This window comes from Rhodoferax sp. GW821-FHT07G04, assembly GCF_059418585.1.
This window is the reverse complement of record NZ_JBWKQD010000002.1, coordinates 1,163,687-1,218,245: the sequence shown is the minus strand read 5'-3', so window position 1 is coordinate 1,218,245 and position 54,559 is coordinate 1,163,687. Positions and strand designations below refer to the sequence as shown.

General features: G+C 64.0%; 56 protein-coding genes (2 of these 56 cut by a window edge). 31 read left to right on the top strand and 25 right to left on the bottom strand.

What is annotated here, in order from left to right; translation table 11 throughout:
• The 3 genes in view from AC07OO_RS14760 to AC07OO_RS14750 are tightly spaced (at most 37 nt apart) and all read left to right on the top strand, a layout consistent with a single transcriptional unit that may run on beyond the window.
• Positions 1-384 carry the 3' portion of a hypothetical protein gene (locus AC07OO_RS14760; RefSeq protein WP_495082853.1) on the top strand. It extends 261 nt beyond the left edge of the window, so the window shows 384 of its 645 coding nt (coding positions 262-645); its start codon lies off the left edge, out of view; the stop codon is at positions 382-384.
• On the top strand, positions 381-1,313 hold the full coding sequence (locus tag AC07OO_RS14755) for a hypothetical protein (protein WP_495082852.1): 933 nt from the start codon (positions 381-383) through the stop codon (positions 1,311-1,313). Before AC07OO_RS14760 ends, AC07OO_RS14755 begins: the two co-directional genes overlap by 4 nt.
• 37 nt (positions 1,314-1,350) lie before the next feature.
• Complete coding sequence (locus AC07OO_RS14750) at positions 1,351-2,637, top strand: retroviral-like aspartic protease family protein (protein WP_495082851.1); 1,287 nt, start codon at positions 1,351-1,353, stop codon at positions 2,635-2,637.
• An 85-nt stretch (positions 2,638-2,722) separates the two neighbouring features.
• On the opposite strand, the gene AC07OO_RS14745 is transcribed toward AC07OO_RS14750, so the two are convergent.
• The 3 genes from AC07OO_RS14745 to AC07OO_RS14735 are packed head-to-tail and all read right to left on the bottom strand — an operon-like array spanning position 2,723 to position 4,932.
• Positions 2,723-3,505, bottom strand: a complete 783-nt coding sequence (locus tag AC07OO_RS14745) for a substrate-binding periplasmic protein (RefSeq protein ID WP_495082850.1) — start codon at positions 3,503-3,505, stop codon at positions 2,723-2,725.
• A gap of 54 nt (positions 3,506-3,559) precedes the next feature.
• Positions 3,560-4,519 (bottom strand): sugar kinase, encoded by a 960-nt coding sequence (locus AC07OO_RS14740; protein ID WP_495082849.1) that lies wholly within the window; start codon positions 4,517-4,519, stop codon positions 3,560-3,562.
• A gap of 20 nt (positions 4,520-4,539) precedes the next feature.
• Positions 4,540-4,932 (bottom strand): RidA family protein, encoded by a 393-nt coding sequence (locus AC07OO_RS14735; protein WP_495082848.1) that lies wholly within the window; start codon positions 4,930-4,932, stop codon positions 4,540-4,542.
• A 156-nt stretch (positions 4,933-5,088) separates the two neighbouring features.
• Here AC07OO_RS14735 and AC07OO_RS14730 point away from each other — a divergent pair, with 156 nt between their 5' ends.
• The 9 genes from AC07OO_RS14730 (at position 5,089) to AC07OO_RS14690 (ending at position 14,794) form a co-directional block, all read left to right on the top strand.
• Positions 5,089-6,588 (top strand): ABC transporter substrate-binding protein, encoded by a 1,500-nt coding sequence (locus AC07OO_RS14730; RefSeq protein WP_495083354.1) that lies wholly within the window; start codon positions 5,089-5,091, stop codon positions 6,586-6,588.
• A 25-nt stretch (positions 6,589-6,613) separates the two neighbouring features.
• The gene (locus AC07OO_RS14725; RefSeq protein ID WP_495082847.1) at positions 6,614-7,561 is read left to right on the top strand and encodes an ABC transporter permease; all 948 of its coding nucleotides are present in this window, start codon (positions 6,614-6,616) and stop codon (positions 7,559-7,561) included.
• Positions 7,558-8,433 carry an ABC transporter permease gene (locus AC07OO_RS14720; RefSeq protein WP_495082846.1) on the top strand — a complete coding sequence of 292 codons (876 nt, stop codon included), beginning with the start codon at positions 7,558-7,560 and terminating at the stop codon, positions 8,431-8,433. The genes AC07OO_RS14725 and AC07OO_RS14720 overlap by 4 nt, the downstream gene beginning before the upstream one ends.
• On the top strand, positions 8,430-9,593 hold the full coding sequence (locus AC07OO_RS14715) for an ABC transporter ATP-binding protein (protein ID WP_495082845.1): 1,164 nt from the start codon (positions 8,430-8,432) through the stop codon (positions 9,591-9,593). The genes AC07OO_RS14720 and AC07OO_RS14715 overlap by 4 nt, the downstream gene beginning before the upstream one ends.
• Entirely contained in the window at positions 9,590-10,585 is a 996-nt protein-coding gene (locus AC07OO_RS14710; protein ID WP_495082844.1) for an ABC transporter ATP-binding protein, read from the top strand. The genes AC07OO_RS14715 and AC07OO_RS14710 overlap by 4 nt, the downstream gene beginning before the upstream one ends.
• A complete protein-coding gene (locus tag AC07OO_RS14705; protein ID WP_495082843.1) occupies positions 10,582-11,856 on the top strand; it encodes an amino acid deaminase in 1,275 nt (424 codons plus the stop codon). The genes AC07OO_RS14710 and AC07OO_RS14705 overlap by 4 nt, the downstream gene beginning before the upstream one ends.
• A gap of 21 nt (positions 11,857-11,877) precedes the next feature.
• Positions 11,878-12,807, top strand: coding sequence for a MurR/RpiR family transcriptional regulator (locus tag AC07OO_RS14700; RefSeq protein WP_495082842.1), 930 nt, complete (start codon positions 11,878-11,880; stop codon positions 12,805-12,807).
• A 7-nt stretch (positions 12,808-12,814) separates the two neighbouring features.
• The gene (locus AC07OO_RS14695) at positions 12,815-14,311 is read left to right on the top strand and encodes an N-acyl-D-amino-acid deacylase family protein (protein WP_495082841.1); all 1,497 of its coding nucleotides are present in this window, start codon (positions 12,815-12,817) and stop codon (positions 14,309-14,311) included.
• Positions 14,312-14,437: 126 nt separating this feature from the next.
• Positions 14,438-14,794, top strand: a complete 357-nt coding sequence (locus AC07OO_RS14690; RefSeq protein WP_495082840.1) for a VOC family protein — start codon at positions 14,438-14,440, stop codon at positions 14,792-14,794.
• Positions 14,795-14,801: 7 nt separating this feature from the next.
• Here AC07OO_RS14690 and AC07OO_RS14685 read toward each other — a convergent pair whose 3' ends face one another.
• Entirely contained in the window at positions 14,802-15,200 is a 399-nt protein-coding gene (locus AC07OO_RS14685) for a c-type cytochrome (protein ID WP_495082839.1), read from the bottom strand.
• On the bottom strand, positions 15,200-15,799 hold the full coding sequence (locus AC07OO_RS14680) for a ferritin-like domain-containing protein (RefSeq protein ID WP_495082838.1): 600 nt from the start codon (positions 15,797-15,799) through the stop codon (positions 15,200-15,202). The genes AC07OO_RS14685 and AC07OO_RS14680 overlap by 1 nt, the downstream gene beginning before the upstream one ends.
• 331 nt (positions 15,800-16,130) lie before the next feature.
• Between AC07OO_RS14680 and AC07OO_RS14675 the strand changes: the two genes are divergently transcribed.
• Positions 16,131-16,706 carry an RNA polymerase sigma factor gene (locus AC07OO_RS14675; protein ID WP_495082837.1) on the top strand — a complete coding sequence of 192 codons (576 nt, stop codon included), beginning with the start codon at positions 16,131-16,133 and terminating at the stop codon, positions 16,704-16,706.
• An 11-nt stretch (positions 16,707-16,717) separates the two neighbouring features.
• Positions 16,718-17,512, top strand: a complete 795-nt coding sequence (locus AC07OO_RS14670) for an anti-sigma factor (protein WP_495082836.1) — start codon at positions 16,718-16,720, stop codon at positions 17,510-17,512.
• A 24-nt stretch (positions 17,513-17,536) separates the two neighbouring features.
• Here AC07OO_RS14670 and AC07OO_RS14665 read toward each other — a convergent pair whose 3' ends face one another.
• The 3 genes from AC07OO_RS14665 to AC07OO_RS14655 are packed head-to-tail and all read right to left on the bottom strand — an operon-like array spanning position 17,537 to position 19,685.
• Positions 17,537-18,232, bottom strand: a complete 696-nt coding sequence (locus AC07OO_RS14665) for a cupredoxin domain-containing protein (protein ID WP_495082835.1) — start codon at positions 18,230-18,232, stop codon at positions 17,537-17,539.
• A 24-nt stretch (positions 18,233-18,256) separates the two neighbouring features.
• Complete coding sequence (locus AC07OO_RS14660; RefSeq protein WP_495082834.1) at positions 18,257-18,721, bottom strand: group I truncated hemoglobin; 465 nt, start codon at positions 18,719-18,721, stop codon at positions 18,257-18,259.
• 28 nt (positions 18,722-18,749) lie between these two features.
• Entirely contained in the window at positions 18,750-19,685 is a 936-nt protein-coding gene (locus tag AC07OO_RS14655; RefSeq protein WP_495082833.1) for a DUF3034 family protein, read from the bottom strand.
• 324 nt (positions 19,686-20,009) lie between these two features.
• On the opposite strand from AC07OO_RS14655, the gene AC07OO_RS14650 reads away from it, so the two are divergent.
• From AC07OO_RS14650 to AC07OO_RS14625, 6 genes are all read left to right on the top strand, one after another.
• A complete protein-coding gene (locus AC07OO_RS14650; protein ID WP_495082832.1) occupies positions 20,010-21,245 on the top strand; it encodes a 3-methyl-2-oxobutanoate dehydrogenase (2-methylpropanoyl-transferring) subunit alpha in 1,236 nt (411 codons plus the stop codon).
• Entirely contained in the window at positions 21,242-22,270 is a 1,029-nt protein-coding gene (locus tag AC07OO_RS14645; protein ID WP_495082831.1) for an alpha-ketoacid dehydrogenase subunit beta, read from the top strand. Before AC07OO_RS14650 ends, AC07OO_RS14645 begins: the two co-directional genes overlap by 4 nt.
• Positions 22,270-23,631: a dihydrolipoamide acetyltransferase family protein gene (locus tag AC07OO_RS14640; protein ID WP_495082830.1), complete on the top strand. Its 1,362-nt coding sequence runs from the start codon at positions 22,270-22,272 to the stop codon at positions 23,629-23,631. Before AC07OO_RS14645 ends, AC07OO_RS14640 begins: the two co-directional genes overlap by 1 nt.
• 6 nt (positions 23,632-23,637) lie before the next feature.
• Positions 23,638-25,041 (top strand): dihydrolipoyl dehydrogenase, encoded by a 1,404-nt coding sequence (lpdA, locus tag AC07OO_RS14635; protein WP_495082829.1) that lies wholly within the window; start codon positions 23,638-23,640, stop codon positions 25,039-25,041.
• A gap of 226 nt (positions 25,042-25,267) precedes the next feature.
• Positions 25,268-25,600: an MmcQ/YjbR family DNA-binding protein gene (locus AC07OO_RS14630; RefSeq protein ID WP_495082828.1), complete on the top strand. Its 333-nt coding sequence runs from the start codon at positions 25,268-25,270 to the stop codon at positions 25,598-25,600.
• Positions 25,601-25,759: 159 nt separating this feature from the next.
• On the top strand, positions 25,760-26,302 hold the full coding sequence (locus AC07OO_RS14625) for a hypothetical protein (RefSeq protein WP_495082827.1): 543 nt from the start codon (positions 25,760-25,762) through the stop codon (positions 26,300-26,302).
• Positions 26,303-26,948: 646 nt separating this feature from the next.
• Here AC07OO_RS14625 and AC07OO_RS14620 read toward each other — a convergent pair.
• From AC07OO_RS14620 to AC07OO_RS14610, 3 genes are all read right to left on the bottom strand, one after another.
• On the bottom strand, positions 26,949-27,455 hold the full coding sequence (locus AC07OO_RS14620; protein ID WP_495082826.1) for a hypothetical protein: 507 nt from the start codon (positions 27,453-27,455) through the stop codon (positions 26,949-26,951).
• 230 nt (positions 27,456-27,685) lie between these two features.
• Positions 27,686-28,315: an MSMEG_1061 family FMN-dependent PPOX-type flavoprotein gene (locus AC07OO_RS14615; protein WP_495082825.1), complete on the bottom strand. Its 630-nt coding sequence runs from the start codon at positions 28,313-28,315 to the stop codon at positions 27,686-27,688.
• Entirely contained in the window at positions 28,312-28,863 is a 552-nt protein-coding gene (locus AC07OO_RS14610; RefSeq protein ID WP_495082824.1) for a cysteine hydrolase family protein, read from the bottom strand. Before AC07OO_RS14610 ends, AC07OO_RS14615 begins: the two co-directional genes overlap by 4 nt.
• Before the next feature lie 113 nt (positions 28,864-28,976).
• Here AC07OO_RS14610 and AC07OO_RS14605 point away from each other — a divergent pair, with 113 nt between their 5' ends.
• Positions 28,977-29,933 carry a GlxA family transcriptional regulator gene (locus tag AC07OO_RS14605; protein ID WP_495082823.1) on the top strand — a complete coding sequence of 319 codons (957 nt, stop codon included), beginning with the start codon at positions 28,977-28,979 and terminating at the stop codon, positions 29,931-29,933.
• Between the two features lie 48 nt (positions 29,934-29,981).
• Here AC07OO_RS14605 and AC07OO_RS14600 read toward each other — a convergent pair whose 3' ends face one another.
• From AC07OO_RS14600 to AC07OO_RS14560, 9 genes are all read right to left on the bottom strand, one after another.
• On the bottom strand, positions 29,982-31,133 hold the full coding sequence (locus tag AC07OO_RS14600) for a cellulase family glycosylhydrolase (protein WP_495082822.1): 1,152 nt from the start codon (positions 31,131-31,133) through the stop codon (positions 29,982-29,984).
• Positions 31,134-31,259: 126 nt separating this feature from the next.
• Positions 31,260-32,384 carry a YbdK family carboxylate-amine ligase gene (locus tag AC07OO_RS14595; RefSeq protein WP_495082821.1) on the bottom strand — a complete coding sequence of 375 codons (1,125 nt, stop codon included), beginning with the start codon at positions 32,382-32,384 and terminating at the stop codon, positions 31,260-31,262.
• Entirely contained in the window at positions 32,381-33,628 is a 1,248-nt protein-coding gene (locus AC07OO_RS14590; RefSeq protein ID WP_495082820.1) for a cation:proton antiporter, read from the bottom strand. Before AC07OO_RS14590 ends, AC07OO_RS14595 begins: the two co-directional genes overlap by 4 nt.
• Positions 33,629-33,780: 152 nt before the next feature.
• Positions 33,781-34,959: a class C beta-lactamase gene (gene ampC / locus AC07OO_RS14585; protein WP_495082819.1), complete on the bottom strand. Its 1,179-nt coding sequence runs from the start codon at positions 34,957-34,959 to the stop codon at positions 33,781-33,783.
• A 34-nt stretch (positions 34,960-34,993) separates the two neighbouring features.
• Complete coding sequence (locus AC07OO_RS14580; protein WP_495082818.1) at positions 34,994-36,184, bottom strand: FAD-dependent oxidoreductase; 1,191 nt, start codon at positions 36,182-36,184, stop codon at positions 34,994-34,996.
• Positions 36,185-36,230: 46 nt separating this feature from the next.
• The gene (locus AC07OO_RS14575) at positions 36,231-38,057 is read right to left on the bottom strand and encodes a M56 family metallopeptidase (RefSeq protein WP_495082817.1); all 1,827 of its coding nucleotides are present in this window, start codon (positions 38,055-38,057) and stop codon (positions 36,231-36,233) included.
• Positions 38,054-38,455 (bottom strand): BlaI/MecI/CopY family transcriptional regulator, encoded by a 402-nt coding sequence (locus tag AC07OO_RS14570; RefSeq protein ID WP_495082816.1) that lies wholly within the window; start codon positions 38,453-38,455, stop codon positions 38,054-38,056. Before AC07OO_RS14570 ends, AC07OO_RS14575 begins: the two co-directional genes overlap by 4 nt.
• Before the next feature lie 378 nt (positions 38,456-38,833).
• A complete protein-coding gene (locus tag AC07OO_RS14565) occupies positions 38,834-39,973 on the bottom strand; it encodes a M14 family metallopeptidase (protein WP_495082815.1) in 1,140 nt (379 codons plus the stop codon).
• 50 nt (positions 39,974-40,023) lie between these two features.
• Positions 40,024-40,929 carry a LysR family transcriptional regulator gene (locus tag AC07OO_RS14560; RefSeq protein ID WP_495082814.1) on the bottom strand — a complete coding sequence of 302 codons (906 nt, stop codon included), beginning with the start codon at positions 40,927-40,929 and terminating at the stop codon, positions 40,024-40,026.
• Positions 40,930-41,046: 117 nt separating this feature from the next.
• On the opposite strand from AC07OO_RS14560, the gene AC07OO_RS14555 reads away from it, so the two are divergent.
• The 3 genes from AC07OO_RS14555 to dbpA are packed head-to-tail and all read left to right on the top strand — an operon-like array spanning position 41,047 to position 44,119.
• Positions 41,047-41,691 (top strand): glutathione S-transferase family protein, encoded by a 645-nt coding sequence (locus AC07OO_RS14555; RefSeq protein WP_495082813.1) that lies wholly within the window; start codon positions 41,047-41,049, stop codon positions 41,689-41,691.
• A 1-nt stretch (position 41,692) separates the two neighbouring features.
• Positions 41,693-42,664 (top strand): pyridoxamine 5'-phosphate oxidase family protein, encoded by a 972-nt coding sequence (locus AC07OO_RS14550; protein WP_495082812.1) that lies wholly within the window; start codon positions 41,693-41,695, stop codon positions 42,662-42,664.
• A gap of 21 nt (positions 42,665-42,685) precedes the next feature.
• Positions 42,686-44,119, top strand: coding sequence for an ATP-dependent RNA helicase DbpA (gene dbpA / locus AC07OO_RS14545; RefSeq protein WP_495082811.1), 1,434 nt, complete (start codon positions 42,686-42,688; stop codon positions 44,117-44,119).
• On the opposite strand, the gene AC07OO_RS14540 is transcribed toward dbpA, so the two are convergent.
• Complete coding sequence (locus AC07OO_RS14540; protein ID WP_495082810.1) at positions 44,116-45,030, bottom strand: CAP domain-containing protein; 915 nt, start codon at positions 45,028-45,030, stop codon at positions 44,116-44,118. The two genes, dbpA and AC07OO_RS14540, sit on opposite strands and share 4 nt — an antisense overlap.
• Positions 45,031-45,284: 254 nt before the next feature.
• Between AC07OO_RS14540 and AC07OO_RS14535 the strand changes: the two genes are divergently transcribed.
• From AC07OO_RS14535 to AC07OO_RS14525, 3 genes are all read left to right on the top strand, one after another.
• Entirely contained in the window at positions 45,285-45,518 is a 234-nt protein-coding gene (locus tag AC07OO_RS14535; RefSeq protein ID WP_495082809.1) for a hypothetical protein, read from the top strand.
• A gap of 82 nt (positions 45,519-45,600) precedes the next feature.
• Positions 45,601-46,470 (top strand): alpha/beta hydrolase, encoded by an 870-nt coding sequence (locus tag AC07OO_RS14530; RefSeq protein WP_495082808.1) that lies wholly within the window; start codon positions 45,601-45,603, stop codon positions 46,468-46,470.
• Positions 46,467-48,137, top strand: coding sequence for an alkaline phosphatase family protein (locus AC07OO_RS14525; protein ID WP_495082807.1), 1,671 nt, complete (start codon positions 46,467-46,469; stop codon positions 48,135-48,137). The genes AC07OO_RS14530 and AC07OO_RS14525 overlap by 4 nt, the downstream gene beginning before the upstream one ends.
• A gap of 1 nt (position 48,138) precedes the next feature.
• Here AC07OO_RS14525 and AC07OO_RS14520 read toward each other — a convergent pair whose 3' ends face one another.
• Positions 48,139-48,888 carry an MgtC/SapB family protein gene (locus tag AC07OO_RS14520; protein ID WP_495082806.1) on the bottom strand — a complete coding sequence of 250 codons (750 nt, stop codon included), beginning with the start codon at positions 48,886-48,888 and terminating at the stop codon, positions 48,139-48,141.
• A 99-nt stretch (positions 48,889-48,987) separates the two neighbouring features.
• Positions 48,988-49,986, bottom strand: coding sequence for an AAA family ATPase (locus tag AC07OO_RS14515; protein ID WP_495082805.1), 999 nt, complete (start codon positions 49,984-49,986; stop codon positions 48,988-48,990).
• 229 nt (positions 49,987-50,215) lie between these two features.
• On the opposite strand from AC07OO_RS14515, the gene AC07OO_RS14510 reads away from it, so the two are divergent.
• Both AC07OO_RS14510 and AC07OO_RS14505 read left to right on the top strand, forming a co-directional pair.
• Positions 50,216-51,064 carry a class I SAM-dependent methyltransferase gene (locus AC07OO_RS14510; RefSeq protein WP_495082804.1) on the top strand — a complete coding sequence of 283 codons (849 nt, stop codon included), beginning with the start codon at positions 50,216-50,218 and terminating at the stop codon, positions 51,062-51,064.
• Between the two features lie 90 nt (positions 51,065-51,154).
• On the top strand, positions 51,155-51,733 hold the full coding sequence (locus AC07OO_RS14505) for a TMEM175 family protein (protein ID WP_495082803.1): 579 nt from the start codon (positions 51,155-51,157) through the stop codon (positions 51,731-51,733).
• A 23-nt stretch (positions 51,734-51,756) separates the two neighbouring features.
• On the opposite strand, the gene AC07OO_RS14500 is transcribed toward AC07OO_RS14505, so the two are convergent.
• Complete coding sequence (locus tag AC07OO_RS14500) at positions 51,757-52,878, bottom strand: S1C family serine protease (protein ID WP_495082802.1); 1,122 nt, start codon at positions 52,876-52,878, stop codon at positions 51,757-51,759.
• Positions 52,879-53,007: 129 nt separating this feature from the next.
• Here AC07OO_RS14500 and AC07OO_RS14495 point away from each other — a divergent pair, with 129 nt between their 5' ends.
• A complete protein-coding gene (locus tag AC07OO_RS14495; RefSeq protein WP_495082801.1) occupies positions 53,008-53,979 on the top strand; it encodes a GGDEF domain-containing protein in 972 nt (323 codons plus the stop codon).
• Between the two features lie 21 nt (positions 53,980-54,000).
• Here AC07OO_RS14495 and AC07OO_RS14490 read toward each other — a convergent pair whose 3' ends face one another.
• On the bottom strand, positions 54,001-54,405 hold the full coding sequence (locus tag AC07OO_RS14490) for a hypothetical protein (RefSeq protein ID WP_495082800.1): 405 nt from the start codon (positions 54,403-54,405) through the stop codon (positions 54,001-54,003).
• Positions 54,406-54,527: 122 nt separating this feature from the next.
• Here AC07OO_RS14490 and AC07OO_RS14485 point away from each other — a divergent pair, with 122 nt between their 5' ends.
• A protein-coding gene (locus tag AC07OO_RS14485) for an aspartate/glutamate racemase family protein (protein WP_495082799.1) crosses the window boundary here: on the top strand, positions 54,528-54,559 show its start. Its footprint extends 661 nt past the window's final position; only the first 32 of its 693 coding nucleotides appear in the window; it begins with the start codon at positions 54,528-54,530; its stop codon lies off the right edge, out of view.

Sequence of the window (54,559 nt, the reverse complement as noted above, 5' to 3'; positions counted from 1 at the left end):
TCCAGCCTGAAGACCAAGCACCAGATAGACAAACTCTTGGTGATCAACGTCAATATGATTGGCTTTGAGCGTACCTACTCGGGCTACGTGCCAACCAGCGATCCCAAGAGCTTGTTTGAGGGGCTTGGCTACATCGTCAACCTGAAGACCAATACCTACGACTGGTACATGCCTGTTCGTATTACCAAGAGCGCGGACCAGGCATGGGACGAGCCTCCGAAGTACCCCGGGCTGACCAACGCCTATTACCAATCGTTGGAAATGGGTAAAGACCAGTTCCTGCAGCCGTTTGCTGCTGACACGAAAGCCGCAACCAAGGTTGCTCTGGTTCCTGCCGAGGCGGCTGTGCCCAGCGCAGTGCCGAAACAGCAGTCCACGCAATGATCCACCGCCCCCTCGCCAAGGGGCTGATCGGGTGCTTGTGGTTGGGTGTGGTGTTGTCAACACCGACGTGGGCGGTAGCCGATGAAGCCGTCGCTGCCGCTCCCACCGCGATTGCACCCAAGGCCGAAGCCACCAGTTGGAGTCTGCGGTTGCCCACCGACGGCAAAGTGAATTACCGCGGGGTGGTCGGCTTTGACAAGGCTGGCACTGGCAACGCCGGCATGCTGTATCCGGCGCCCAATGCCGTCGGATTGCTGGTCGCCGTGCTGACCCACGGGGTGATGGTGGAGTCGGCCAAAAACGCGCAAAAAGACAAGATGCAGGCCGACGCAAACCAGGTGCTGACGCCTTACCAGGACATTCTCAACAACTTTGAGGCCCGTGAATTGATGCGTCTGGCGTTGGCGAAGGCCTCCGCTGGTACCTCTGGCAGGCTCATCGAACCGAACGAAGATCCCGGGCGGGACATGGTGGTGCAGAGTGTCCCCGTCTTCTCCATGACCCAAGACCAGAAGGCGATTGTTCTGGACAACGCGATTGGCATTTGGGCGCCAGGATCGGCCGCTACCAGTCCGGCGTACCAGAGCACTATCCGCGTGGTCTCCGACGCCAAAGACCTTGATGAACCGAGCACACACTGGATTGCCAACAATGGTGAGCGGTTGAAAGCAGAGAGTGCAAAGCTGTTGGCCGAGTCATTGGGCATGGCCATGCAGGACATCGCAGCCGATGCCAAGACGCAATCCGCTCCGTATAAGACGGTTCGCTACCGTGAAGGCTCAGTGGAAAAAATGGAGCGAGCACAAGTCGTCAGCACGCGTTGTGATCGCCTCCTGATTCGAACCCTGCGCGGCTTGCTGATGTCCGTGCCGACGGTGCAGACATCGGCAGATGCATGTGTGGCTGTGGCGAGTGGGTCGCCGCAGTAGGCCAATCCCGTTGAGTTGAAGCAGGAGAGGGGAACGCATGGATGCATCCGAGCCGCGACAGGAGCCCGCGCTCCATGAGCTCCGCCTGACCGACGCGCATGTATCGGAGCCCACGTTTCTTCGCGATGCGCGGCTGCGCGAGCGCAAAGCCAGTTTGCCGCTATGGATCGTGGCCAGCATCGTTGCCCTGGTCTCCATCGGCTTCAATCTGGTGTTCCATTTGCCGCGCAATGCGTCGCTTTCTACGGCAATAGGTACGGCGCTGGGAAGCTTGTTGGTGCCGGGTCTGATTGTGCTTATTTCATCCGTCTGGAACCACGGCAACGGGCAGTACAAGAACGTAAAAGTCTTCGCGATTGCCAGCCTTGCCTTGCTTGCATTGAACGCAGTTGGCACGTTGACGGCGCGTGGAGATGCCCAGCGGTGGTTGAACAAGGGAAGCATGCACGCCGATGACTTCAAGGCCCTGGCGATCAAGTGCGCATCGCGCAGAGATCTGCCCTGCCAAGAGGCCAATTGGCGTGACTACGTCGCACTGCGGCCAGACGACGCCCCGGGCGCTGCAAATCTGGGCATCGTGCTGAACCAGTCGGGCCAGAACGAAGAGGCCGCCGTCTATTTGAAGAAAGCGATTGACTTGGGGGCGGGAACCTACGACCTGTTCGCCTACTTTGCAGACACGCAAGAGAAGCTGGGGGCGACCAGTGAGGCCGTTGAGTGGTCCTACAAAGCCTTGTCTGTTGTGCCAACCCTGGTCGATGTTCGGGGCTCTTTGGCGCGCCTGCTCGTCAAGCAGGGCCGGCCCTATGAGGCGCTCTCTCTGCTGCAAAGCTACGACAACCAGCTGGAGGCCCGCGGTCAGCGGCCCTACTTTGCCGCACAGCGCATTTCTATCGAGACGGTCATTGAACAGGGCCATGCGGGCAAGCCCACCGAGCGGCAGTCCCTCCGTCTTCCCGCGTTTGCCGGGCACTTCTTCGCGCCCGTGGCCATGGGCACCGGCAAGCCCAGGCCCTTCATGGTTGATACCGGCGCCAGCGTGACGAGCCTGGGTGAGGCCATGCTGCGCGAGTCGGCGGTCAGCTACCACGTAAGCCAACCGCAGGTGAAGATGACAACCGCTGATGGGCGGAAAGTCGTAGCCCAGGGGATCGTTATCGACACGCTCAAGCTGGGGCCATTCGAATTGAAGAACGTATCCGCAGTGGTTTGCCCTGGCTGCGTTCCCTTGCTGGGCCAGACCGCATTGGCGAATTTCGACATGCAAACGTCGCGGACCCAGGGCGTAGACTTTTTGTTGCTCACACGGCGGGGTGGGCAATAGTGAGCGCTTTCAACTTGATAGCTGCCTAAGCATATTTCACGGGGGCTACGCGGGCAAATGTCGTGGGCTGTTGTGTTGGAGACGCCTACTTGAACTCGCGCAGCAGGGCCTTGTATTTCGCCGATTCGCGCACCCGCGCGATGGTCAACCAGATCAGCCGGGCATGGGCCTCATGCTCCGCATAGAAGCCGCGGGAGAAGACCAGAAAGTAGGGCTTCTCGACCAGCGCGGGTTCTACGCGCTCCATGCGGGCAGCGAATTCCGGGTTGCGGGCCAGCAACGTGTCACCGGCCTGGGATTGCAGGGCCACGGCCACCACGCGACCCCGTAGCAGCTTCTGCAGGTTGGTGACCGCTTGGCGGGTGCCATCGTCCACGGTGGCACCCAAACCGCGGAGCTGTGTGACCACCGAGAAGCCAGTTTGTGCGCCGACAACACCGTCGGCAACCAGCCGCTTGCCATCCCACTCCACCGCGCCGCCCTTGAGACGGAACAGGCTGTAGTGGTCTGTCAACAGGCGCTTGTCCACATCCGGTCGTTCGCCAACCATGGGGTATATCGCGCCTTCGGTAGCGCGCTCGGCGCTGTAGCTGGCTTTGAAGGCGGCGTCGACGTGGCCCGCGTAGAGGTCGGACAGGCAGCGCTTCCACGGCTTGGCCTCGATGACAAACGTGCCGCCCACCGACTTTTCCACCATGCGCATCAGATGGATCACCAGACCCGGACGGTCGCTGTACTGCCAGGGTGGGGATTCATCGTCGCCGGTGCAAATCTGCAGAGTCGGCGCATCTTTGGTCCGTGCCGCCGCACCCTGGGTGCATGCGCAACACAGGGCGAGCAGGCAAGGGATCAAAAATGGGTGCCGCATGGTTAGCAGTATTGCACGCCGATATCTTCAGCGCACGCACTACGTGCACCATCGTCATCGGCCCGACAGGGCCAGCAGGGCGAGAACCTGCGCCGACGTCGGCAGCGGTGCGACCGCGCCGTGTCCCTGCACGGCAATGGCGGCCGCGGCATTCGCATAGCGTGTGGCGGTGAACAGGTCGTCACCCTGGGTCCAGCGGGCCAGCAGGTTGCCGCAAAAGCAGTCCCCGGCGCCTGTGGCATCAACCACATGGACGCGGTAGCTGGCCACGTGCTCGCGCCGCTCGCCGTTGCTGACCAATGCACCATCGCCTCCCAGCTTGAGCACTACCTGGCCTGCGCCGCGCTGGTGGCTCCAATCCACGATTGCGTGGGGATCAGACAGGCCGGTCAGGGTCTGCATGTCCTCCAGGCTGGGCAGGAACACATCGCACAGCGCCACGGCCAGGGGGATGGCGGCTTGTGCCTCCTGCAAAGACCACAGCTTCAGGCGCAGGTTGGAGTCGAAGGACACCAGGGTCTGTGCCGCCTTGGCCGCCTGCAGGGCTGCCATCACGGTGCGGCAGGCGTCCTTGGAGATGGCCAGCGAGATGCCGGACACATGCAGAACCTTGGCGCGTGCAATGGTGCTGTGCACGGCCTCTTGCGCCAGCCACTCCGGCGTCATGCGGCTGGCGGCCGAGCCGGCGCGCAGGTAGCTGAACGCATGGCCTTGCGCGCCGTGCGTCACCCAGTAGACGCCGGTATGTACCAGCGCGTCGCGCTCCACCGCGGTGCTGTCGACGCCTTCGGCGGCCCACAGTTGCGACAACTGCTCGCCAAACAAGTCATTGCCCAGCCGGGTCAGGTAGGCGGTTTTGGCGCCAGCCCGCGCGGCGGCAATCACGGCATTGCTGGTATCGCCACCAAAGCCTTGCAGGTAGTGTGGCTCGCCGGGTCGGGTCTGGTTGAACTCCACCATGGCCTCGCCCAGCGCGACGACGTCCAGGGTCTTGGCATGCGGTGCGCTTTGCATGGACGGGTGCATGGGTGGGCTTAAGCGCGGGGCTTGTAGGCGGTGACGTCGATCTCCACCTTGGCGTCGATCATCAGCCGCGATTCCACGGTAGAGCGGGCTGGGCGGTGGTCGCCAAAGCACTCCATGTAGACGCGGTTGAAGCTGCCGAAGTCGCGCGCGTCATCCAACCACACGCTGACCTTGGCCACATCGGCCAGGGTGCAGCCGGCCAGCGCCAAGGCCTGTTCCACGCGCTTGAAGACTTGGCGAGTCTGGGCCTCGATGCCCCCGACAATCACCTGCCCTTGGTCGTCGGTCGGGACCTGGCCCGATACAAAAACAAAGTCCCCGGCCCGCACGGCAGGCGACAGGGGACGGGCTTGGCGGTCGGATGCCAAGGGGGATTGGCCCAAGAGTTCGAGATGCGACATAAGTACTCCTTGTGTAATGAATTTACAAAAATAAAAGAATAAAACGGTTTGACAAACCAAAAAAGCTAATTTAGCATCCGTAAATGTAATGTTATTACTTTTGGAGGCAAGATGCAATTCACATCTCGGTTCGCGGGTTTTGCGCTGGCAGTGACCATGGCCTGTGGCGGCCCTGCCGTTTGGGCTGCGACGCCCGCCAAGGGTGGCGCGGCCAATCTGGCGATGGTGGGAGAGCCCCAGGGCCTGGACCCCATGACCAGCACCGCCGATCTGGTGGGCACCATCATGCAGCACGTGTTTGAGCCGCTCTACACCTTCGACGCCAAGTGGAGCATCGCGCCCATGCTGGCCGAGGGCATGCCCAGCGTCTCCAAGGATGGCATGACCTACGGCATCACGTTACGCAAGGGCGTCATGCTGCACAACGGCCGCGAGCTGCAGGCCGATGATGTCGTGGCCTCGTTGAACCGCTGGATGGAGCTGTCCCCACGCGGCAAGGCCGTGGCCAAGGTTGTGGCAACACTTACCACCAAGGGCCCCTACCAGGTGGAGCTGGTGCTCAACACGCCCTACGCTCCCTTGCTGGCGCAACTGGCCCTGCCCAGCGGCATGGCAGCCATCATGGCCAAGGAAAGCATTGCGCCGCAGTTGAAGGATTTCATTGGCACCGGCCCCTACAAGCTCAAGGAGCGCAAGCCCGACCAGTTCACGGTGCTGGTGCGCCACGATGGTTATTCCGCCCGTAAGGAAGCCCCCAACGGCTACGCCGGCCGGCGCGAGGCCCTGTTGGATGAGTTGCGCTTTGTGCCGGTGCCCAATGCCAATACCCGCGTAGAGGGCGCCCTGTCGGGCCAATTCCAGTACGCGGACCTGCTGCCGGTCGAGGCGGCCAGCCGCGTGGAGAAGGCCGGTGCGGCGGTGGTGCCCATCGTCACGCAAAACTTCGGTTTCCCCTACATCGTGTTCAACACCAAGGAAGGCGTGCTGAATTCGCAGGCCATGCGCCGTGCGGTGCAAACGGCGGTGGGCACCGGTGAAATGCTGGCAGCCGCCTTTGGCGACAACCGCTTCTTTGCCGTCGAGCCCAACTTCTTCCCCAAGGGCACGCCCTACTATGCAGTGGCGGGCGCGGAGCGCTACAACGAGCGCAACGCGGCCCTGGCCAAGGAGCGCGCGGCCAAGGCCGGCTACAACGGCCAGCCGGTGCGCATCATGGCCAGCCGGCAGTATGAGTTCCACTACAACATGGCCCTGGTGCTGGCCGAACAGCTGAAGAAAGCCGGCTTCAAGACCGAGCTGCAGGTGGTGGATTGGGCCACGCTGGTGCAGCGGCGCAATGACTCCAAGCTGTGGGACGTGTACTTCACCCACTCCGGCCTGTTCCCAGAGCCCATGCTGTCGCCACCCCAACTGGGTGACGGCGCCCCCGGCTGGTGGGAAACCCCCACCAAGAAGGCCACGCTGAAGGCCTTCAACCAGGAGACCAATCTGGCCAAGCGCGGGCCGCTATGGGGCGCCGTGCAGCAGGCGGTGTATGACGAAGTGCCTTTCATCGAGGTCGGCAAGTTCAACGCACTGTCCGCACGCTCGGCCAAGCTGGAGGGCTACACGCCATCGGTGTGGCCCTTCTTCTGGAACACCGGCTTGGCCAAATAAATACAAACGGGGACAAACCTACACCATGCGCTTCCTGATGAAACGGCTGGCGGGTGCTGCGGTGGTGCTGGCCATCGTCGCAGTGCTGGTCTTCCTGCTGACGCGGTTGGCTGCGGGCGACCCCGTGGCCTTGCTGCTGGGGGATCAAGCCACTCCCGCCGACATTGCACAAGGGCGCGTGCAATATGGCCTGGACAAGCCGCTGCCGGTGCAATTTGCGCTGTGGGTGCAGGAGCTGCTGCAGGGCAACCTGGGCCAGTCCATCTTTCTGCAGCGCCCCGTGGCGCAGGCCTTGCTGGAGCGGGCCGAGCCCACACTGTTCCTGGCCCTGTTCGCCGTGGCCATTGCGGCCTGCATCGGCGTGCCCTGCGGCATGGCCGCGGCCATCTGGCGCGGCAGCGCGGCCGACCAGGCGCTCAGCGGCCTGGCCATGCTGGGTGCCAGCATCCCCAGCTTCTGGATGGGCTTGCTGCTGATCCAGTTGTTTGCGGTCCACCTGGGCTGGTTTCCGGCCTCGGGCTATGGCGACCCCGGCATGGGTCTGGGCCAGCGCCTGTACCACCTGGCCTTGCCGGCCCTGGTGCTGGGTGTTTTGAACTCGGCGCTGATCATCCGCTTCACGCGGGCCTCGATGCTCGACATCCTGGGCGAAGACTATGTGCGCACCGCACGGGCCAAGGGGCTGTCGGAGCTGCGCGTCATCGTGAACCACGTGCTGCGCAACGCGCTGGTGCCCATCGTCACGGTGCTGGGGCTGACCATGGCGCTGATGATTGGCGGCACGGTGGTGACCGAAACCGTGTTCAATCTGCCCGGCGTTGGCAACCTGGTCGTGCGTGCCGTGCTGCGGCGCGACTACCCGGTGGTGCAGGGCAGCCTGCTGGTGATTGCAGGCATCTATGTGGGTATCAATCTGATGATCGACTTGCTGTACACCGTGGTGGACCCACGCATCCGTCTGGAGGCGTCATGAGTGCAGGCTCTGGCTTTGTTGCCCGGCGCTGGCCGGGCCTGGCCCGCCAATTGGCGCGTCTGTTTGCGCGCAAGATTGTGCTGGCCGCTGCACTGGCGCTGGTCATGGTGCTGCTGGCTGCCATCGCCTTGCCCTGGGTGTGGGACGCCGATCCCAATGCCATCGCGGTCATGGAGCGTTTGAAAGGCCCCTCGGCTGCGCACTGGGCGGGCACCGACGAGCTGGGCCGCGATGTACTGCTGCGCATCGTGCACGGGGCGCGCTACTCGCTGCTGATTGGCGCCGCAACGGCCGCCGGTGCCGTGGTAATGGGCGCGCTGCTGGGCATACTGGCCGGCTTCTTTCCCAAGTTGGATGCACCGCTGATGCGTCTGGTGGACGCCATGATGTCCTTCCCCGACATCCTGCTGGGCATCGCGCTGGTATCCATTCTGGGTGTGTCCTTGTGGAACGTGATGCTGGCCCTGGTCGTGGTCTACACCCCGCGCGTGGCCCGCGTGGTGCGCGCCACCACGCTGGTGCTGCGCGAGCTGCTGTTCGTGGACGCGGCGCGGGCCCTGGGCGTGCGTGCCCACCGCATTTTGTGGTCACACATCCTGCCCAATCTGATGTCGCCCATCCTGGTGCAGCTGACATTCATCTTTGCCTACGCCATCCTGGCCGAGGCCGGGTTGTCGTTCCTGGGCGTTGGCGTGCCGCCCGACATTCCCACCTGGGGCACGATGATTGCCGGCAGCCTGGAGTATTCCGACAAGGCCATCTGGACGCTGCTGTTCCCCGGTCTGGCCATTGTGCTGACCGCCGTGTCGCTGCAAATGCTGGGCGATGGCGTGCGCGACATGTTGGACCCCAAATTGAAGAAAGCAGCATGAGTATGACCCCCACGCTTGTCGCTTCGCGTACTGCGCTGCCCCCCGAGGGGGCCGTGCCTGGCTTGGGGCGGCCCGGCGCTGCGGCGAGTCCGTCGAGCCAAGCGCCTCGGCTGGACGTGCGCGGCCTGTCCACATCCTTCGCCACCGATGCCGGCCGCATCCAAAGCGTGGCCGATGTCTCGTTCACGATTGCGCCGGGGCAGACGCTAGCCCTGGTCGGCGAGTCGGGTTCGGGCAAGTCGGTGACCAGCCTGTCGCTGATGGGCCTGCACGCCAAGACCTCGCAAGCCCGCATGCAGGGCGAGGCCTGGTTTGTGCGCCCCGATGGGCAGCGGGTGGACCTGCTGGCCCTGCCCGAGTCCAGCCTGCGCGCGCTGCGTGGCAACCAGATGGCGATGATCTTCCAGGAGCCCATGACCAGCCTGAACCCGGTGCTGACCATCGGTGCGCAGATTGCCGAGTCGGTGCGCCTGCACCTGAAACTCGATGGGGCTGCGGCCTTGGCCCACGCGCAGCGCATGCTGGAGCTGGTCGAAATACCGTCTGCGGCCCGGCGTGTACACGAGTACCCGCACCAGCTGTCGGGCGGCATGCGCCAGCGCGTGATGATTGCCTTGGCCATGGCCTGCAACCCCACGCTGTTGATTGCCGATGAACCCACCACCGCGCTGGACGTCACGATACAGGCACAGATCCTGGCGCTGATGGGGCGCCTGCAAAAAGAAACCGGCATGAGCCTGCTGTTCATCACGCACAACCTGGGCGTGGTGGCGCAGTATGCCGACACCGTAGCAGTGATGTATGCCGGCCGCATCGTGGAGACGGCCTCGGTGCACGCGCTGTTTGCCGCGCCCCAGCACCCCTACACCCGCGGGCTGCTGGCCTGTCTGCCCGGCGTTGCCCGCCAACGCGCAAAGACCCAGGCCCAGGCACAGGCGACCGGCCACACGATGAACCACGCACTGAGGCCGCGGCTGGAGGCCATCCCCGGCCAGGTATCCAGCCCGTTTGCACCCCCACCGGGCTGCGCCTTCGCGCCGCGCTGCACACAGCGGGTCGCTGCCTGTGATGCGCAGATGCCTGCACTGCGGCCGGTGGCACAAGGCCGCTCCGTGCGTTGCGTGCTGGCGGCTGCACAAGAGACGGAGGCCGCAGCATGAGCAACCCATCCATATTGCTGGATATCCAGGGCCTCAGCAAACACTTCGGCACCGGCAGCCACCCGGTGCGGGCGGTGGAAGACGTGAGTTTTGCCATCCACCAGGGCGAGACGCTGGGCCTGGTCGGTGAATCCGGCTCGGGCAAGAGCACCATAGGCCGTTTGTTGACACGCCTGGTGGACCCGACACAAGGGCAAATGCTGTACAGCGAACAAACGGCTGCGGGTGGCAAACCGCCGGTGGACCTGGCCCGGCTGTCGCAGGCGCAGTACCGGCCCCTGCGCTCCAAGATTCAGATCATTTTCCAGGACCCCTATGCCAGCCTGAACCCCCGCCGGCGCATACGCCAGGCGCTGGACGAGGCATTGGACACCCATGGCCTGGCAACAGGCAGCGCGCGCCTGCCGCGCATCCATGCGCTGCTGGAGCAGGTGGGCCTGCGCCCCGAGCATGCCGACCGCTACCCGCACGAGTTCTCGGGTGGCCAGCGCCAGCGCATCGGCATTGCGCGTGCCCTGGCGGTCGAGCCCCACTTCATCGTGGCCGACGAGCCGCTGTCTGCGCTGGACGTGTCCATCCAGGCCCAGGTGGTCAATCTGCTGGGCGATCTGAAGGCGCAACTGGGCCTGACCATCCTGTTCATCTCGCATGACCTGGATGTCGTGGAATACATCTGCGACCGCGTCGTGGTGCTCTACCTGGGCCGCGTCATGGAGATCGCGCCCACAGAGGCGCTGTATGCGCGGCCCCAGCACCCCTATACCCAGGCCCTGCTGGCTGCGGCACCGGTGCCCGACCCCACGCAGCGCCGCACCGTCATCCCCTTGCAGGGCGACCTGCCTAGCCCGGCCCATCCGCCGTCGGGCTGCGTGTTCCGCACCCGCTGCCCCCAGGCGGTGGAACAATGTGCGTCCACCGCCACCCGCTTGCAAGAGGTGGCGCCCGGCCATTGGAACGCCTGCTGGCGCACGACGCAGAACCCCACGCTATGACTACGACTGACTTCATACTCGACCACCACGCCAAAGGCTACCCCGTGGCCGCGGCAGCCTGCCGCGCCAGCGAGCTGGCCACCAAGGGCTGGAACGTGCTGGCCAATGACCTGCCGCTGCCGCTGGCCGTCCTCAAACGCAGCGCCTTGCAGCACAACCTGGCCTGGATGCAGGACTTCGCCAAGCGCAAGGGCGTGCAACTGGCGCCGCACGGAAAAACCAGCATGTCGCCCGAGCTTTTCCAGATGCAATTGCAGGCCGGTGCCTGGGGCCTGAGTTTCGCCACCGTCTACCAGGCAGCCGTGGGTGTGCGGGCCGGCGCGCGGCGCATCATCATCGCCAACCAGGTGCTGTGCGATGCGGACCTGGCCGCCCTGCAGGCCCTGCGTGCGCAGCACAGCGACTTGCGTGTGTGGTTCCTCGTCGATTCGCTGGCGCAACTGGCATTGATCGAAGACTGGGCCGCGCGCCATGCACCCCAGCCAGCATTGGATGTGCTGTTGGAGATGGGCATTGCCGGTTACCGCACCGGCTGCCGCACGCAAGACGAAGCGCTGCAATTGGCCCATGCCATCGCCCGCTCGCCGGCCGTGCGCCTGTGCGGCGTGGAGTGCTACGAGGGCGGTGCAGCGAACTGTGACAACGACCGTGATGTGCACGAAGTCAGCGCCCTGGTGCGCCGCGTCAGTGATGTGGTGCGCCTCTGCGATGCCCAGCACCTGTTTGCCGATGACGACATCCTGGTCACGGCCGGCGGCTCCGCGGTGTTTGATTTGGTCTTGCCGCTGCTGCGTCTGCAAAGCCTGTCCAAATCCCTGCTGGGTGTGCTGCGCTCGGGCTGCTACATCACCCACGACCATGGCAACTACACCCGCTTTTTGGCCCTGCTGGAAAAGCGCGAGGGCCTGCAAAACTCTCTGCTGCCAGCGCTGGAGGTTTGGACCCTGGTGCAGTCGGTGCCCGAGCCCGGTCTGGCCCTGTTGACCGGCGGCCGGCGCGACCTGTCCTACGACCTGGAAATGCCCATCCCCCAGCAACTGGCCTTGCGCGGCGCGGCCGTGGCGTCAGTTGTGCCCGCGGACTGGAAGATCAGTGCGCTCAACGACCACCACGCCTACCTGCGATTTGACCCACAAGGGCCTGTGCCCCAGGTGGGTGACCGCGTGTCCCTCGGTATCTCGCACCCGTGCACCACCTTTGACAAGTGGCGCTGGCTGCCGCTGGTGGAAGACAACGGCAGCGTCACCGGCGCGGTGCAGACCCTGTTTTGATTTTGATGGAGCGTGCCTGTAGTGAATAACTCCCTGCCCCAAGGCCTGTTGCGCCAGATGCGCGAAGCCCTGCCCACGCTGCCCGGCGCGCAACGCAAGGTGGTGCAGGTCATGCTGCAAGACCCCTCTGCCGCAGCGGCGTCCACTGTCGAGCAGTTGGCCGCGCAGGCCGATGTCTCCATGCCCACCATCGTGCGCACCTGCCGCAGCTTTGGACACGACACCGTGCGCGACTTCATGCTGGCGCTGGCGCAAGATCTGGCCGTGTCGGGCTCGCACCTGCACCGCAGCGTGGCGGACGACGACTCGGCCCAGCAGGTGGCCAGCAAGATCATCCAGGCCGCGGTGGCCTCGCTCAGCGAACTCGGGCGGCGTGTGGACACCGACGCCATCGACCGCGTGGCCACGCACCTGGCCCAGGCCCAGCGCATCGATTGCTATTCGGTGGGCGCAGCGTCCACCTTCATGGCCCACGAGCTGGAGAGCCGCCTGTTCCGTCTGGGCCGCCCCGCCCACGCGATCTTCGACGCGCACCAGCAACTGGTGTCGGCCAGCACGCTGGGGCCGCACGGCGTGGCCTTTGTGATCTCGCATGTAGGCAGCATGCCCTACACGCTGGAGGCCGCCAAGTTCGCGCGCTCCCAGGGCGCCACCGTGGTGGCGCTCACGCAGCCCGACACGCCGCTGGCCCAGATTGCCGATGTGGTGCTGGCCGTCAGCGTGCCACCAGACGCGGTGATGCGTGTAGGCACCGAAGCCTATCTGGCGCACCTGGTCGTCATAGAAATCTTGATGGTGCGCCTGGCCCAACAACTGGGGCCACGTGTGGCGCATGGCCTGCAGCAATTCAAACACCTGCTGCACAAGCACGGCTTTGACAGCGCCGAATACGCCGGCTTCACCGAGAGTGGCACATCCCCGCTGCCCCACGACCCCGAGGCGGGCGCCTGAGAGACCCATGGCAGAACAACAGGCTACGCTGCTGTGTAACGGGCTCCTGGTGGACGGCGACAACACGCCCGGCCGGCTGGCCGACGTGCTGCTCCAGGGCGAACGCATTCTGGCCGTTGGTGCGCCCGGCCAACTGGATGTGGAGCGCCTGGCAGGCGCTGGTGCAGGCTTCACGCAAGTGGATTGCAGCGGCAAGGTGATCGCCCCCGGCTTCATCGACGTGCACACGCACGACGACGCGGCCGTGCTGGACGCACCTGACATGCTGCCCAAGCTGTCCCAAGGCATTACCACGGTGATCACCGGCAACTGCGGTATCTCGCTGGTGCCCATGGTCAGTGCAGAGCCGCAGGCGCCGCTGTCCTTGCTGGGCAAGCAGCAGTTCCGGTTTGCGGGTGTTGCGGCCTATGCCCAGGCGGTGGATGCGGAGCATCCCGCGGTCAATGTGGCTGCCCTGGTGGGGCACACGGCCTTGCGCATGTGCCATATGGCGCGACTGGACCGGCCGGCCACCCCGCAGGAGCGGGATGCCATGGCCGGTGATCTGCAACGGGCGATGGACGATGGAGCCTTGGGCCTGTCCTCGGGTGTGTTCTACCAAGAGGCCTATGCGGCCGATCAGGAAGAATTGACGGCATTGGCCTGCGTGGCCGCGCGCGCCGGCGGCATCTACGCCACCCACATCCGCGACGAGCTGGCCGGCATCTTGCCAGCGCTGCAAGAGGCTGCATTGACGGCCCGTCAGGCGGGCTTGCCGCTGGTGCTGTCGCACCACAAATGCGCTGGCCCTGCCAACTGGGGGCGCACGCGGGAGACCCTGCCGTTCATCGACCGCCTGGCCGAACACCAGGACGTGAGCATGGACGTCTACCCCTATACCGCGGGCTCCACCGTGCTGCGTGCAGACCTGGTCGACGGCGTCATCGACATCCTGATCACCGGCAGCCAACCCCACCCCGAGATGGCCGGACGCTACCTGGCCGATATCGCGCAGCACTGGGGCGTGAGTCAGCAAGAGGCCTGCCAGCGCCTGATGCCGGGCGGTGCCTGCTACTTCCAGATGCGCGAGGACGACGTGGAGCGCGTCATCGCCCACCCGCTGTCCATGGTCGGCTCCGACGGCCTGCCGCACGACGAGCGGCCCCACCCGCGCCTGTGGGGTGCCTTCCCCCGCGTGCTGGCCAGCTACTGGCGCGAGAAGGGTGTCTTGCAACTGGAGCAGGCCATCCACAAGATGAGCGGCCTGTCGGCCCGGCGCTTCCGGCTGGATGCGCGCGGCGTGGTGCGCCCCGGCAATTACGCCGACATCGTGGTGTTCGACCCCGCCAAGGTCAAGGACATGGCCACCTATGAAAACCCCCTGCAGCGCAGCGCGGGCATTGAGCAGGTGTGGGTCAATGGCGTGCTCAGCTACAGCCCGCAAGACAGCGGGGCTGGCGTGGTGGCACGGGCCGGGCGCTTTATCCGGCGGGGTGGGGCGCAAGCAGCGAGGCACGGCGCATAGATGTGCTATGTATTTGATAGCTACTGAAGACTATTCCACGAGGGCTAGGGCTCAAAATCGCTAAGTGTGTTTGGCTCATTGAGACTATCTATACTGGGCACTTCCATGTACCGAAGGGAGATGCCAATGCGGGTTCGTTCCAACTACTTCAAGGTCGACAACATGCAAGCCGAGGTGGCGTTCTGGAGCAGCCTGCTGCAGATGGAACCCATCAAGGTCAGCACGCATTGGTCGGAGTTTTTGATCGGCGCCACGCGCATTGGCTTCTTGCTCAACGACTTTGGCGACAAGCTGGTGGGCTGCAGCAGCGTGCCGGTGCTGGAGGTGGACGAGGGCACCATGGACGCCACCGTGGCGCGGGCCAAGGCCGCGGGTGCCACGGTGGTGCTGGATGGCCTGGCCAACCCCAAGATGAACAGCATCGTGCTGGCATCGCCGGGCGGCCATGAGTTCGAGCTGTGCAACTGCAAGGCGCACGACTGATCTCCAGCTACCGGGCTTTGCCCGGCCCATCCTTGCCCTTGGCGCTCAGATACGCCACCAGGTCTTCGCGGTCTGTTGCCGTCTCCACGCGGTAGCCCATGCGCTGGCCCGGCACCACCGTCTCGGGGTCGGTCAGCCAGGCCAATAGCAGCTTGCGGTTCCAGCGGTGCTTGGCACCCGCCAGTGCGGGGGAGTAGGCATAGTCCTTGGCTGTGCCGGCCTTGCGGCCCACCACCGTCTGCAAGGCCGGGCCGACCCGGTTCTCGTCCAGGCTGTGGCAGGCCGTGCAGCGCGACTCAAACAGCGTCTGGCCGCGTGCTGCGGACTGGACCTGGGCGGTAGCCCACGGCCCAGCGGCGGCCAGTAGCGCTAGGCACAGGCCAACTGAGTCTTGCTGCAACCGCATCAGGCACCAAACGACAGCGCGCCAGCGGGCAGGGGGCGGCCCAGCGCGCCGGTCAGTGCGGTGTAGTGCATGGTCTCATCGGCCGCCAGGCGGGCGGCGACCTTGGCCAGGTCTTTGCTGCCAAAGGCGGGGATCACGCCCAGGTAGGCATTGATGGCGCCCAGCTCCAGGCGGGCGGCCAGATCCAGCACGTCGGTCTGGTTTTTGAGGGTGTCTGCCTTCAAGGCCTTGGCATAGTCCTCCAGCTTCTTCTCTGCGACCGGTGTGCCGCCCATCTTCTGGATGGTGGCGATCAGCGCGTCGCGGTGGGCCTTGTGGTCGGCCTGAAAGCGCACGGCCACATCGAGCACGCCCTTTTGCAGCAGGCCGCTGCCGGCACCCAGCTGGTAGGCGTTGATGGCCTCGTGCTCCAGGCCCAGGGCCACATTGAGGATGCCCACGTCTTTGGACAGGTCGGCGGACGCGCCTTGGGCCATGGCGTCGCGCCCGGCCAGCATAGCAACGGCCACGGCCGACAGGGTGCCGGTGTGGCTGAGAAAGGCGCGGCGCGCGGTGGGGGATGCGGGGCTGGCGGTGAGGGTTTGGATCACTGAGGGCATGGTTTTCTCCTGGGTGGTTGCTTGTGTTGACTGGGTATGTGGGGCGCAAAGATTCGTACCCCGCACCCTTGCAATACGCGGCGGCCCCGGTCGCGGATGCGATCGCCCCACTGCGCCGCTCGGGTTTGAATCCAAGTGCCGCCGGGCTGCGTAGTCAGTAGGTGATTTGTGTGATGGAAAACCCGTATTCCCAGGTAGTGCCTTTATGTATTTATCCCCTAGCCCCCGTGAAATGGGCGTAACCCGCTATGCATTTGATAGTAATGCCCCTGTGCCCTCCACCTCTGCGTTTGCCAATCGGCATGCCCACCTGTTCCTTCACAATGCGAACATGAACACCGACTCCAACGACGCCCTGCTGATCGCCCTGCTGGAGCGTGTGGCCCAGCAGGACGATGCAGCCCTCAAGGTCTTGTACCGCCAGTGCGCGCCCAAGCTGTATGGCCTGGCGCTGCGCGTCGTTACCCACCGCGATTGGGCCGAAGACGTGTTGCAAGAGGCGTTCTTGAGCATCTGGCGCTCGGCCGCCGACTACCGTGCCTCGCTAAGCCCGCCCATGGCCTGGATGGGCCTGATCGTGCGCAGCCGTGGGCTGGACCTGCTGCGCCGGCGCACGGCCGACCGCAGCCATGTGACGCAGGAGCTGGACGATGCCTTGAGCGCCACGTTGGCCGACGACGCACCCAACCCCATGGACACCACCCAGGCCAGCGAACAGGCCTGGGCCCTGCACCAATGCCTGGCGCGCCTGGATAACAAGCAGCGCGAGGTGGTGAGCCTGGCCTATGTGCGCGACCTCAGCCATGGCGAGCTGGCCCAGCAACTGAGCCTGCCGCTAGGCACGGTCAAGACCTGGATACGCCGTGGCCTGGACCAGTTGCGCCTGTGCATGGCGCGCTTTGCTTGAAGGAGATCACGATGAACCTCCTGAAGAACCCCGAACTCTTGGATCACCTTTCCAGCGCCTATGCCTTGGGCACGCTGCGGGGCGGCGCCCGCCGCCGCTTCGAGGCCCTGGCGCGCGAGCAGGCGCCCATACGCGCTGCCGCGCTGATCTGGCAAAGCCGCCTCTCCAGCATCAATGAATTGCAACCCCAGGTGCAGCCCGATGGTGCGGTCTGGACCCGCATCCACAACCTGGTGCAGAGTGAGAAGGCCAGCAGTGCCCAGGCGGCGGTGCGCGCCCAAGCCGTTGCCACAGAGGCTCGGGCCGGTGGCCTCGCGGCCTGGCTGCGCAGCCTGACGCTGTGGCGCACGGCCTCGGCTCTGGGCGCGCTGGCCACCGTGGCGGCCATCACCGTGAATGTGGGCCAGCGCCAGGAGTTTGGCGGTGAGATTGCGCGCCTGCAAAACCAGTTGTTGGCCGCACCGCAGATCGAATACGTGGCCGTGCTGGCCGACGACCAGGCCGCAGCCTCCATGCTGGTCACTTTCGATCCCAAGGCCCAGAAGCTGACGCTGCAGCGCGTGGGTGCCTATCAGGAGGCGGGCGACCGCTCGCTGCAACTGTGGGCACTGCCGCCCACCGGTGGCCCCAAGTCCCTGGGCGTGCTGGGTCGTGACAAACTGCTGCGCCTGACGGCCGGCGAGCGCGATGTGCGCGAAGTGCCTACGCTGGCCATCAGCCTGGAGCCCAAGGGTGGCGTGCCCAGCGAAACGGGCCCCACTGGGCCTGTGCTGTTCAAGGGTGCCTTGATCCAGAAGATGCTGTAAGAGCCCGCAGCCGGGCTCTGTGCCTCAAGTCCGGCGGCGCCGGGGCACCACATCCAACTGGAACGTCAGCTTGGCGGGGGCCGCACCCACCACCATGGGTTGTGGTGCCTTCTCCACGAGCTGGATAGCATGCCAGACCTTGACGCTGGCCGCACCATCGGGCACGTCCTCCACTACGGCCACGCCGTTGGCCTCGGTCTTCACTGTCCATGGCGACTCGGCCACATAGACATGGCCGCTCATCGATCCGTGGATGAAGCAGCCCAGCAGCACCGCACCCATCGCACCGGGCTTGTCCAGCGTCAGCACGGTGGAGCTGGCGGGCTTGCCCTCGCTCTTGCCCTCTAGCCGCAGCGACAGGCCGTCGGCCGGATTGGGTGTGGCGCTGGCCAGCGTGCCGGGCAGGGTCATGCGCACATGGTGGTCCCAGGCGTCGTTGTTGGTGAAGCGCACCTTGGCCCCCACACCGACAACGGTCACGTTGGGGATGAACTGCATCTTCTCCTGGTTGACATTGGCGGCCAGCGGCAGCGCCGCCTTCTTGGCCGCACCGGGGGCACTGGGGTGCACGATGACGACGGCATCGGGCACGGGCTTGCCGTCTTTGTCCAGCACCAGCACTTCCAGCGTGCCGGCCTGGGACAGGCCTGCCAGCGTCAGCGCCGCCACAGCAGAAGCGATGGTGCGCAGTGGCCTTTTCTGTTGCAGTTTGTCGGTCATGGCGTCTTGCCTTTCTTGTTTCATTTACTTGACGGTGATCACATCGCGGTGCAGCGGCGCCAGCTTGGCCAGCAACTGGTTCTGTGCGGTGAACGGAATGCCGCGGGCATCCATCGCACTTTGCAGCACTTCCACCAGGGCATTGAAGTCGCTCTTGGTGATGTCCAGGTTGCCGTGGACCGTCTTCATGTCTGCGCCCTTGTAGACGCAGGGGCCACCCATTGCGGCGCAGAACTGGTCCACCAGTTGCTCCTTGACGCGCTGCTGGTTGGCGGGTTTGAAGTGGGGGCCGGTGCGCGGGTCGGCCAGCAGCCGCACCATGAATTCGTCCATCAACTGCACCAGGCCGGCCTTGCCGCCGAAGCTGTCGAACAAGGGGCTGTTGGCCGCTGTCGGAGCGGATGCGGTCTGGGCCAAGGCAGGCATGGCGATGCAGGCCGACGCAGCCAGCATCAGGGTGGGGACGAGGGTGGTGAATGTTTTTTTCATGGGAATCTTTGCGTAAAAAAGGGATGGGTTAGAACGCGAACTGGGCCGACAGGTAATAGCCGCTCTGGTTGCGCGCCGCCGTCACGCCGGGCACGATGCGGCCCAGGTCGGCATAGGCCAGCGTCACTGACACGTTCTTGTTGGGCGCCCAGGCCAGGAAGAGGTCTTTCCACGGGTCTTCGGCCAAGCCCTTGCCCAGGCCGGCGGCCTGGCCCAGGTCTTCCAGATTGTTGGGCTTGGCGCGGTACTCAGCGCCGATCGCCCAGTTCTTGCTCAGCAGGTAGGCCACCGACACCTCGGGTACCCACGAGCGGCCGTCTTTGCCCGGCGCGGCGGAGCCAAAGCCCAGCAGACCGTTCTGGTTGGCATTGGTGTTGCGCAGCGTGGCGTTCAGCAGCACGCCCTGGGCCAGGAACAGCTTGGTGGCGCTGACATAGAAGTCCGTGCCATTGGTCTTGGTGTCCAGGAAATTGAAGACTGAGTTCAGCGAGCCGGGCGTCACCGACTTGTATTCCAGGCCCACGGCGATCTGCGGCATCAGCGTGTCGCTGTCCAGCACGGCGTCACCCGCCACCTTGACCTTCACGCCCACCACGTCCATCTGGATGTGCTGGCCCGGTGTCACGCCAAACGGGGCCACGCCATTGAGCGCAATCGCGGGCGAGGCGTCAAAGTCTTGCCGGGCCAGCGACAGCTCCACCCGGTCGTGGATGCCCACGGCCGCGCCATAGACGTTCAGCCCAAAGTCCTGTGTCGTGGTGCGGGTCACAAAGGCCGAGCCGCCGATTTCGCCCGCCGTGGCATTGCTGCCAATCACGGCCCAGGGCGTCAGCCCCCCGCCGGCCGCGCCGTCGATGGAGCTGACTCCGCCGGTCAGCAGCAGCTTGCCGGTGTCTGCCTGGGCAGCGGTGGTGCAGGCCAGCCCGGCGGCGCCGAGCAGGAGCACAGTGGTCATATGTTTCATAGAAGTCCTTCAAGGGTTGAATGCAGGTAAGGGGGAGGGGCAGTCCGCCACGCCGGCAGCGGGATGCGCGGGCGTGGCGGTATCTGTGTTGGGATACGCAGCGCAGCCCCGTCTGGATTCAGGACTAAGGGAAAACCGTCAGAAAATTTTCAGCCAGGTCACCGGCCGGTGGCCCCGGCCGCGGTTATGCTCCTGACCGCACGCAAACCCCATGGCGATCCCGTGGGGTTTGCTGTATTGTCAGATTGAGTTTGGCTACCCGCCAAGTCTTCAGTCCATCTTGAAACCTGCTGCAGGACACGACCCTGCAAGGAGTAAAAGCGTATGCCGCCGTATGAGCCGTTGCGTCTGCACGTGCCCGAGCCCACTGGGCGACCGGGACACGACACGGACTTTTCCTACCTCCCCCTTTCTGAAGCCGGCGCCGTCCGACGCCCCCCGGTTGATGCGCAAGCCGCACAGACCAGCGACCTGGCCTTCACGCTGATACGGGTGCTCGACAAGGACGGCAACGCAGTCGGCCCCTGGGCGCCGAACCTGAGCGTGGACCAGTTGCGCAAGGGCCTGCGCCACATGATCAAGACGCGTGCCTTCGACGCCCGCATGCAGATCGCGCAGCGGCAGAAGAAGATGTCGTTCTACATGCTGTCCCTGGGCGAAGAGGCCATCTCGTGCGCCCACGCCATGGCACTGACGGATGGCGACATGTGCTTCCCCACCTACCGCCAGCAAGGCCTGCTCCTGGCCCGTGACGACTGCAATATGGTGGAGATGATCTGCCAGTTGTACTCCAACGAAAACGATCCGTTGAAGGGCCGCCAACTGCCGGTCATGTACTCCAGCAAGAAGCAGGGCTTCTTCTCCATCTCCGGCAACCTGGCCACGCAGGTGATCCAGGCCGTGGGCTGGGCCATGGCTTCGGCCATCAAGGGCGACACCAAGGTCGCGTCCAGCTGGATCGGCGATGGCGCCACCGCCGAGGCCGATTTCCACACCGGCGTCACCTTTGCCCACGTCTACCGCGCGCCGGTGATCCTGAACGTGGTCAACAACCAGTGGGCCATCTCCACCTTCCAGGCCATTGCCGGTGGCGAGGGCACGACCTTCGCCGCGCGCGGCGTGGGCAGCGGCATTGCGTCGCTGCGCGTCGATGGCAACGACTACCTGGCGGTGTACGCCGCATCCCAATGGGCGCTGGAGCGTGCGCGCCGCAACCTCGGGCCTACGCTGATCGAATGGGTTACCTACCGCGCAGGACCCCACTCCACATCCGACGACCCCAGCAAGTACCGGCCCGCCAATGACCCGGCGCGCTTCCCGCTGGGCGACCCCATCGCCCGCCTGAAGCAGCACCTGATCAAGATCGGTGCCTGGTCCGATGCCGAGCACGATGCCGCGCAGAAGGAGCTGGAAGCCGAAGTCACGGCTGCGCAGAAGGAAGCCGAACGCTATGGCACGCTGGCCGATGGCCACGTGCGCAGCCCGGCTGAGATGTTTGAAGATGTTTACAAGGACATGCCGGCACACCTGCGCCAGCAGCGCCAGGAGCTGGGAATATGAGCACGGAAAATTCGACCCCAATGACAATGATCCAGGCGCTGCGCAGCGCCATGGACGTGATGCTGGAGCGCGACGACAACGTCGTCATCTACGGCCAGGACGTGGGCTACTTCGGCGGCGTGTTCCGCTGCACCGAAGGCCTGCAAAAGAAGTACGGCACCTCGCGTGTGTTCGATGCCCCCATCTCCGAGGGCGGCATTGTCGGCACCGCGGTGGGCATGGGCGCCTACGGTTTGCGCCCGGTCATCGAGATCCAGTTCGCGGATTACGTCTACCCCGCCACCGACCAGATCGTGTCCGAGGCGGCGCGCCTGCGCTACCGCTCGGCCGGTGACTTCACCTGCCCCATGACGATACGCATGCCCTGCGGCGGCGGCATCTACGGCGGGCAGACGCACAGCCAGAGCCCCGAGGCCATGTTCACCCAGGTCTGCGGTCTGCGCACGGTGATGCCGTCCAACCCGTACGACGCCAAGGGCCTGCTGATTGCCTCCATCGAGAACGACGACCCCGTCATATTTTTGGAACCCAAGCGCCTGTACAACGGCCCGTTCGATGGCCACCACGACAAACCCGTCGTGCCCTGGTCCAAACACCCCATGGGCAATGTGCCCGAGGGTTACTACACCGTGCCGCTGGACACCGCGGCCATCTTCCGCCCGGGCAAGGCCCTGACCGTGATCGCCTATGGCACCATGGTCTATGTGTCGGAAGCGGCCGCCGCCGAGAGCGGCGTGGACGCTGAAATCATCGACCTGCGGTCCATCTGGCCGCTGGATCTGGAGACCATTGTGAATTCCGTGAAGAAGACCGGCCGTTGCGTCGTGGTGCACGAGGCCACCAAGACCAGCGGCTTTGGCGCCGAGCTGGTGTCGCTGATCCAGGAGCATTGCTTCTACCACCTGGAGGCGCCGATCGAGCGTGTCGCCGGTTGGGACACACCCTATCCGCACGCCCAGGAATGGGACTATTTTCCCGGCCCCAAGCGGGTCGCTGAAGCGTTCAAACGCGTGATGGAGGCATGATGGGAATCCATATCATCAAGATGCCCGACATCGGCGAAGGCATTGCAGAAGTCGAACTGGTTGCCTGGCATGTGAAGGTGGGCGACATGGTGGTCGAGGACCAGGTCCTGGCCGATGTGATGACCGACAAGGCCACGGTGGAGATTCCCTCCAGCGTGTCCGGCAAGGTGCTGGCTTTGGGTGGCGCCGTGGGCCAGGTCATGGCCGTGGGTTCCGAGGTCATCCGCATTGAAGTGGAAGGCGCGGGTAATCTGAAGGAGGGGGCTGCAGCCCCCGCAGCTGCCGCGCCTGCACCGGCCGCTGCCGCAGCGCCTGCCAAGGCACCGGCGGGGACACCCGCTCCTACGCCGGCACTCGCTGCAGCCCCGGTTGCCGCGGCCTCAGCCAAGGCGGCACCAGCCCCTGCGGCCACAGCCCCCGCCCGCAATGGCAACGGCAATGGCAATGGCGCCAAGGCACCTGCGGCCTTGGTGCGTGCCCCTGGCGACAAGCCCATTGCCTCACCCGCCGTGCGCCGCGCGGCTTGGGACCTGGGCGTGGAACTGCAGTTCGTGCCCGGCACCGGCACGGCGGGCCGCATCACACACGAAGACCTGCAGGCCTATGTGACCCGCGCCCAGAGCCAGCCGTCCGGTGTGGCTGATCAGCGTTATGCGCAACGCCTGGACGAGCAGACCGTGCCCGTCATCGGCCTGCGCCGCAAGATCGCGCAGAAGATGCAGGAGGCCAAGCGTCGCATTCCGCATTTCACGTATGTGGAAGAAGTTGACATGACGGAGCTGGAAGCCCTGCGCGTCAAGCTCAATGCCCAGCACGGCAAGGAGCGCGGCCGCCTGACGGTGCTGCCTTTCCTGGTGCGCGCCATGGTGTTGGCCGTGCGCTCGCACCCCGAGGTGAATGCCCGTTATGACGACGAGGCCGCGGTGGCCACGCGCTATGGCGCGGTGCACTTAGGGGTTGCCACGCAGACCGAAGGCGGCCTGATGGTGCCGGTGATGCGCCATGCCGAAACGCTGGACCTGTGGGCCTGTGCCGCCGAGGTCACACGCCTGGCCGAGGCCGCACGCACCGGCAAGGCCACGCGCGACGAGCTGACTGGCTCCACGATCACGCTGACCAGCCTGGGTGCATTGGGCGGCATCGTCAGCACACCGGTGATCAACCACCCCGAGGTGGGCATCGTCGGTGTCAACCGCATGGTCGAACGCCCCATGGTGCGCAATGGCGCCGTCGTGGTGCGCCAGATGATGAACCTGTCCTCGTCCTTCGACCACCGCGTGGTGGACGGCATGAACGCGGCGGAATTTGTACAAAAGATACGTGGCTACCTGGAATGTCCGGCCACCTTGTTTGTGGAGTAAGCGGACATGGATATTCAACACACTACGTTATTGGTCATAGGCGGCGGCCCCGGCGGCTACATCACCGCCATTCGCGCCGCGCAACTGGGCATCGCCACCACGCTGGTCGAAGGTGAACAGCTGGGCGGCACCTGCCTGAACATTGGCTGCATTCCATCCAAGGCCATGATCCACGCGGCCGAGGCCTTCCACCAGGCGCACCACTTCATGGGTGACAGCACGCTGGGCATCCATGTAGAGGGCGCACGCATCGACGTGACGCAGACCGTGCGCTGGAAAGATGGCATCGTCGCGCGGCTCACCGGCGGCGTGGGCGCCTTGCTGAAGAAGCACGGTGTCAAGGTCGTCAAGGGTTGGGCCACCATCGTGGACGGCAAGACCGTGGACGTGGCCAAGGACGGCGCCGACACGGCACCCGTGCGCATCCAGGGCGAGCACATCGTGCTGGCCACGGGTTCAGTCGAGCTGGGCCTGCCCGGCATGCCGTTTGGCGGCCGCGTCATCTCGTCCACACAGGCCTTGTCGCCCGACAGCATCCCCAAGAAGTTGGTGGTGGTGGGCGGCGGCTACATCGGCCTGGAGCTGGGCCTGGTCTACCGCAAGCTGGGCAGCGACGTGACCGTGGTGGAGGCGCAAGACCGCATCCTGCCGCTGTACGACGAAGAACTGACCAAGCCCGTGGCCGCATCTCTGCGCAAGCTGGGCGTGCAGGTGCAACTGGGCAGCAAAGTCCAGGGCCTGAACACCGCTGGCGATGCCGTGCGTGTGCAAGATGCTGCAGGCCGCGAGAGTGAGCTGGCGGCTGACCAGGTGCTGGTCGCCATCGGCCGCGTGCCCCACACCCACGGCTGGGGGCTGGAGAAGCTGATGCTGGCCATGAATGGCCGCTCCATCCAGGTCGACGACCAGTGCCGCACTTCCATGCGCAACGTCTGGGCGATTGGCGATTTGACGGGCGAGCCCATGCTGGCCCACCGGGCAATGGCGCAGGGGGAAATGGTGGCGGAAATCATTTCGGGTAAACGCCGCCATTTCACCCCTGCGGCCATCGCTGCGGTCTGCTTCACCGACCCCGAGGTGGTGGTGGCAGGGCAAACGCCCACGGACGCGGCCAAGGCCGGGTTGGACTGCATCACGGCCCAGTTCCCGTTCGCGGCGAATGGCCGCGCCATGACGCTGGAATCCACCGATGGCTTTGTGCGCGTCGTCGCCCGCCGCGACAACCACCGCATCGTCGGCTGGCAGGCGGTGGGTGCGGGTGTGTCGGAGTTGAGCACGGCCTTCTCACACTCGCTGGAGATGGGCGCCACGCTGGAAGATGTGGCCCACACCATCCACGCACACCCCACGCTGGGTGAGGCGGTGCAAGAGGCAGCGCTGCGCGCGCTGGGGCACGCGCTGCATATCTAGCGCGGTGGCATGCAATGGGGCGGCCGGTGCGCTGGCTGCCCCATTTATACCTAATTTGGGTTTATTGAGGCTCTGTCGAAGAGATTTTTAGTAAAATTGGCCTCTAGCCCTCGTCAAATATGCTTGTGTTGCTCCTAAATCAGGAGTAATCCTCAGGGAGGCTTTGCATGAACGGTGACACAGCACCCACCCCACGGCCCGGCAGCGCGGCACCCTGGTGGCTGCCATGGTGAAACCCGAGCAAGCCCGCCAACTCGCGCTGGCCCTGCCCCAGGCCACCGAGTCACCCCACTTCGACTACACCTCGTTTCGCATAGGCACCAAAATTTTTGCGACCATGCCGCCGGGCGAAGAGTTCCTGCACGTGTTTGTTGACGAGGCCCAGCGCGCGCCGCTGATCGACCTGCAGCCAGAGGCCTACCAGGCACTGCACTGGGGTGACAAGGTGGTGGGCATCAAGGTCGTTTTGGCCCGAGCCGATGCGGTCACCGTGCAAGAACTGCTGCGCCGAAGCTGGCTGCGCAAGGCGCCTAAGCGGCTGGCGGCGACGTTGGTCTAGCGCAGAAGCCTTGGTCGGTCGCGACGACACTGTTGGTTAAACTGGGACTGTCAATAATATAAAAACGCACCGCATGGTTGCGCGCGCTTGTGGGGGGCGATGAAAGCGCCGGAACATGATGATCTATTTTTACAAAATGTTCAGTGAAACGCGTTGGCTATGAAGAAGACCACATTCCCTACGCCGCCACCTGAATACCAAGCAGAGTTTGTCCGCTCGGACGGAAAGTGGACGCGTCAGTTCAATTGCGGCGAAAAGCTGCGAGTTGAGAGTTACAACAGTTTCGGTGGGTGCAATGTGATGATTCGGCGCATTGACCTCGGTGTAGGGTGGAGCTTCAGCGTGAGTTCAAAAGAAGTGTCCGAAATGGAATTCACCCGGGAAGACGCTGAGGCCGCTTCGCGGCTTATCGAGAACACTTTAGAGTGGAGTGTCGGCGAGACTACCTCCCATGAAGGAAGGGAAGCCGTGAAGTATGTGGCGCGCTCAAAGGAGAATGATCAAGTTGTGGAGACAATTCTTTTCGACCTTGAGAGTGGCGTGCCGTTGCAAACTCTGACATTCAATCTACGTGGTGAGCAAGGCTTGGAAATTCGCACCAAGAACGTTCGAATCGGCGGAATTGATCAGAGTTTGTTTGAACTACCCGAGGGTTGTACGGTACGACGCATCTCAAGGTCAGGGCGGGGCCACAGTGGCTAACGAGCTATGCAACTCGGATGCCTTGCGGTGTCCGCCCGCTCCATGAGATCCTGACGCAAGTCGCTGGTTACACGCACATTGCGCATCAATGTCTACCACCAAGGTGTTAAAACGATCGGCTATTGCCTTGGCGTTTTCGCTAGTTCTGCTTGCCTTCCTGGGGCCCTGGGTGTTGTATCTACTTGGCCTGTGCGGTTCTGTCGGAAAGCCCGTGCTGCCTGCATCCATCGCTTCGAAGGCCGAGCAACTTGCCGTTGGCAGCGGGCCCGAGGCACAGGTGAGCCGCGCATGGCAGAGGTCAATCCCTATACGTATTTATTCACGGCGTTTGAGTCATCCAATGAGAGCTCGGCCATGCTGGTTGCGTGGCGGGTTGCGTCGTCACACAACCTGGAGCACCGACGCTATAGAGGCATGTCGTGGTGGCATCTGTCAGGCGCGGCACTGACTATCTGGCTCACGCGCAACTGGTCTATCGAGCAGCTGCTATCCAAAGAGGTAGAGCTTGAGCGAAGACGTAGGGAACATCCTTTCAACGATGAGGACGAATGAACTCTGATTGAAGTTACACAAAGAGAGGACTGCTGACGGTCGGCTCGGCATTCAAGCGCACACGCGCCACAAATCCGCTTCGAAAGACTTGTTGCTAAACCGACTTTCCACGCGCAATTCTCCTTTCTGCAGCCGCCTTCAGCATCGGCCAAGTCGACTCCAACCAATCCTTCGCTTCCTTGTTTCCCTCGCGTGCAGCAAGCGTGAGGAGTTCCTCTGCTTGGTGAAGGTTGGTGAGAGAATAGTTATGCATAGCGGCCCTATGCATCTCCTGCGAGAGATGAAACGTGGCTTCGATGTCGCCCGCTTTCACTTTTTTCTCTAGATCGGCTACGTACTCCAAGTGTGCGGCGTCTGCCTCGGATTTGTAGTCGCGGATTCTGATCTTCGTGTGCGAGTTCAGATCTATGAGGGAGAAGACGATACGGCCAAGTGCTTGCTCAGCTTCGTCGGGCGACAGTTCTTTGAAGTATGAAACTTCTGGGCGAACCCCATCGAAGCTCTTGGATCGAAGCAACTGTGTTTCGTTTGACGGGACTGAGTGAAAGATGATCTCACCGTACTCTTCGTCGTAGTGAATGACCAGATCTCGCTTTTCCATTGTGTAATTTCGATCTGAAGATCGTCTGAATTCAGTTGGCAGTGAGGCGGGCCATGGGCTGTCGCGATGACAGCTTAGGTTTCAAACCACCACCTCTGCATTAGCAACAGGAACCTCATACGCCTTTCACGGCAGATAGACCTTGTTGAACTAACCGCCGCAGGGGCACTCGCGATAGGGGCTTGAAAGTCTCGTCCCGGAGTTTAGAGCAGATTACTAACAGGCTGGGCTCAATACAGTTCCTCGGTCACCAGCATGCGCAGCATGCCATCCAGCGCCTGGACCTCCAGGCCCGGTAGGGCCGTCTGGTCGACCAGCATCTGCGCCATGGACGCCAGCGCATCCTTGGCAGGCCAGGTTTCGGGTTTCCACAGGCGTGCGCGGTTGACCGCGCGACCGCAGTGCAAATACGCCTCTTGTACTTGCACATGAAGCGCGAACTGCGGGGGCTTGCCGGCGTGGGCCAGGCGCGCCAGCCAGTCGGGCTGGCGGCTGACCACCGCCGTGCCATTGACGCGCAGCAACTCGTCGCGCCTCGGTATCGCGAATGACAGACCCACGCCGCCGGTCTCGATGATGTTGCGCAGCGTGTCGGCGCGGCGGTTGCCCGGGCGCTCGGGGATCAGCAGGCTGCCATCGGCCAGCACCTGCACAAAACCCGGCGGGTCGCCGCGCGGGGACACGTCCACACTGCCGTCCGCGCCGGTGGATGCAATGTCCACCCACGGCGACAGCGCGATGAAGGCGCGCATGTGCGTATCCAGCGCCGGGCGCACCTTGGCCTGCACCAGCGCGCTGGGCTCGGGCAGCAGGCCACGCAACTGCGCCACGCTGCGCACGGTGTATGCGTCGTCCGTCACGCCAGCACCTGGTCCGTGCGCACGATGAGGGCGAAGTCGCTGCCCAGCGTGGTGATGTGCGCGCGGTGCAGTACCTCGGCCGTCAAGGCCTCACCGTGCGGGTCGCGTTGCTCGAAGCAGACACAGGCATCCTCGACAAACTGCATGCGGTAGCCCAGGTCGCAGCCCATGCGGGTGGTGGTAGACGTGCACATGTCGGTACTGATGCCGGAAATGGTGATGTCCTGCACACCGCGTGCGTCCAGCCAGTCTTGGAGTGGTGTGCCGATGAAGGCGCTGTGCACCTGCTTGGCACACAGCAGTTCGTCGTCGCGCGGTTCGAAGCCGGGCTTGAGCGCGTTGCCGGGCTGGTCGGGGCGCAGTGTGGATTGAGGCTCGGTGGAGTCGTGCCGCACGATGACCACCGGTGCGCCATGGGCACGCCAGTGGGCCAGCAGGCGCAGGGCTTGCTGCTCGGCGCCGGGGTTGTTGCGGCGGCCCCAACTGGGGTGGTCAAAACCCTGTTGGTAGTCCACCAAGACAAGGGCGTGGTTGGGTGTGGGTGTCATGGCGATGGCTTCCTTGGCAGGTGTGTGGGGTGGGCTGTGGTTGGAAATTCTAGGAAAAATGACGCGTTTTGAGGAGTGGCCAAATAGACAACCTTGTGGTTAAATCGGCCATCATGCGCGTTGCCATTCCCATCCAAACCGAGACCGTGGCCTCCAGCGTGGCCAATGTGCTGGACGTCTTGCACAGCGCTAACCGCTATGCGGGGCGCACCGTGTTTGAAACGGGCGTGTTGGCCGCGTCGCAAAGGCCGGTGGGTGCCCAAGGTGTGGTGCTCAAGCCGCAGGCCGGGTTCGAGGCTTTGCGCGATTGCGACCTGGTGCTGGTGCCCGCCGCGCGCGGGCCGGTGGCCCAGGTGCTGGCGGGCAGCGCACCGTTGCGCCAGCTGTTGCCCGATTGGTTGCGCCCAGGCCGCCAACTGGCCAGCGTGTGCGCCGGTGCCCAGGTGCTGGCGGGCACGGGCCTGCTGGATGGCCGGCGTGCGACCACGTTCTGGGGTGACGCCCGCGAGGTGCGCGAGGCCTTCCCGGCCGTGCAATGGCGCTTTGAACACATGGTGGAGCGCGATGGTCCCATCATGACCAGCGGCGGCGGCAGTGCCGGCATAGACCTAGCGCTGGCCGTGGTGGAACAAGAGGCAGGCATCGAGTTGGCACAACGCGTGGCGGCCGCCATGCTGTTTGACCACCGGCGCGGGCCGCAGAGCAACTACTTTCCGCTCCTGCCCAGCCCCAGTGCCCAGGACGCGCTGGTGGCTGCCGCCCAGCAGCGCCTGCGCACGGCCTTCACCGAGCCACCCGACGTGCCCACGCTGGCCGCCGCGCTGCACACCAGCCCGCGCAACCTGCTGCGCCGTTTCAAGGCCGAGACGGGCCTGACGCTACAGGCCTACGCCATGCGCCTGCGGCTGGAGGCTGCCAAGGCACTGCTGGAAGACCAGGCCACCATCGACCAAGCTGTGGCGGCCGTGGGGTATGTGGACCGTGCGTCGTTCAGCCGTGCGTTCAAGGCGCACTATGGCGTGCCGCCCATGGCATTTCGGGCAAGGCGTCAAAGCGAAAATAGGAGCTAACCCTCGTAGAGTATGCCTATGCCGCTATTACATTCGTAGCAATGGCAATCAGCGTGCCTTCCAGTATTTGGAGTACACCGCCAGCACATTCGTCTTCACCACGTCCGCGCCCGAGCGCGCGTCTTTGACGACGATGGCGTATTCGTCCGGGTTGGTGGTGTTCTGCCGCCATTGCCAGCCGGTGTAGCCCACACTGGCGGCGTTCATGCGCTGCAGGCCGGCGTCCAGGTAGAAGGTGGTGGGGTCGTCGCCGGTGCGCACGCCAAACTGTTGGATGAAGACCGGCACCCCGCGCGTGTTGCGCATGGCCACCAGGGCACCCAGGCGTGACTCCATGCTGGCAATGTTCTCGGCCTGCGTGCCACCGGTGCGCAGAAACAGGTTGCCGGTGTAGACCACGCGGTTGGCCCAGCGGGTGGCGGGTATGTAGGCCTCATCACACAGGTTGATGTTGTAGCCATCGCGTGCACCCACCAGGAAGGGTGTGCGCTTATCGCCGGCCTGGTCTTCAATCGCGGCCATCAGCTCCTGGTAGAAGGCCGATACCTCCGCAGCGTGCGACGCATCGCGCCCATCCAGTGGTTCGGGCAGTAGCTCGTAGAAGGCAATCTGCGGATAGCCCTTGAGCAGTCCGGCCAGGTGGATCCAGGCCTCCTTGAACAGCTGGCGCTGTGTCATGTCGGTCCAGAAGTTGCGGCCGCCGGGGTAGTTGCCGCGCGGGTCGCAGTAGTTGGCCATGCCGGTACTTTGCGTGCCGCTTTGGCCGCAGTTGGAGTCGATGACGGGTATGACCCACAGGCCTGCGTCTATGCACCACTTCACCTCGGTGAGGAAGCGGCTCAGGTGAGCGGGGTCAAAGTGACCGGGCGCAGTATCGGCGCGGCTTTCCACATCGGTGCTGCCATACAGGCCCCACCAGCGTATCAAGACCCGCACCACGGTGGCACCCTGGGCAGCGATGGTGGCCGCATCAAAGCTCTGCATTTCACCCCAGGTGCCTTCGTTCATGCCGCGCAGCAGCGCGGGCTTGCCGTCGGGGCCTAGCATTTGCGGGCCGCTCAGGCTTAGTCGTGCGGGCGGGGGAGGAGGTTGGGTTGGCGGCGGCGACGTGGGGGTGTCGCCCCCGCTGCTGCCACCGCCACCACAGGCCACCGCCGTGGTGGCACCAGCCAAGGAGATCAAGGCGGCTCGGCGATTCATCAGGCGGTGCTGTCTCTGCATGCATGTGATTGGGCCGCAACGCCCGGTGGCGGTAAAGGGCTAAACCGGTGAGCCGTGGTTTGGGTGCGGTGGGTGGTTGAGTTGCGGCCCTGAATGGGCGGCTTGCTACACGCTCTGCCCCGCCCAGGCGCGGCATTGCTGGCGCACCACTTCGGGCAGCAGGTGCTCGCGCTGGGCGATGCCGCGTATCCAGCTCGCGTCGTTGCCCATGCCGGCCAGTTCGCCGCGCAGATAGGCCAGCGCGCCGGTGGCGTGCAAGGCCGCCGCATGCGGCTCCAGTGCAGCCAGCGTGGTGTAGATGTCGTCGCGCAGCGTGCGGTGCTCGCCGGTCTTGGGGTCTACAAAGGTGCCGTCCAACCCGAAGCGGCAGGCCTGGAAGCGGTTGAAGGTGTAGGGCAGGTAGTCGTCTTCCACCGGTTCAAAGGGACGCTCCATGCTGATCCAGCGGGCCAGGCATTGCACCAGGCCGGCCATGGCCGCGGCCTTGTGGATGGTCAAGGGGGTATCGAGCACTCGCACCTCGATGGTCCCGTATTCGGGCTTGGGGCGTATGTCCCAATAAAAGTCCTTCATGCTTTTGACGACGCCGGTGCGCGCCATCTTGTCGAAGAAGACGTTGAAGTCCTCCCAGTTCAGCACAAAGGGCGCGCGGCCCGACAGCGGAAACGCAAACACCGAGTTCAACCGTGCGGAATGGAAGCCCGTGTCCGTGCCTTGCACAAAGGGCGACGAGGCCGACAGCGCGATCAGGTGCGGGATGAAGCGCGACAAGCCATGCAGCAGCAGCAAGGCCTCATTCGGCCCCGGGCAGCCGATGTGCACGTGCTGGCCGAAGATCGTGAATTGCTTGGACAGATAGCCATACAACTCGGCCACGCGGTGGAAGCGCGGTGTGTCGTAGATGCGGCGCTCGCTCCAGTGCTGGAAGGGGTGCGTGCCGCCACCGGAGAGGCCCAGGTTCAACTGCGCGGCGCACTGCACCAGGGCGTCGCGTATCTCGGTCAGTTGCGACAGCACCTCAGCATGCGTGGTGCACACGCCGGTGCACAGCTCGATCATGCTGTCGGTGATCTCGGGAGTGACCAGGCCTGGCAGCTTGCGCCGGTTGACCAGGCGCAACAGGTCGGCCGAGCCGGGGCTCAAGTCAAAGTCGTGCAGGTTGACGATCTGCAGCTCCAGTTCCACGCCCATGGTCAGGGCGCGCGATTCCGCGAAGCTTCCTAGGCTCATGCTGGTGCTCCCTGTTGGTTGGGTATGGTGTGGCCGGGCAACTCGCCGGCCATGCGCAAACCCCATTGCACGACGATAGGCCCCAGCAGTTCCATGATGGCGATGGCACTGAAGACAATGGGCGCCACCTGGGTGGCAAAGGCCGGGTGGCTGATCTGCAGGTCGGCCAGCAACACCAGGGCCGTGCCGGAGATGGGCGTCAACGTCAACGTCAGCGCTAACGACTGGCGCAGGCTGATGCCGCTCCAGTGCGCGCCGGCGGCCACCACCACGCCTTTGACGAGTACCCGTGCCAACAGCAGCACCACCGCCGCCACACCGCCCACGGCCAATGCGGACACTGACCATGAGGCACCCACAATCACAAACAGCATCAACACCAGCACCCCGCCTGCCGTGCCGAAGTGGCGTGGCCAGATCCAGGGGCGGTGCGAGGTATTGCGCAGCAGCACGCCGGCCAAGAGTGGTACCAGCAGGGTGGACAGGTTGAGCATGCGTGCCGTGGTCAGGGCCAGCAGGATCAGCCCCAACAGCAGCAGCACGGAGTTCTCGTCGCGCAGGTCCAGCCGGCGCGCAACCCAGGACACCAGGCCGCACAGCAGGGCCGCCACCAGGAAAGACCCGCCAAAGGTATACAGCGGCTGGGTGGTGGCGAATATCCAATCGCCCACGGTGTCCAGGTGCAGCCAGGCAATGCCCAGCTTGTGCAGCAGTACCGCAAACAAGGTGTTCAGTGCCGTCATGATGACCATGCGTTCGGTCACCTGGCCGGCGGAATGCAGCTCGCTCGATACGCGGCCTATGACGGCAGCCGATGTGGCCAGCGTCAGCGTGGCGCAGGCCAGCGCGACCCCCATGCTCAGGCCCAGCCAGCGCAGCGATGTCAGCACTACCAGGAAGCTGCACAAGGCCTCGGCCAGGCTGGTGCACAGCAGGCCGGGGTTGGCACGCAGCCAGCGCAGGCTGACGCGGCTGCCCAACTCGAACAGCAGCAGGCCCAAGGCCAGATCCACGATGACACGGACCACGCCGCTCTGGTAGTGCAGGCTGTCGCCCCGCCCCATGGCGGCAATCACCATGCCCACGGCGCTGTAGCCGACGATGCGCGGCAGCCCCGCCTTGCGGAACACCAACTCGCCCAGGCAGCCACCGGTGACCAGCATCAGCGCCGACCAGAAGATCACGTCGGGTTGCAGAGGCCAGGGCGCGATGTGCAGGTAGCCAGCCAAGAGGTCAAGGTTCATGTTCAATCCAACCCCAGCTTGGGGTGCTGTTGCGATTGAGCAACCTTAGCCTGCGCCGCACGGCGGTCCTGTGCGCTGGGACACAGACCACGCGGCAATTGGTCTGGTCTGGCTGACGGCTTTTTTGGGGGCAGGCGGACTTTGCCGGAAACCTATTTCGCCAGAGGTGCCAACTGCCGCAAGATCGCGTGCGCTGCCGTGATGCGCGCGGGAATCGGATAGTTCTTGTTTGCCAGCATCACGATGCCGATTTTTTGGCTCGGCACGAAGGCCACATAGCTGCCGAACCCGCCGGTGGAGCCGGTCTTGTTGAACAGGGTTCGCCCCGACTGGCCTTGTGGAGGCACCCGCCGCTTGGCCGCGACGCTCTCCAGGATCATGGTGTAGGAGTTGCCATCCAGCAAGCGTGTCAGCGTGACGGGATAGGGGTAGCGCTCCCACCCCAAGCCCTGCACCATGGCACCTGCGCTGAAGTAGCCGATGTGGGTGCCGTTGACGGCGCGCCGCATGGGCTCTTCCAACTGATCTGGCTCGATGTTGGCTTGCACGTAGCGGATCATGTCGGCGGCTGTTGACTTGACGCCGTAGGCCTGTGCATCCAGTACGCCGGGGTTTACGCGCACGGCCTTGTTCCCCTTGTCATATCCCCACGCATAGCTGCTCATCGCACTGTCTGGAACGCGGATGTAGCTATTGGTCAGGCCCAGTTGGGGGAAGAGCTGCGTTTCCATGGCGTCGGCAAAATCGCTGTTCAGGGCCAGGCCGGTGATATGCCCGAGCAGACCTATGCTGGGGTTGGAGTATTGGCGCTGCGCGCCAGGTGCGGCTTGCGGTTTCCATTGCTGGAAGTAGTCGACCATCTGGTCGTTTGAGACTTCATCGGGAAACTGCAGTGGCAGCCCGCCAGCGGTGTAGGTGCCCAGGTGCAGCAGCGTCGCCTTGTCGATGGCGTGGCCTTTGAGCTGCGGCAGGTACTTGCTGGGGTGGTCGTTCAGCGACAGCTTGCCCTGCACCTGCGCATATGAAGCCAGCGTGGCGGTAAAGGTCTTGCTGATGGAGCCGAGTTCAAACAGCGTGGCCTCGCTGACGGGTGTGTTTTTCTCTTTTGAAGCGACACCGTAGTTGAAGAAGTAGGCCTGGCCGTTGAGGGTGACGGCTACCGCCATGCCAGGCACATCGTGCTCTGCCATCAGCGGCTGGATGGATGCGTCGACCATGCCGCGGATCTTGTCCGACTGGTGGTTGGAAGCCCACGCAGGCAGGGACGCAAAACAGGCGAACAGAAGCGCAACTGCAACGCGGCGATTGGGTTGGTTGGGTAAGTTGTTCACGGTGCTTTTTTCTCTCTGTTGAAAGCTTGGGTGCTTAGGCAAACACACTGGCCAGCCGCTCCACCGCGGCGAGGGACAGTGCACGGTCCACGCCGGTGTCGTCGCTGCCGAAGTCGTGCGCGCCCTGGGCCTGCACCAGCAAGGTGTCGCGGCGCGACAGCATGAAGAGGTTGTGGCCGCGGTAGACCAGCGCGTAGTCCACCTCTGCCTGCGGCACCAGGCGGGCGATCTGACCGCGCACCGGGATGACCGAGGTATCGTCCAGCAAGGCCCGCGCGCCGTAGCCCGTGCAGTTGACGAGGGTGTGCTCGCGCACATCGGCAAACTGGCTGGGATGCTCGAATGTGCGTTGCACGATGTCGCCCCCGGCCCGCAGGAAGTCATCCACCAGCAGGCGCTGGTAGCTGGAGATGTTGAAGTTCATCTGCGTGAAGCGCTTCACGTGGGGCACGCGAAAAGGATGCTCGCTTGGCTTGAGCAAAACGGCCTTGGGCCGGATGTCGGCTAGCTGCGCATTCAGGTCCGGGTAGTCCGGCTCGTCGTCTTCGATGTTCAGGGGCTGGTCAAACGGGATGTCCGACAGCACATAGCCGTCGCGCCACTCCACCGGGTTGTCGGCCAGGCCCAGCAGGCTTTGGTAGGTTTTGAACGAGTGGCGCGCCATGCGACCCCAGCGTTGGGTGAAGGCCGGTGTCGCATGCTCTTCGGTGCAGATGCGCGAGTCGGGTGACCAGGTGCCGGTGGCAAAGGTGGACGCCACTTCGGGCGGGCGTTCCTTGCAATAGATGCGCACCTTGAGGCCGTGGAGTTGCGCCACCCGCGCCGTGGTGAGGCCAATGGCGCCGCAGCCGACGACGGCGATGCTGCGCTGGCCTGTCGCCAATATCAGCGGCAGAGCCTGCTGGGCCGAGCCCCAGGACAGTGACCAGCCGCTGCCGCCATGGCCGTAGTGGTGGACGATGGTTTTGCCATAGCGGCGCTCGGACTCGATGCGGGGGCCCTGAGCGCGAAAGGGGCGTCGGCATACGGTGATGCCGATGATGCGGTCGGCGCTGGCACGCACGGGGGCCAGGGCGTGCGGTGCGGCGAAGTGGCGGATGGCGCTGCCGTCGTTCGCCGTGGCGGTAGTCGCATCCACTGCGGGTGCACCGGTCTGCGCGTAGTTGGAGGCGGGCAGTGTGGCAAGCGCGGCTGCGCCTGCGGCCAGAAAATTGCGGCGTTGCATAGTGGTTTAGGGGGGTGGTCGGGCGCATGGCCCGCGGGTTAGGGGATCAGATATGCAACTTGGCCAGCGATGCGCGAATCCGTGTGGCGTCACGCAGGCGTTGTGCCGAGCCGTCGGCGTCCAGCAACACCACTGTGAAGTGCTTGATGCCGCTCTTGATGCGCATGGTCAGGCAACGGCCGGCTTCGTCGGTGTAGCCGGTTTTGGAGAGTTCGATATCCCAGCCATTGCCGCCCACCAGCTTGTTGGTGTTGTGCACGGCGCGCAGGCGGCCATTGACCGGCACACTGGCACTGCGGTCGCTGGTGATGTCGGCGATCTCGGGGTAGCGCGATGCGGCTACGGCGATCTTGGCTACCTCGTTGGCGGTGGACACATTGGCCGGAGACAGGCCCGTGGGGTCGGCAAAGGCCGTGCGGGTCAGGCCCAGGCTGCGCACCTTGGCCTGCATGGCCTGCACAAAGGCGGGTGTGCCGCCGGGGTAGTAGCGGGCCAGCGCAGCGGCGGCGCGGTTTTCGGACTGCATCAGGGCCAGCTTCAGCGCGGCCAGGCGTGTCATCTCGGCACCCACGCGAATGCGCGAGGCGCTGTGCTTGAGCATGTCCACATCGTCTTGGGACACGCGCAGTGTCTCTTGCAGATTGGGCTTGGCGTCCAGCACCACCATGGCGGTCACCAGCTTGGTGATGGAGGCAATGGGTACGGCGGCATCGGCATCCTTGGCCATGACGACGCGGCCCGTGCCTTCTTCCAGCACCAGGGCGTGCTTGGCGTTGACGGGTAGTTGCAGCAGTTGCGGTGCACTGGGCAGGGCGGCTGCTGTGGCTATGGGTGCCGGTGCGGCGGCAGGGGTTGCAGCCGCAGGTTGTTGTACGGTGATGGGGCCGGCTACCGATGCGCCACCGCCCGCGTTGGCATTGGAGTTGGCGTTGTGCGCTTGGACCCACAGGCTGGTGCTGGCCAGCAGCAGGGCGGGCAATGCCATCTTCCAGGTAGCGGTATGTGCGGGTTGGGGTGCCATCAGTCGTTCCAATCGTTGTAGTAGTTGTCCGCCGCGGGCCGACAAGGCCAGTGTAGGAGTGGGGATAGGGGGTTGCTGCAGCGCCAGCGCATGCAAGGCCTGGGCCATGCGGCGTGGGTCATCCAGCGCTTGGGCGGCCAAGGCATCGGCCACCTCTTCGCGGGCGTCCCGCATGCGGGTGGACAGCCACCAGACCACGGGGTGGAAAAACAGCAGGGCTTCGACCACGCTTTGCAGCAGGTTGGCCAGGTAGTCCCAGCGGCGCACATGGGCCAGTTCGTGGGCCAGCAGGGCCTCCAGCAAATGGGGCGGCATGCCACTGAGCAAGGCGGTTGGCAGCAGCACCAGAGGCCGCAGAAAGCCCACCGTGATGGGGCTGGCCAAGTCGGGCAAGACCTTGAGCAAAACCTTGCGGTGCACGCCCAGGCGCCAGGCGAGAGCATCCAGCCGTGCCTGCCACACCGCGGGGGCCTGGCTGGCACGGCGGCGTAGCACGCCGACCCAGGCCAGACCGGCACCCAGGCGCAGTGCCATCAGGCCCACGCCCAGGCTCCAGGCGGCCACCAGGGCGGGTAGTTGTGCGGCCAGGGCTTGCAGCCAATCGGGAAATTCAATGGCTTGCTGCGGCAGCGCGTCGATGGAGTTCAGTATCCACGCCATATGGGTCAGCGGCAGGCATAGGCAGACGAGCAGGGATACCGCACACGCCGCGTAGCGCCAGCGCGCACTGGCGTTGCGCGAGACCGCCAGCACCAGCCACGCCAGCGCGCCGACCACCAGGCCTTGCCACACAAAGTGCAGCAGCGCCCAGCCCAGGGCCGGTACCAGCCATTCCAGGGCGAGCGGGCTCATGCGGCGTCGTCCTGAACATTATTGCCGTGCAGCAGTTTCTGGATATCGGCACGCTCCTTGGCGCTGACATGGCCCTTGAGCGCAGCCAGCACGAGGGCCTTGCCGGAGCCAGCGAAGGCCTTGGCGATGAGGTCCTTGAGTAGATGGGTCTGCAGCTTGTCCTGCTTTTGGGCCGGCGCATAGCGCTGTGGGCGCTGGCTCTCGTCACGGATCAGCAGGCCCTTGGTATGCATCACCTGCAGTTGGCGCAACACTGTGGCATAGGTGGCCTCCGGCCGTTCTGCTAGCAAGGTCTCATGCACCAGCTTGGCATCGGCTGGGCCGGTGTGCCACAGCACGCGCAGCAAGTCCAGCTCGGCGGCGGTGGGGTGGGGGATGGGTGTTGTCGCTTGCGGCATTTGATTAGTATAAATGTTCTAGAATAAATATTCTATAAATCCATGAGGAATATTTTGGAGGTCGACGTTGCTTGCCTACGCGTGTGCGGGCTGGCGAACCGGGCATCCGTTCCCTTGGCCCACGCTCGCGGGCGAATGTTGTCGGTTGGCCGACGTTGGTTCGTCAACAACGTGGTTGCCACAGAGCCCGCACGCCAATCAACGTCTTGAAGCAGTAGCGGCAGCGTGCCAACCCAGTCGCCCGCGAGGCGAGCCGGAGAACGCGAGCCACGCCGCCTGCCTTTCGCGAGGCTTCTGCCAGAAACGCATTTAAAAAACTAACCGCTAGCCCTCGTCAAGATTAGCGACATTGCTACTGAATCAGTAGCAAATCAGCGCTCACAACGTAGCCAACAAAGGCTGCAAAACACTAGCCCCCAGCTTCCGCGAGCGCTCCCCATTCCAGCCCGTGGCCGGGTTGGGCAATTGCGCGTTGTCCTTGAACGGCATCTCAATCGTCAGCGCCAGGCAGCCAAAGTTTTGAGCCACCCAGTTGGTGGCCAGCGTGGGGTTGGCGGTGCCGGGTTCGCTGCGGCCGTAGTTGAACTGGTCTTGGAAGTCCGGGCAGCTGGCCAGCCAGGCGGTCTTGAATGCGTCTTCCAGCATGGCAATGCCTTCGGTGTAGCCGGGGTTGCCTTCGGAGCCGACGACGAAGTTGTAGGGCAGGCCCTCGTCGCCGTGCACGTCCAGGCACAAGTCCACGCCGGTCTTCTGCATATGCTGGCGCACCAGGAAGACCTCGGGCGATGTTTCCATGCTGGGGGTGGCCCATTCGCGGTTCAGGTTGGCGCCAGCGGCATTGGTGCGCAGGTTGCCGCGCACACTGCCATCGGGGTTCATATTGGGCACGACGTGGAAGACGCAACGGTCCAGCAGCACACGGCTGACCGCGTCTTCAGGGTCCAGCAGGCGTTCCAGGAAACCTTCGACAAACCACTCGGCCATGGTCTCACCGGGGTGCTGGCGGGCAATCATCCAGACTTTTTTCTTCAGCTCGGGCGGGGTGGGGCCATGGGCATCGGTGATGCGCAGCAGGCCCATGTCGCGGCCGTCCAGCGTGGCACCCAGGCGCTGCATCTCCACATGGGCGGACTGGGCGGCCGAGGCCAGCAAATCCAGGTGCTGCTCGTAGGAGTAGGGCTCGAAGTATGCGAAGTACATGCAATTGCACTCGGGCCGGGTGTGGGCTGTCATCACCTTGCCGTCGAATTCGGTGTCGATGCGGAACCAGGTCTGGCGGTCGTGGCTGGCCACCACGCGGTAGCCCTCCCAGCCGTCGGGGTAGGCACAGGTGCCGGCATTCAAGAAGCGCAGCGTGATGGCCTTGCCGGCCGCACCGTGCAGCGCGAAGTGGAACCACTGGGCAAAGTTGCTGGCGTTGTCGGCGCGGATGTTGAGTTCAATATTGCGCGGGTCGTCCAGGCTCAGCACTTCAATGGCGCCGGAGTCGAATTGGGTGGAGATGTGCAGTGCGGTCATGGGGGCTGGTGCAGTGGGGCTACGAGAGCAGGCCATTGTAGGAGTGGCCCTTAAGCCTGGTGGCCAAACGGCGTAAGACCTTTGAAGTCCTGCTTGATGAAGTCGATGAAGGCGCGGGTGCGCGCCGGCAGCAGGCGGGCGTGGGGGTACACGACGTGGATAGGGCGAGGTGGCGGCTCAAAATCTTCCAGCACCAGTTGCAATGCGCCTTGCGCCAGATAGGGTGCAACTTGGTACGAGATGAACATGCCAAAGCCCAGACCGGCCAGGCAGGCATCCAGCACCGGCCCGTTGTGGTTGAAGCTCAGGTTGCCGGTGGCGGGCACGGTGAAGGTTTTGCCCTCTGCATGGAAGGTCCACCACGGGCCGCTGGTACCCATAAACCGTATGCAATTGGCCTGCAGCAGATCGCGCGGGTGGGCGGGCACGCCCTGGCGCGCCAGGTAGGCCGGGCTGGCAGCCACGACACGGCGCAGGCTGCCCAGCGGCTGGGCCACCAGTGTCGAGTCTTCCAGTGCACCGATGCGGATGCCCAGGTCCAGCCCTTCTTCGAGCAGGTTGACCACGCGGTCGGCCAGCACCACGCTGCACTGCACGCGCGTGTAGCGCTGCACAAAACGCATGACCACCGGGGTTACGTGCATCTGGCCGAACATGACCGGCGCGGTGATGTGCAACTGGCCTGTGGGCTCGCGCGCATCGGCGCCCAACGCGGATTCGGCCTCGCCCACGGCGTTGAGCACTTGGCGGCAGCTCTCCAGGTAATGCTTGCCCTCTTCGGTGAGCGACAGGCGCCGCGTCGTGCGGTGCATCAGGCGTACGCCCAGGTGGGCCTCCAGCGCCGCCAGCGTGCGCACCACGGCCGGCAGTGACGAGTCCAGCACACGTGCCGCCGCCGTCAGGCTGCCCTGGTCGGCTATCTGCACAAATGCCTGCATGGCCTTGAGTTTGTCCATGCCGCATATTAGACCGATAAGTGGATTAGTTAAATGACTATTGCGCCATTTATCAAATTCATGGCAATAAACACAATGCGGCTATCTCCACCTCCATTGTTGTACCGAAAGCCCATCATGCCCTCTTCACACCCCCTCCAACCCATCCGCCTGCACCGCATGGCCATTTCGGGCCACTGCCATCGGGTCGAACTGTTTCTCTCGCTGCTCGGCTTGCCGGTGGAACTGGTGGATGTGAACCTCGCCGCAGGCGCCCACAAGACATCAGCCTTCCTGCAGATGAACCCCTTCGGGCAGATTCCGGTGGTACAGGATGGCGACGTGACACTGGCCGATGCCAACGCCATTCTGGTCTACCTGGCCAGCCGCTATGCGCCCGATGCGGACGCCTGGCTGCCGCGCGACCCGGTGCGCGCCGCTGCGGTGCAGCGCTGGTTGTCCGTGGCAGCGGGGCCTCTTGCCTTTGGCGCAGCGGCGGCCCGGGTCATCGTGCTGTTCAAGCGGCCCACACCGGCCGACGAAGCCATCCAACGCGCCCACAATCTGCTGGCGGTGATGGAGGCCACGCTGCAGCACACGGACTACCTGGTGGGCGACCGCCCCACACTGGCCGACATTGCCAACTACAGCTACACGGCACACGCGCCAGAAGGGCGCGTGGCGTTGGACGCCTACCCCCACGTGCGCGCCTGGCTGGACCGTATCGAGGCGCTGCCGGGTTTTGTACCCATGGTGAGAACGCCGTTGCAAGAGGCTGCTTGATATGGACCACCTCACACCCACTTCGGAGCGCGCCTTCCACGCGGGTGAACAGGCATTGCAGGCGCGCGTGGGGATACGCGAGCGCATGGCAGCTGTGGGCAGCGTGGTCATGCGCGACCACATGCCCGATCAGCACCGCACCTTCTTTGCGCAACTCCCGTTCATCGTTGTGGGTTCGGTAGACGCCGGTGGCCAGCCCTGGGCCTCGGTGCTGGCAGCGCCGCCGGGGTTTGTGGCGTCGCCCGATGACAAGACCTTGACCGTGCAGGCCTTGCCGCTGGCGGACGATCCACTGCACGCCAACTTGCGTGCCGGTGCCAGCATCGGCCTGCTGGGCATAGAGCCCCATACGCGGCGGCGCAACCGTATGAATGGTGTGGTGCGTGCGCTCCATGAGAAGGGTTTCACGGTGCAGGTTGAGCAGAGCTTTGGCAACTGCCCTAAGTACATCCAGGCGCGTGAGCCGGTGTATGTGGAGCCCGACGCCGGTATCGTTTCTGCCGTGCACCGCGCGCCGGGGCTGGACGCTGCCGCGCGGACCTTGCTGACGCAGACCGACACTTTTTTCATCGCCACCGCGTATGCAGGTACCGACCCCGCACAGCGCGGCCCGGCGCATGGGGTGGACGTGTCGCACCGCGGCGGCAAACCCGGCTTTGTGCGGGTGGAGGGCGACACGCTGACCGTGCCGGACTTCACCGGCAATTTCTTCTTCAACACGCTGGGCAATCTGGCCGTGAACCCGCGTGCGGGTTTGCTGGTGGTGGACTACGCCACGGGTGACCTGCTGTATCTGGCGGCAGAGGCGCAGATCCTCTGGGACGACCCGCTGGTGGACAGCTTCACCGGTGCACAACGGCTGCTGCGCTTGCAGGTCACCCGCATGCTGCGTATCGCGGCGGCACTGCCGCTGCGCTGGGGTGCGGCCCAGCTATCGCCGGTGCTGGAGAGCACAGGACATTGGTCTAACTGAGGTGGGGCGGATAATCGGGGGATGACAGCCACCACATCCCCCACAGCCGCACCGGCTTTCAGCAATCTCCCATTGTCTCCCGCTGTGCTGGCGAATCTGCAGCAGTTGGGCTACGAGTCCATGACCCCCATACAGGCCGCCAGCCTGCCCATAGCCCTGGCGGGTCAGGACCTGATTGCTAAGGCCCAGACCGGTAGTGGCAAGACGGCGGCCTTTGCGCTGGCGCTGTTGGCCAAGCTCAACCCCCGCTGGTTTGCGGTGCAAGCCATGGTGCTGTGTCCCACGCGCGAACTGGCGGACCAGGTGACGGTCGAAATCCGTCGCTTGGCGCGGGCCGAAGAAAACATCAAGGTCGTCACGCTGTGCGGTGGTATTGCGCTACGCGGCCAGCGGGCCAGCCTGGAGCATGGCGCACACGTCGTGGTTGGCACGCCCGGCCGCATCATGGACCATCTGGAGCGCGGCTACCTGACGTTGGAAGGCCTGAACACCCTGGTGCTGGATGAGGCCGACCGCATGCTGGACATGGGCTTCTTCGACGACATCGCCACCGTGGCCAAGCAGTGCCCGGCCAACCGGCAAACCCTGCTGTTCTCGGCCACCTACCCGGAGGGCATTGAAAAGCTGGCACGGCAGTTCATGCGTGAGCCCCAGCGCGTGGAGGTGGCTCCGCCCAAGACCGAGAGCCTGATCGAGCAGCGCTTTTACGAGGTGACCCGCGGCAATCGGCTGGAGACGGTGGGCGCCTTGCTGCGCCACTTCCGCCCCGTCAGCACACTGGCCTTTTGCAATACCAAGCAGCAGTGCAAGGACCTAGTCACCCTGCTGCAGGCGGAGGGTTTTTACGCCTTGGCCCTGTATGGCGAATTGGAACAACGCGAGCGCGACCAGGTGCTGGCCCAGTTTGCCAACCGCAGTTGCTCGGTGCTGGTGGCGACCGATGTGGCCTCACGGGGTCTGGACATCACGCAGTTGGAAGCGGTCATCAATGTGGACATCACGCCCGACCCCGAGGTGCATGTGCACCGCATTGGCCGTACCGGGCGTGCTGGCGCGTCCGGCTTGGCGCTGAGCCTGGCGACGATGAACGAGATGGGTTTTGTCGGCAAGATCGAGCAATACCAGAACAAGCCCTCGGTGTGGCACAAGCTGGACGAACTGGCACCCACTGGCAAAGGCCCGTTATTGCCCCCCATGGTCACGCTGCAGATTCTGGGCGGTCGCAAAGAGAAGATCCGCGCCGGCGACGTACTGGGTGCTTTGACCAGTGAGGAGGGTGGCCCGGCCTATACGCGTGAGCAGGTGGGCAAGATCCAGGTGACCGAGTTCTGCACCTTTGTGGCAATGGCGCGCGATGTGGCCACACAGGCCTGCGCCAAGCTCAATGCGGGGCGGGTCAAAGGCAAGAGCGTGCGGGCCAGGCTGTTGACGGTGGCTGATCAGGGTCAGGCTTAAGGGCGGCCCAGATCCATCGTCCAATACAGCCGGTAGGTGGAGCTCATGTTGATGACGCAGGCCACACCCACTTCGGTGAAGTTGGCGCTCATGATGTTGCTGCAATGCCCGGGGCTCGCCATCCAGCCGGCCATCACAGATGACACACTGCTTTGCCCGGCCGCGATGTTCTCGCCCAGCCGCGACCAGCTGTAACCGGCCGCCGTGATGCGCTGGTCAAAGGTGCGCCCGTCCAGGCTGGTGTGCGAGAAATAGTTTTGGTTGGCCATATCGGCCGAATGGCCGGCAGCCGCATCAAACAATTTGCTGTTCCACGCCACGGCGGGCACTGCGGGGTATACCGTGGTGCCGCAGGTCTGGCTGCTGGCGCGGGCCTGGTTGATCAGTGTCATCAAGTCCGTCTGGAAGTTGGACAGGCTGCAGGTATTGGCCGCCGTCAGCGTGCCGGGTGACGTGGGAGTGGTGGGCGTCGTCGGCGTAGTAGGGGTTGTTGGCGTGGTGGGTGTTGTCGGTGTCGTTGGAGTCGTCGGTGTGGTGGGGGTGGTAGGCGTCGTGGGTGTGGACGGCGTGCTGGTCACCGGTGTGGCCGCCAGCAGCGTGAACGAGTTCAACTGCACCCGCACATTGTTGAAGGTCGTGCCCTGGAACACCACGGAGCCGAGAATCAGCAGGTTGCTGCCGGGGGTAAAGGTGTCGGACACCGGCGTGCCGCCATCGACGCCCAGCAGGTTGTAGGCATTGATCGTGGCCGACACATTCTGGTAAGTCGTCCCGTTGACTGCCACCGAGGTGATGAACAACCGGTTGATCGTGGGGTCGAAGGTGCTGGCGCCATAGGCATTGAGCGCTCCACAGAGGGACACCAGGGCGAATGCGCGCACGGCGCGCTTCTGGGCATTTATCGTCTTCACGGTCCAACCATCCTTCGTTTTTTCACGCAGCCACCCCAGCGGCGGCGCAGCGCCAATTTTCTGGTAATTTCACTATAGGCAGCCGACGAAAACGTTACAAGGCGTTCCAACCCCCGGGCTGGTCTTGTAAGGCAAATTCCTACACGCTTTCCAGCCCGTGGCTGACTCCAGTTTCACGCCACTGTGGCTACAGTTGCACCAAGCGCCAAACCCTTTCAACCCCTGGCGCAAGACGATGCAACCGGAGAACCACGATGACCACCGCAACCCTGGCACTCAACCCCTTCAGCCTGATGATGGAGCCCGAATTGGTTCTGCAAACCATGGAACGCTCCCAACAATTGCGCGGTCTGCGCCGCCACAAGCTGCGTCCGTTGGACAAACCGCTGATCCCCTACACCGCCGAGGCCCTGGCCAGCCGTGCCGCCTATGACGCGGCGATCGACGCCGAAGATTTCGAGGCCCACGCCGAGTCCTACCTGAACTGAGCCCTGCTGGCAGGGTAGCCGGGCGGGGGCCTGGGATGCGCATAATGGCCGCTTCCCACCGCTCAAACAAAAAAAGGCCCGCATGCGCACGCTGTACCGCAACTTTGAGACCCAGGCGCAACTAGACGCCCAGTACAACCCCAGCCTGGTGCTGGCGCCCACCGACCAGCCCATGCAGCACTTCACGGCCCAGGCCAACCGGGCGCGGTCCGAGTTGCGCTGCGTGCTCGACGTGCCCTACGGCCCTACCGTCGAAGAAACCCTGGACATTTTTCTGGCCGATGCGCCCAACGCGCCGGTATTTGTGTTCATCCACGGGGGCTACTGGCGTTCGTTGTCCAGCAAGGACTTCAGCGGCGTGGCGCTGGGCCTGCACCAGCGTGGCATCACCACCGTGGTCGTCAACTACGCACTGTGCCCCTTTGTGACGATTGACGAAATCACCCGCCAATGCCGTGCATCCATTGCCTGGGTGCTGCGCAACATAGCCCAGCATGGTGGCGATCCCAAACGGGTTGCGATTGGCGGCCATTCGGCTGGCGGCCACCTGACCGCCATGTGCCTGCAGACCGAATGGGCGCGCGACTACGGTCTGCCGCAAGACCCTCTGGCGGGTGCCATCGCCTTCAGCGGCTTGTTTGACCTGGAGCCGCTGCGCTACAGCTACCTGCAACCCATGATCCAGCTGGATGATGGCATCGTGCGGCGCAACTCGCCGGCCTTCATGGTGCGCCCTTGCAAGACGCCGCTGTGGGTGACCTGGGGCGGCCTGGAGAGTGCGGAGTTTGCCCGCCAGTCGCAGGCCTACCACGACGCTTGGCAAGCCGCAGGCAATACATCCACGCTGAAAGAACACCCCGGCACCAACCACTTCACGGTGATCCACGGGCTGGAAGACGGCAATAGCCCCGTCTGCCAGTGGCTGGCCCAGACACTGGGGCAAGCAGCATGAGCGCGCACCTGCCCACCACACTGCGCCGACTGACCGGCCTGTTGTTGGCCGCAGCGGTGCTGGCCCATGCCGGTACCGTGGACGCCAAGACGCCATTGCACCGCCCCAAGCTGATCGTGTTCATTGCCATCGATGGTCTTCCCGAGCGCCAAGTGACTGGCTACCAGGACCAGTTGGCGCCCGACGGGTTCAACCGTTTCCTGAAGCGCGGTACCTGGTTTACCAATGCGCATTACGGCCATGCCTTCACCGTGACGGCAGCCGGCCACGCCACGATGCTGACCGGCGCCTACCCGCACCGCACCGGCATCATCGCCAACGAATGGCGCGATGCCCAAACGGGCGCCACCGAATACTGCACCGGCGACACCACGGCCACTTATATTGGCAATACCACCACGCCGCTGGACGGCACCAGCCCGAAAAATCTGAAGGTGGAGACCGTGGGCGACGTGCTACGCCGGGTCAGCCCGCAGTCCAAGGTCATCGCCATCTCGGGCAAGGACCGCGGCGCCATCTTGCCGGCGGGCAAGACCGGAACGGCCTATATGTACATGTCCGGTAGCGGGCAATTTGCGTCCACCACCTACTACATGCAGCAGCACCCGGCTTGGGTCACGGCCTTCAATGCGGCCCGCCCTGCAGACCGCTATTTCAAACGCGAATGGACGGCGCTTCTGCCGGAGGCGGCCTATGCCCGATCTCTGCCCGACAACCAGATCTGGTATGGCCCCGCCGGTGGCGCACTGCCAGCCCGCTACAGCGCGCCGGAGGACACAGAGCCCGGTCCGAATTTTTATGGCCTGTTGTTGCGAGGCCCCTTTGGTGATGAGTTGACACTGGACTTCGCCCGCGCCGCCCTGGACGGCGAACACCTGGGCAAGGACAAGGCGCCCGACATCCTGGCCATCAGCCTGTCGGGTCATGACTATGTGAACCACGCTTTCAGCGCCGAGTCGCGCCTGTCGCATGACCACTTCCTGCAGCTCGACATGCTGTTGCAAGACTTCTGGAAGGACCTGGATACCAAGCTGGGCAAGGGCCAGTACGTGGCCGTGCTGACGGCCGACCATGGCTTCAGCCCGGCGGTGGAGTACAGCGCCAGCCAGGGCCTGGCCAGCGGCAAGATCGACTCCGCGCAAACCTTGCAAAACCTGAACCGTGGGCTGGAGAAACAGTTCGGCCTCGGCAAATGGGTATTGGGCTATTCCGGTCCCGCGTTGTTGTTGGACAAGAAATTGCTGGCCGCCCAAAACGTGGACGCCAATGCCGTGGCCGAGGCGGCGCGCAACCTGCTGTTGGCCGAGCCGGGATTTGCGGCAGCCTATACCCGCGCCGAGCTATTGAGCGGTTCGCGGGCCAGCGAGCCGCTGTTTGCGCAGATGCGCAAGTCCTGGAATGCCGATGTCTCCGGCGACGTGCAATTTGCGTTCAAACCGTATTGGATGTTTGCCAGCAAGGCCGCGACCACCCATGGCTCGCCGTATACCTACGACACCCACGTCCCCATCCTGGCGTACGGCCCAGCCTGGATCGGTAAGGGACGCGTCGACCAGCGTGTGGAGGTTGTGGACATTGCGCCCACGCTTGCCAAGCTGTTGGGTATTGCGCCGCCTTTTACGGCGGAAGGCAAGCCGCTGCCGCTGGCCAAATTGGCGCGACGTTGATTTAGTTCCTGGCGTGGCTGATTTGCAAGCTGTCCACGCCGTCCACCTCACGCAGCTTGCGCGATAGCTCGAACAGCGAGTTGGGTTCGGGCCGGCTGCGCAGCGCCACCATGACGAAATTCCACTGGATGGCATGCTGGGTGGCGGAGATGTTGAGCGAGCCTTCGGCCACGATATAGCCCCACGCCCGGATCGTATTTTTGAGTGTGGACTCGTGTGGCTCAAACCCCGGGCGGAAGCCCAGCACCACGCCCATGGCTCGGCGCGATGGCAGCCGCACCTCCAGCTTGGGCGCCCACATCATCAGGGTGATCAGGAGCAGGGTCAACAAAATGGCCGCACCGAAGAAGCCCAAACCCACCAGTACGCCAATGGCGCTGGAGGCCCAGATGGACGCAGCTGTGGTCAGGCCGCTGATGTTGAGACCTTCCTTCATGATGACACCGGCACCGAGGAAACCCACCCCGGTCACGATGCCCTGGATGACCCGCGTGGGGTCAATGGACAGCGGCCCGTGGCCCCCGCCCCACCAGAAGCCGGGGTAGCCGCAAAACACGGTCATCGCTGCGGAGGCCATGCAGACAATGCCATAGGTGCGCATGCCTGCAGCACGGCCGTGGTAAGAGCGCTCGTAACCCAGCAGCATGCCAAGGACCATGGCACCGCCCAGATAGAGGAAGATCAGCAGATTGACCTCGACCATGGACTGCGTCCAGTACGACGCCAGGTAAGACGGATTCAACGACACCATCGCCATGCTCCTCGTGTTTTTATTTTGTGCCTCTAGCCCTCGTAAAATATGGGCTAGTAGCTATCAATAGTAGAGCAAAATTCAAAAAAAGTGCAAGTTCTACTGCACAAAGCCCATGCTGCCCTTCTTGTTTCCGGGGCGGGGCAGGTCGGCCGCGATCACGTCGCAGCGCCCGTCCAGGCGTGCATTGCCAAAGCCTGTCATCCATGCGCGGCGCATGTCGCGGGGAGCCAGCAGGCACAACTGGTCCAGCACGTCGTCGCCGGGCTCCGGCCCGAAGCGTTGGCCCCAGTCGTGCTCGTTGCGTATGCTTTGGTACAGCTCGCGGGCAATCTGGCGTGCCGCCTCCGGTGTGGGGGCTTCCACGGTGAACACATTCATGCGGTTCAGAATCGGCGCGGGGATGCCGCGCTCGTCATTGGCCGTTGTGACCCAGATCACCTGGCTGGCGTCGATGGCGACCTCGGCGAATTCATCGGTGAAGCTTTGCGCGGTGTCGTGCTCCAACAGGCTGTAGAGCGCTCCCAGCGGGTCGTATTGGGCTTCGGCGCTGGCCTTGTCGATTTCGTCGACCACGATCACCGGGTTGGCGTATTCGCCGTCCACCAGGGCTTCGAACACCTTGCCCGGCTTGGCCCCCTTCCATTGCGACGAGGAGCCCGACAACAACCAGCCCGCCGTCATGGAACCCATCGGCACCAGATTCATGCCGGTGCCCAGCAGGTCGGCCAGCTTGCGGGCGAAATGGGTCTTGCCTATGCCGGGCGGGCCCAACAACAGCATGGGCGTGAGCTCCAGCGCATCGCGGCTGTCCTGGGCCAGGGCCACGTGGCGCTTGACGTCGTCCAGTACCTCGGTGAAATTGGGCAGTGTCTGGTACAGGCTTGCCATATGCGGTATGCCCGATGGCTTGACCGAGAAGCGTTGCGGCCCACGCTCCAGCATGCGCTGGTAGGTGGCGCGCAGGCTGTCGTGGTCGCTGTCCTGCAATTTGGCCAGCTTGCGCTCGACCTCGTCGGGTTGGAACACGCGGCGCATTTGTGCGATGGGCAGTTGGAACAGTGAAGACTGCGGAACAAGACTGCGAGACGATTCCATGGCGGCCTCCTGTGCAATAACTGTGAACCCGTCGGTACAACAACTACAACGCCATTGAAGCACAGGTTGGCCAATGCTGAGCGCAAAAATGCCATGTGTTGTGAAGGCACTTCAAAACCTGTGGCCCTTCATGGCCACAGGGGCTTCCAATGTGCGTACACTGGTTCGTTCTGCTTGGGCAGTTCAGCCGGTTGCGCACCTCTGACGAACATGGCAAGGGAGTACCTGCATGACAAGAACAACAGCGCCATCGCCACAGCGTCCGCGTGCAGCGCTGGGCGATGTGCCTTCCACCTTGCTGATCCCCTTGGCGGCGCGGGCATTCGGCGATGCCATGTTTCCCCGGTTCGCATTGGGCGATGTGTATGCCGCGCAGACCGCGCAAGCCCTGGGTATCGATCTCCAGTGTTTTCTGCAAGACCCTTCCAGCATCTTTTGCGTGCTGGTGCGCACGGCGCAATTGCGGCAGTTGGCGCGCGAATTCTTTGCCCTGCATCCGCGGGCTGTTGGTGCCAACCTGGGCTGCGGCTTGGCGCACTATTTCCAGTGGCTGGACAATGGCTGCAACCATTGGCTGGACGCCGATTGCGCCGAAGTCATGGCATTGCGCGACAGCGTCTTACCCAGCCAATCGGCGCGGCACAGGCATGCCCGTGTGGACCTCAGGGACGCCCACTGGTGGGACCAACTCGGCCTGGCCCGGTCGCGCCGCCATACGCCCCATGTCTTGGTGTGCGAGGGCGTTTTGATGTATCTGGAGCCTGAGCAGGTGCACGCCCTGTTGCAGACGTTCGGTGAGCGGGCCCCGGCCGGCTCTGAGCTGTGCTTTGATGTGCTGGGCTGGATGGGCGCAGGCTGGGCGCATTGGCATCCGTCGGTACGGCATACGGGCGCGCAGTTTCGCTGGGGTGTGCGCAGCATGGGTGAGCTCACCGCTGCGCATCCCCGCCTCAAATTGCTGGCGGAATTGCCGGTCATGGAGCGTTACGGTTTTCCCTATTCGGTTCTATGGCCCTCATTGCGCGCGGTGTATGGCGTGCCCTTGTATGGCCTGGTCCGCATGGGTATTACCGACTGAAGACGTTCTCGCTACCGTTGCACAGTCACGCTAAACGCTGCCACGCGATTGGCGCTACAGTGCGGTGCTTTGGTACAAAGGAAGGTGGATATGGGCAAAGGGCGTCTGGAGGCATTCAGCGATGGCGTGATCGCCATCATCATCACGATCATGGTGTTGGAAATGAAGGTGCCGCACGGCAGCCAGTGGGCTGATCTTGCCGCGCTGGGGCCTGTGTTCCTCAGCTACGTGCTGAGCTTTGTCTATGTGGGCATCTACTGGAACAACCACCACCATATGTTGCACGCGGTCAAGCATGTCAGCGGCGATGTGCTGTGGGCCAATATGCACCTGCTGTTCTGGCTGTCGCTGATCCCCTTTGCCACGGGCTGGATGGGTGAAAACCATTTCGCCGAACTGCCGGTAGCCGTCTACGCCTTTGATCTGCTGATGTGCGCCGTGGCCTATACCCTGCTGCAGGCACGCATCATCCGCCTCCATGGCGAAGACTCCGCGCTGGCCCGCGCGGTGGGCGGAGACTACAAGGGCAAGCTGTCGCTGGTGTCCTATATCGCGGCCATGCCCCTGGCGCTGCTCGGCTATGCCTGGTTTGCCGGCGCGCTGCTGGCCGGCGTAGCGCTGATCTGGTTCATTCCCGACCGGCGCATTGAAAAAATGCTGAAAGAGTAGACGGACGGCCCTGTCGCATCGCGTCAAGGGTCCGTTTGTAGAACCACTTCCAAGGTCACGCTGCGCCCCTGGCGCAGCACCGTCAGCTTGACCTTGTCGCCCACCTTGAAATCGTCCAGTCGGGCCGCCAACTGGCTGACGGAAGTGATGGGCTTGCCTTCCACCGCCGTGATGACATCGCCCAGCGTGATGCTGCCATTGCGGCCGAAGCTGGCCTCTTTCAGGCCTGCGGCCGGCTGTGTCGCGTTGTTGGAGGCGCGCAGCACCACAACCCCCTTGAGGTTCAGGATCGACTGCAGGCGTTGGTTGATGCCCTCGTCCATGCGTATGCCCAGGGCCGGCAGCACATACTTGCCGTGGCGGATGATCTGCGGCACCACGCGGTTCACGGTATCCACCGGCACCGCAAAGCCTATGCCGGCATTGGCCCCGCTAGGGCTGTAGATGGCGGTGTTGATGCCGATCAGACGGCCGGCGGAGTCCAGCAGCGGTCCGCCCGAATTGCCGGGGTTGATGGCGGCATCGGTCTGGATCAAGTGCTCTACCGCCGAGCCGTTGTCGCCATTCAAGGACCGGTTCAGTGCCGATACGATGCCACTGGTCAGCGTCCAGTCCAGGCCAAAGGGATTGCCGATGGCAAACACCCTCTGGCCCACACGGATGTCATGGCTGGTGCCCAACGGCACCGGTGGTGCGTGCTTGTAGCTGCCACCGATCTTCAGTACCGCAATATCGTGCGTGGGGCTGGCCCCCACCAGACTGCATTTGAACTCGCTGCCGTCGGCCAGCTTGACGGTGGCCTCGCTGGCCCCTTCGATGACGTGGTAGTTGGTGACCACATGGCCGGACTCGTCCCAGATAAAGCCCGAGCCCGTGCCCCGCGGCACTGAGAAGACATTGCGCGACCAGAAGTCCTGCACCCGGGAACTGGTGGTGATGAACACCACCGAGTCGCGGGAACGTTCAAACAGGTCGATCGTGGCTTTTTCTTCGGGGCCTAGCTCGCCCCGCGGCGTAATGGCGCGGGGTTGGCCCTCTTTGGCCGTCGCGGCATGGCCGGCCGGTGGGCACAGCGCCAACCCGAACAGGGACAGGGCGATCAGCAGGGAGCGCAGTGTTGTGCGTGGGCGTTGGGTGTCTTGCATGGGATCGGACATTGGCGAGTTCAGCGTTATTTTGCCGCGCGACGTCCGGCGCGAGAAAGCCTTGCGGTGGACCGCGGCGGAGTTGCACAATGGGAGCGCAGGAGACACCTTACAACCCCTTGGCCCCGGATGAAAACCAAGCACTCCGACCGCGACCGCAGCTTTGCCGTCAAACTGATGCAAGACTTGGTCGTGCCCACCTTTGTGCTGGATGCGGCCTGCCACGTCATCATCTGGAACCGGGCCTGCGAGCGCCTGACCGGCGTAGGAGCCAAGGAAGTCTTGGGCACCCGCGAGCATTGGCGTGCTTTCTACGATACGCCGCGGCCCTGCCTGGCCGATCTGGTTGCGCAGGGGCGCACGGCCGAAATTGGGCAGTACTACGCATCCTTTGACAAGACCGGCGACAACGAAAACGGCTTCCACGCCCAGAACTGGTGTGTGATGCCGCGACTGGGCCACCAGGTCTATCTGGCCATAGACGCCGGCCCTATCTATGGTGCCAACGGTGAACTGATGGCCGTGGTGGAGACGCTGCGCGACATGACCGAGCAAAAGCAAGCCCAAAGCGCGCTGGAGCGCCTGGCAGCGTGCGACGGCCTGACCGGCATTGCCAATCGCCGCAGCTTTGACGAGAAACTGAGCCAGGAATGGCTGCGCGCCCGGCGCGACAAGACGCCGGTTGCGCTGCTGCTGATGGATGTGGACCACTTCAAGCTCTACAACGACCACTATGGGCACCAACTGGGCGACGACTGCCTGCGCCGTATTGCCGAGTGCCTGGCATCCATCGTGTTCCGTCCTGGGGACCTGGTCGCACGCTATGGTGGTGAAGAGTTTGCTGTGGTGTTGCCCGGCATCGACACGGACGGTGCGTTGATGGTGGCGCAGCGTGTGCGCGAGGCTGTGCACCGCCTGGCAATACCCCATGCTGCCAGTGCCCTGGGTCTGGTTACGGTCAGCATGGGCGTGTCATCGGGCGTGCCCAACCAGGACATTGGCCACCAGGCCCTGCTCAAGGCGGCCGACATTGCGCTGTACCAGGCCAAGCACGCGGGCCGCGACCGCGCAGCCACGGAGCCCATACTGCCGCGCAGCTAGCTGGTGCGATTGCTATTGCACCTAGTGCAGATCCTCGATCACCAGAAAGCGGTATTTCTCGGCAATCGAAAAAGGCACGGTGCGCACCGACTGCATCACCTTCTCGGTGGCATCGCCCGATGAGGCCCGGACCATCATCGCGCAGTGCCCTTGCAAGGCCAAGTCCCGGTACTTGAGCACCGTGGCGCTCTCGGTGCCGACCGAGGGAAACACCTCGCCATGGTGGGCAGCCGTAGGGACGACCTTTTCGAGCACGTCGTCGGTCTTCAGCAGCATGATGTCGTCGCCCTGGAAGCCGCCTGCCAACAAGCCGCGTTCGACGGCTTGGGCGTCATCCTCGGTGGGCATCATCGCGAAGACAAAGCCGGTTGGGTAAAACTCACCACGCAGCGTCAGCATGCGTGATGCTAGAGCGAAGTCTTTCATGGCAGTCCTCCTGGCGGATCGTGCTCCGATTACAGCAAATCCAAATAGCGCCGCTGGGCTTATGGTCTTTGGGCGCCATCCGCCGGAAACCCCAAAACCCGTGCGGCACAATCGCTGCCGACATGACGACCAAACATATTGGAATTGTGGGTTG

What these genes read in the sequence shown, in the direction of transcription:
- AC07OO_RS14755 (WP_495082852.1), top strand. Translation starts at nt 381, where the DNA reads ATGATCCACCGCCCCCTCGCCAAGGGGCTGATCGGGTGCTTGTGGTTG.
- AC07OO_RS14750 (WP_495082851.1), top strand. Translation starts at nt 1,351, where the DNA reads ATGGATGCATCCGAGCCGCGACAGGAGCCCGCGCTCCATGAGCTCCGC.
- AC07OO_RS14745 (WP_495082850.1), bottom strand. Translation starts at nt 3,505, where the DNA reads ATGCGGCACCCATTTTTGATCCCTTGCCTGCTCGCCCTGTGTTGCGCA.
- AC07OO_RS14740 (WP_495082849.1), bottom strand. Translation starts at nt 4,519, where the DNA reads ATGCAAAGCGCACCGCATGCCAAGACCCTGGACGTCGTCGCGCTGGGC.
- AC07OO_RS14735 (WP_495082848.1), bottom strand. Translation starts at nt 4,932, where the DNA reads ATGTCGCATCTCGAACTCTTGGGCCAATCCCCCTTGGCATCCGACCGC.
- AC07OO_RS14730 (WP_495083354.1), top strand. Translation starts at nt 5,089, where the DNA reads ATGGCCTGTGGCGGCCCTGCCGTTTGGGCTGCGACGCCCGCCAAGGGT.
- AC07OO_RS14725 (WP_495082847.1), top strand. Translation starts at nt 6,614, where the DNA reads ATGCGCTTCCTGATGAAACGGCTGGCGGGTGCTGCGGTGGTGCTGGCC.
- AC07OO_RS14720 (WP_495082846.1), top strand. Translation starts at nt 7,558, where the DNA reads ATGAGTGCAGGCTCTGGCTTTGTTGCCCGGCGCTGGCCGGGCCTGGCC.
- AC07OO_RS14715 (WP_495082845.1), top strand. Translation starts at nt 8,430, where the DNA reads ATGAGTATGACCCCCACGCTTGTCGCTTCGCGTACTGCGCTGCCCCCC.
- AC07OO_RS14710 (WP_495082844.1), top strand. Translation starts at nt 9,590, where the DNA reads ATGAGCAACCCATCCATATTGCTGGATATCCAGGGCCTCAGCAAACAC.
- AC07OO_RS14705 (WP_495082843.1), top strand. Translation starts at nt 10,582, where the DNA reads ATGACTACGACTGACTTCATACTCGACCACCACGCCAAAGGCTACCCC.
- AC07OO_RS14695 (WP_495082841.1), top strand. Translation starts at nt 12,815, where the DNA reads ATGGCAGAACAACAGGCTACGCTGCTGTGTAACGGGCTCCTGGTGGAC.
- AC07OO_RS14690 (WP_495082840.1), top strand. Translation starts at nt 14,438, where the DNA reads ATGCGGGTTCGTTCCAACTACTTCAAGGTCGACAACATGCAAGCCGAG.
- AC07OO_RS14685 (WP_495082839.1), bottom strand. Translation starts at nt 15,200, where the DNA reads ATGCGGTTGCAGCAAGACTCAGTTGGCCTGTGCCTAGCGCTACTGGCC.
- AC07OO_RS14680 (WP_495082838.1), bottom strand. Translation starts at nt 15,799, where the DNA reads ATGCCCTCAGTGATCCAAACCCTCACCGCCAGCCCCGCATCCCCCACC.
- AC07OO_RS14675 (WP_495082837.1), top strand. Translation starts at nt 16,131, where the DNA reads ATGAACACCGACTCCAACGACGCCCTGCTGATCGCCCTGCTGGAGCGT.
- AC07OO_RS14670 (WP_495082836.1), top strand. Translation starts at nt 16,718, where the DNA reads ATGAACCTCCTGAAGAACCCCGAACTCTTGGATCACCTTTCCAGCGCC.
- AC07OO_RS14665 (WP_495082835.1), bottom strand. Translation starts at nt 18,232, where the DNA reads ATGACCGACAAACTGCAACAGAAAAGGCCACTGCGCACCATCGCTTCT.
- AC07OO_RS14660 (WP_495082834.1), bottom strand. Translation starts at nt 18,721, where the DNA reads ATGAAAAAAACATTCACCACCCTCGTCCCCACCCTGATGCTGGCTGCG.
- AC07OO_RS14655 (WP_495082833.1), bottom strand. Translation starts at nt 19,685, where the DNA reads ATGAAACATATGACCACTGTGCTCCTGCTCGGCGCCGCCGGGCTGGCC.
- AC07OO_RS14650 (WP_495082832.1), top strand. Translation starts at nt 20,010, where the DNA reads ATGCCGCCGTATGAGCCGTTGCGTCTGCACGTGCCCGAGCCCACTGGG.
- AC07OO_RS14645 (WP_495082831.1), top strand. Translation starts at nt 21,242, where the DNA reads ATGAGCACGGAAAATTCGACCCCAATGACAATGATCCAGGCGCTGCGC.
- AC07OO_RS14640 (WP_495082830.1), top strand. Translation starts at nt 22,270, where the DNA reads ATGGGAATCCATATCATCAAGATGCCCGACATCGGCGAAGGCATTGCA.
- lpdA (WP_495082829.1), top strand. Translation starts at nt 23,638, where the DNA reads ATGGATATTCAACACACTACGTTATTGGTCATAGGCGGCGGCCCCGGC.
- AC07OO_RS14630 (WP_495082828.1), top strand. Translation starts at nt 25,268, where the DNA reads ATGGTGAAACCCGAGCAAGCCCGCCAACTCGCGCTGGCCCTGCCCCAG.
- AC07OO_RS14625 (WP_495082827.1), top strand. Translation starts at nt 25,760, where the DNA reads ATGAAGAAGACCACATTCCCTACGCCGCCACCTGAATACCAAGCAGAG.
- AC07OO_RS14620 (WP_495082826.1), bottom strand. Translation starts at nt 27,455, where the DNA reads ATGGAAAAGCGAGATCTGGTCATTCACTACGACGAAGAGTACGGTGAG.
- AC07OO_RS14610 (WP_495082824.1), bottom strand. Translation starts at nt 28,863, where the DNA reads ATGACACCCACACCCAACCACGCCCTTGTCTTGGTGGACTACCAACAG.
- AC07OO_RS14605 (WP_495082823.1), top strand. Translation starts at nt 28,977, where the DNA reads ATGCGCGTTGCCATTCCCATCCAAACCGAGACCGTGGCCTCCAGCGTG.
- AC07OO_RS14600 (WP_495082822.1), bottom strand. Translation starts at nt 31,133, where the DNA reads ATGAATCGCCGAGCCGCCTTGATCTCCTTGGCTGGTGCCACCACGGCG.
- AC07OO_RS14595 (WP_495082821.1), bottom strand. Translation starts at nt 32,384, where the DNA reads ATGAGCCTAGGAAGCTTCGCGGAATCGCGCGCCCTGACCATGGGCGTG.
- AC07OO_RS14590 (WP_495082820.1), bottom strand. Translation starts at nt 33,628, where the DNA reads ATGAACCTTGACCTCTTGGCTGGCTACCTGCACATCGCGCCCTGGCCT.
- AC07OO_RS14580 (WP_495082818.1), bottom strand. Translation starts at nt 36,184, where the DNA reads ATGCAACGCCGCAATTTTCTGGCCGCAGGCGCAGCCGCGCTTGCCACA.
- AC07OO_RS14575 (WP_495082817.1), bottom strand. Translation starts at nt 38,057, where the DNA reads ATGAGCCCGCTCGCCCTGGAATGGCTGGTACCGGCCCTGGGCTGGGCG.
- AC07OO_RS14570 (WP_495082816.1), bottom strand. Translation starts at nt 38,455, where the DNA reads ATGCCGCAAGCGACAACACCCATCCCCCACCCCACCGCCGCCGAGCTG.
- AC07OO_RS14565 (WP_495082815.1), bottom strand. Translation starts at nt 39,973, where the DNA reads ATGACCGCACTGCACATCTCCACCCAATTCGACTCCGGCGCCATTGAA.
- AC07OO_RS14560 (WP_495082814.1), bottom strand. Translation starts at nt 40,929, where the DNA reads ATGGACAAACTCAAGGCCATGCAGGCATTTGTGCAGATAGCCGACCAG.
- AC07OO_RS14555 (WP_495082813.1), top strand. Translation starts at nt 41,047, where the DNA reads ATGCCCTCTTCACACCCCCTCCAACCCATCCGCCTGCACCGCATGGCC.
- AC07OO_RS14550 (WP_495082812.1), top strand. Translation starts at nt 41,693, where the DNA reads ATGGACCACCTCACACCCACTTCGGAGCGCGCCTTCCACGCGGGTGAA.
- dbpA (WP_495082811.1), top strand. Translation starts at nt 42,686, where the DNA reads ATGACAGCCACCACATCCCCCACAGCCGCACCGGCTTTCAGCAATCTC.
- AC07OO_RS14535 (WP_495082809.1), top strand. Translation starts at nt 45,285, where the DNA reads ATGACCACCGCAACCCTGGCACTCAACCCCTTCAGCCTGATGATGGAG.
- AC07OO_RS14530 (WP_495082808.1), top strand. Translation starts at nt 45,601, where the DNA reads ATGCGCACGCTGTACCGCAACTTTGAGACCCAGGCGCAACTAGACGCC.
- AC07OO_RS14525 (WP_495082807.1), top strand. Translation starts at nt 46,467, where the DNA reads ATGAGCGCGCACCTGCCCACCACACTGCGCCGACTGACCGGCCTGTTG.
- AC07OO_RS14520 (WP_495082806.1), bottom strand. Translation starts at nt 48,888, where the DNA reads ATGGTGTCGTTGAATCCGTCTTACCTGGCGTCGTACTGGACGCAGTCC.
- AC07OO_RS14515 (WP_495082805.1), bottom strand. Translation starts at nt 49,986, where the DNA reads ATGGAATCGTCTCGCAGTCTTGTTCCGCAGTCTTCACTGTTCCAACTG.
- AC07OO_RS14510 (WP_495082804.1), top strand. Translation starts at nt 50,216, where the DNA reads ATGACAAGAACAACAGCGCCATCGCCACAGCGTCCGCGTGCAGCGCTG.
- AC07OO_RS14505 (WP_495082803.1), top strand. Translation starts at nt 51,155, where the DNA reads ATGGGCAAAGGGCGTCTGGAGGCATTCAGCGATGGCGTGATCGCCATC.
- AC07OO_RS14500 (WP_495082802.1), bottom strand. Translation starts at nt 52,878, where the DNA reads ATGCAAGACACCCAACGCCCACGCACAACACTGCGCTCCCTGCTGATC.
- AC07OO_RS14495 (WP_495082801.1), top strand. Translation starts at nt 53,008, where the DNA reads ATGAAAACCAAGCACTCCGACCGCGACCGCAGCTTTGCCGTCAAACTG.
- AC07OO_RS14490 (WP_495082800.1), bottom strand. Translation starts at nt 54,405, where the DNA reads ATGAAAGACTTCGCTCTAGCATCACGCATGCTGACGCTGCGTGGTGAG.